General features: G+C 68.3%; 51 protein-coding genes and 1 riboswitch (1 of these 52 only partly in view). Of the genes, 26 read left to right on the top strand and 25 right to left on the bottom strand.

Going from position 1 to position 56,476, the window contains the following annotated elements; all coding sequences use genetic code 11:
- Positions 1–38: 38 nt before the first annotated feature.
- From Y958_RS22015 to Y958_RS21980, 8 genes are all read right to left on the bottom strand, one after another.
- Positions 39–680 carry a TetR/AcrR family transcriptional regulator gene (locus Y958_RS22015; protein WP_186291401.1) on the bottom strand — a complete coding sequence of 214 codons (642 nt, stop codon included), beginning with the start codon at positions 678–680 and terminating at the stop codon, positions 39–41.
- Between the two features lie 37 nt (positions 681–717).
- Entirely contained in the window at positions 718–2,220 is a 1,503-nt protein-coding gene (locus Y958_RS22010; RefSeq protein ID WP_145727642.1) for an efflux transporter outer membrane subunit, read from the bottom strand.
- Positions 2,221–2,225: 5 nt separating this feature from the next.
- Positions 2,226–3,833, bottom strand: a complete 1,608-nt coding sequence (locus Y958_RS22005; RefSeq protein ID WP_211098646.1) for a DHA2 family efflux MFS transporter permease subunit — start codon at positions 3,831–3,833, stop codon at positions 2,226–2,228.
- Between the two features lie 10 nt (positions 3,834–3,843).
- Entirely contained in the window at positions 3,844–4,908 is a 1,065-nt protein-coding gene (locus Y958_RS22000) for an HlyD family secretion protein (protein ID WP_088873968.1), read from the bottom strand.
- A 359-nt stretch (positions 4,909–5,267) separates the two neighbouring features.
- Entirely contained in the window at positions 5,268–7,262 is a 1,995-nt protein-coding gene (locus Y958_RS21995; RefSeq protein WP_244909503.1) for a S46 family peptidase, read from the bottom strand.
- A 300-nt stretch (positions 7,263–7,562) separates the two neighbouring features.
- Positions 7,563–8,012 carry a hypothetical protein gene (locus tag Y958_RS21990; protein WP_138918639.1) on the bottom strand — a complete coding sequence of 150 codons (450 nt, stop codon included), beginning with the start codon at positions 8,010–8,012 and terminating at the stop codon, positions 7,563–7,565.
- A gap of 233 nt (positions 8,013–8,245) precedes the next feature.
- Complete coding sequence (locus tag Y958_RS21985; protein ID WP_088873966.1) at positions 8,246–10,345, bottom strand: S46 family peptidase; 2,100 nt, start codon at positions 10,343–10,345, stop codon at positions 8,246–8,248.
- A 125-nt stretch (positions 10,346–10,470) separates the two neighbouring features.
- The gene (locus Y958_RS21980; RefSeq protein ID WP_100085437.1) at positions 10,471–11,424 is read right to left on the bottom strand and encodes a replication initiator protein A; all 954 of its coding nucleotides are present in this window, start codon (positions 11,422–11,424) and stop codon (positions 10,471–10,473) included.
- 1,146 nt (positions 11,425–12,570) lie between these two features.
- On the opposite strand from Y958_RS21980, the gene repA reads away from it, so the two are divergent.
- Both repA and Y958_RS21970 read left to right on the top strand, forming a co-directional pair.
- A complete protein-coding gene (repA, locus tag Y958_RS21975) occupies positions 12,571–13,827 on the top strand; it encodes a plasmid partitioning protein RepA (RefSeq protein WP_088873965.1) in 1,257 nt (418 codons plus the stop codon).
- Positions 13,824–14,822, top strand: a complete 999-nt coding sequence (locus Y958_RS21970) for a ParB/RepB/Spo0J family partition protein (protein WP_088873964.1) — start codon at positions 13,824–13,826, stop codon at positions 14,820–14,822. The genes repA and Y958_RS21970 overlap by 4 nt, the downstream gene beginning before the upstream one ends.
- Positions 14,823–15,015: 193 nt before the next feature.
- Here Y958_RS21970 and Y958_RS21965 read toward each other — a convergent pair whose 3' ends face one another.
- Positions 15,016–16,176, bottom strand: a complete 1,161-nt coding sequence (locus tag Y958_RS21965) for a hypothetical protein (RefSeq protein WP_088873963.1) — start codon at positions 16,174–16,176, stop codon at positions 15,016–15,018.
- Positions 16,177–16,287: 111 nt separating this feature from the next.
- Positions 16,288–16,554 (bottom strand): metal-sensing transcriptional repressor, encoded by a 267-nt coding sequence (locus Y958_RS21960; protein WP_088873962.1) that lies wholly within the window; start codon positions 16,552–16,554, stop codon positions 16,288–16,290.
- A gap of 210 nt (positions 16,555–16,764) precedes the next feature.
- Between Y958_RS21960 and ada the strand changes: the two genes are divergently transcribed.
- Positions 16,765–17,838 carry a bifunctional DNA-binding transcriptional regulator/O6-methylguanine-DNA methyltransferase Ada gene (ada, locus tag Y958_RS21955; RefSeq protein ID WP_088873961.1) on the top strand — a complete coding sequence of 358 codons (1,074 nt, stop codon included), beginning with the start codon at positions 16,765–16,767 and terminating at the stop codon, positions 17,836–17,838.
- 38 nt (positions 17,839–17,876) lie between these two features.
- Entirely contained in the window at positions 17,877–18,575 is a 699-nt protein-coding gene (locus Y958_RS21950) for a 2OG-Fe(II) oxygenase (RefSeq protein WP_211098645.1), read from the top strand.
- Positions 18,576–18,664: 89 nt separating this feature from the next.
- On the opposite strand, the gene Y958_RS21945 is transcribed toward Y958_RS21950, so the two are convergent.
- The 3 genes from Y958_RS21945 to Y958_RS21935 all read right to left on the bottom strand — a co-directional run bounded on the left by Y958_RS21945 (position 18,665) and on the right by Y958_RS21935 (position 22,408).
- Complete coding sequence (locus Y958_RS21945; protein ID WP_088873959.1) at positions 18,665–19,636, bottom strand: BMP family lipoprotein; 972 nt, start codon at positions 19,634–19,636, stop codon at positions 18,665–18,667.
- Positions 19,637–19,647: 11 nt separating this feature from the next.
- Positions 19,648–21,777 carry a methyl-accepting chemotaxis protein gene (locus tag Y958_RS21940; protein WP_088873958.1) on the bottom strand — a complete coding sequence of 710 codons (2,130 nt, stop codon included), beginning with the start codon at positions 21,775–21,777 and terminating at the stop codon, positions 19,648–19,650.
- Positions 21,778–22,189: 412 nt separating this feature from the next.
- Positions 22,190–22,408: a hypothetical protein gene (locus Y958_RS21935; RefSeq protein WP_040845900.1), complete on the bottom strand. Its 219-nt coding sequence runs from the start codon at positions 22,406–22,408 to the stop codon at positions 22,190–22,192.
- Positions 22,409–22,746: 338 nt separating this feature from the next.
- On the opposite strand from Y958_RS21935, the gene Y958_RS32880 reads away from it, so the two are divergent.
- The 3 genes from Y958_RS32880 to Y958_RS21920 all read left to right on the top strand — a co-directional run bounded on the left by Y958_RS32880 (position 22,747) and on the right by Y958_RS21920 (position 26,568).
- Complete coding sequence (locus Y958_RS32880; protein ID WP_145727643.1) at positions 22,747–23,385, top strand: RT0821/Lpp0805 family surface protein; 639 nt, start codon at positions 22,747–22,749, stop codon at positions 23,383–23,385.
- 251 nt (positions 23,386–23,636) lie between these two features.
- Positions 23,637–24,758, top strand: coding sequence for a glycosyltransferase (locus Y958_RS21925; RefSeq protein ID WP_088873956.1), 1,122 nt, complete (start codon positions 23,637–23,639; stop codon positions 24,756–24,758).
- Positions 24,759–24,855: 97 nt separating this feature from the next.
- On the top strand, positions 24,856–26,568 hold the full coding sequence (locus Y958_RS21920; RefSeq protein ID WP_088873955.1) for a DUF885 domain-containing protein: 1,713 nt from the start codon (positions 24,856–24,858) through the stop codon (positions 26,566–26,568).
- Here the strand turns inward: Y958_RS21920 and Y958_RS21915 are convergent.
- Entirely contained in the window at positions 26,565–27,683 is a 1,119-nt protein-coding gene (locus tag Y958_RS21915) for an aromatic ring-hydroxylating oxygenase subunit alpha (RefSeq protein WP_088873954.1), read from the bottom strand. The two genes, Y958_RS21920 and Y958_RS21915, sit on opposite strands and share 4 nt — an antisense overlap.
- A 101-nt stretch (positions 27,684–27,784) precedes the next feature.
- Here Y958_RS21915 and Y958_RS21910 point away from each other — a divergent pair, with 101 nt between their 5' ends.
- The 3 genes from Y958_RS21910 (at position 27,785) to Y958_RS21900 (ending at position 32,504) form a co-directional block, all read left to right on the top strand.
- Complete coding sequence (locus Y958_RS21910) at positions 27,785–29,272, top strand: tetratricopeptide repeat protein (protein ID WP_088873953.1); 1,488 nt, start codon at positions 27,785–27,787, stop codon at positions 29,270–29,272.
- Complete coding sequence (locus Y958_RS21905) at positions 29,269–31,350, top strand: O-linked N-acetylglucosamine transferase, SPINDLY family protein (RefSeq protein ID WP_088874157.1); 2,082 nt, start codon at positions 29,269–29,271, stop codon at positions 31,348–31,350. Before Y958_RS21910 ends, Y958_RS21905 begins: the two co-directional genes overlap by 4 nt.
- 158 nt (positions 31,351–31,508) lie before the next feature.
- Entirely contained in the window at positions 31,509–32,504 is a 996-nt protein-coding gene (locus tag Y958_RS21900) for a KpsF/GutQ family sugar-phosphate isomerase (RefSeq protein ID WP_088873952.1), read from the top strand.
- Here Y958_RS21900 and Y958_RS21895 read toward each other — a convergent pair.
- Positions 32,501–33,310, bottom strand: coding sequence for a HEAT repeat domain-containing protein (locus tag Y958_RS21895; RefSeq protein ID WP_088873951.1), 810 nt, complete (start codon positions 33,308–33,310; stop codon positions 32,501–32,503). The two genes, Y958_RS21900 and Y958_RS21895, sit on opposite strands and share 4 nt — an antisense overlap.
- Before the next feature lie 125 nt (positions 33,311–33,435).
- A complete protein-coding gene (locus Y958_RS21890) occupies positions 33,436–34,065 on the bottom strand; it encodes a hypothetical protein (protein ID WP_088873950.1) in 630 nt (209 codons plus the stop codon).
- A 219-nt stretch (positions 34,066–34,284) separates the two neighbouring features.
- Between Y958_RS21890 and pseI the strand changes: the two genes are divergently transcribed.
- The 8 genes from pseI (at position 34,285) to Y958_RS21850 (ending at position 40,854) form a co-directional block, all read left to right on the top strand.
- A complete protein-coding gene (pseI, locus tag Y958_RS21885) occupies positions 34,285–35,337 on the top strand; it encodes a pseudaminic acid synthase (RefSeq protein WP_088873949.1) in 1,053 nt (350 codons plus the stop codon).
- Complete coding sequence (locus tag Y958_RS21880) at positions 35,334–36,098, top strand: cytidylyltransferase domain-containing protein (RefSeq protein ID WP_244909502.1); 765 nt, start codon at positions 35,334–35,336, stop codon at positions 36,096–36,098. The genes pseI and Y958_RS21880 overlap by 4 nt, the downstream gene beginning before the upstream one ends.
- Before the next feature lie 14 nt (positions 36,099–36,112).
- Positions 36,113–36,346, top strand: a complete 234-nt coding sequence (locus Y958_RS21875; RefSeq protein ID WP_088873948.1) for a phosphopantetheine-binding protein — start codon at positions 36,113–36,115, stop codon at positions 36,344–36,346.
- A gap of 3 nt (positions 36,347–36,349) precedes the next feature.
- Positions 36,350–37,186, top strand: a complete 837-nt coding sequence (locus tag Y958_RS21870; protein ID WP_145727644.1) for an alpha/beta fold hydrolase — start codon at positions 36,350–36,352, stop codon at positions 37,184–37,186.
- On the top strand, positions 37,183–37,449 hold the full coding sequence (locus Y958_RS21865) for a hypothetical protein (protein ID WP_088873946.1): 267 nt from the start codon (positions 37,183–37,185) through the stop codon (positions 37,447–37,449). The genes Y958_RS21870 and Y958_RS21865 overlap by 4 nt, the downstream gene beginning before the upstream one ends.
- Before the next feature lie 255 nt (positions 37,450–37,704).
- Positions 37,705–39,234: an amidohydrolase gene (locus Y958_RS21860; RefSeq protein WP_186291400.1), complete on the top strand. Its 1,530-nt coding sequence runs from the start codon at positions 37,705–37,707 to the stop codon at positions 39,232–39,234.
- Complete coding sequence (locus Y958_RS21855) at positions 39,231–40,550, top strand: amidohydrolase family protein (RefSeq protein ID WP_211098644.1); 1,320 nt, start codon at positions 39,231–39,233, stop codon at positions 40,548–40,550. Before Y958_RS21860 ends, Y958_RS21855 begins: the two co-directional genes overlap by 4 nt.
- Before the next feature lie 70 nt (positions 40,551–40,620).
- On the top strand, positions 40,621–40,854 hold the full coding sequence (locus Y958_RS21850; protein WP_088873943.1) for a hypothetical protein: 234 nt from the start codon (positions 40,621–40,623) through the stop codon (positions 40,852–40,854).
- Positions 40,855–40,861: 7 nt separating this feature from the next.
- On the opposite strand, the gene Y958_RS21845 is transcribed toward Y958_RS21850, so the two are convergent.
- Genes Y958_RS21845 through pseG form a run of 4 tightly spaced genes read right to left on the bottom strand, consistent with a single transcriptional unit; the run spans position 40,862 to position 46,516 of the window.
- A complete protein-coding gene (locus Y958_RS21845) occupies positions 40,862–41,137 on the bottom strand; it encodes a type II toxin-antitoxin system RelE/ParE family toxin (RefSeq protein WP_244909501.1) in 276 nt (91 codons plus the stop codon).
- Positions 41,134–41,316, bottom strand: coding sequence for a CopG family transcriptional regulator (locus Y958_RS21840; protein ID WP_088873942.1), 183 nt, complete (start codon positions 41,314–41,316; stop codon positions 41,134–41,136). Before Y958_RS21840 ends, Y958_RS21845 begins: the two co-directional genes overlap by 4 nt.
- Before the next feature lie 27 nt (positions 41,317–41,343).
- Positions 41,344–45,435 (bottom strand): DEAD/DEAH box helicase, encoded by a 4,092-nt coding sequence (locus tag Y958_RS21835; RefSeq protein ID WP_088873941.1) that lies wholly within the window; start codon positions 45,433–45,435, stop codon positions 41,344–41,346.
- Positions 45,436–45,454: 19 nt separating this feature from the next.
- Complete coding sequence (pseG, locus tag Y958_RS21830) at positions 45,455–46,516, bottom strand: UDP-2,4-diacetamido-2,4,6-trideoxy-beta-L-altropyranose hydrolase (protein ID WP_088873940.1); 1,062 nt, start codon at positions 46,514–46,516, stop codon at positions 45,455–45,457.
- 75 nt (positions 46,517–46,591) lie between these two features.
- Here pseG and Y958_RS21825 point away from each other — a divergent pair, with 75 nt between their 5' ends.
- From Y958_RS21825 to Y958_RS21805, 5 genes are all read left to right on the top strand, one after another.
- On the top strand, positions 46,592–47,674 hold the full coding sequence (locus Y958_RS21825) for a 3-oxoacyl-ACP synthase III family protein (protein WP_088873939.1): 1,083 nt from the start codon (positions 46,592–46,594) through the stop codon (positions 47,672–47,674).
- A gap of 5 nt (positions 47,675–47,679) precedes the next feature.
- Positions 47,680–48,600, top strand: a complete 921-nt coding sequence (locus Y958_RS21820) for a heme-dependent oxidative N-demethylase family protein (protein ID WP_244909500.1) — start codon at positions 47,680–47,682, stop codon at positions 48,598–48,600.
- 95 nt (positions 48,601–48,695) lie between these two features.
- A riboswitch (FMN riboswitch) is annotated at positions 48,696–48,852 on the top strand.
- Between the two features lie 177 nt (positions 48,853–49,029).
- Positions 49,030–49,689, top strand: coding sequence for a 3,4-dihydroxy-2-butanone-4-phosphate synthase (gene ribB, locus Y958_RS21815; protein WP_425600689.1), 660 nt, complete (start codon positions 49,030–49,032; stop codon positions 49,687–49,689).
- A 131-nt stretch (positions 49,690–49,820) separates the two neighbouring features.
- Positions 49,821–50,285, top strand: coding sequence for a nuclear transport factor 2 family protein (locus tag Y958_RS21810; protein WP_088873937.1), 465 nt, complete (start codon positions 49,821–49,823; stop codon positions 50,283–50,285).
- A 3-nt stretch (positions 50,286–50,288) separates the two neighbouring features.
- A complete protein-coding gene (locus Y958_RS21805) occupies positions 50,289–50,864 on the top strand; it encodes a TetR/AcrR family transcriptional regulator (RefSeq protein ID WP_088873936.1) in 576 nt (191 codons plus the stop codon).
- Positions 50,865–50,884: 20 nt separating this feature from the next.
- On the opposite strand, the gene Y958_RS21800 is transcribed toward Y958_RS21805, so the two are convergent.
- From Y958_RS21800 to Y958_RS21780, 5 genes are all read right to left on the bottom strand, one after another.
- The gene (locus Y958_RS21800; RefSeq protein ID WP_088873935.1) at positions 50,885–51,856 is read right to left on the bottom strand and encodes a rhamnan synthesis F family protein; all 972 of its coding nucleotides are present in this window, start codon (positions 51,854–51,856) and stop codon (positions 50,885–50,887) included.
- An 81-nt stretch (positions 51,857–51,937) separates the two neighbouring features.
- Positions 51,938–52,498, bottom strand: a complete 561-nt coding sequence (locus tag Y958_RS21795) for a GNAT family N-acetyltransferase (protein WP_088873934.1) — start codon at positions 52,496–52,498, stop codon at positions 51,938–51,940.
- Complete coding sequence (locus tag Y958_RS21790; RefSeq protein WP_088873933.1) at positions 52,495–53,451, bottom strand: RHO alpha subunit C-terminal catalytic domain-containing protein; 957 nt, start codon at positions 53,449–53,451, stop codon at positions 52,495–52,497. Before Y958_RS21790 ends, Y958_RS21795 begins: the two co-directional genes overlap by 4 nt.
- The gene (locus Y958_RS21785) at positions 53,451–53,846 is read right to left on the bottom strand and encodes a Rieske 2Fe-2S domain-containing protein (RefSeq protein WP_211098643.1); all 396 of its coding nucleotides are present in this window, start codon (positions 53,844–53,846) and stop codon (positions 53,451–53,453) included. The genes Y958_RS21790 and Y958_RS21785 overlap by 1 nt, the downstream gene beginning before the upstream one ends.
- Entirely contained in the window at positions 53,843–54,619 is a 777-nt protein-coding gene (locus tag Y958_RS21780) for an SDR family NAD(P)-dependent oxidoreductase (protein ID WP_088873932.1), read from the bottom strand. The genes Y958_RS21785 and Y958_RS21780 overlap by 4 nt, the downstream gene beginning before the upstream one ends.
- Before the next feature lie 163 nt (positions 54,620–54,782).
- On the opposite strand from Y958_RS21780, the gene Y958_RS21775 reads away from it, so the two are divergent.
- The 3 genes from Y958_RS21775 to Y958_RS21765 form a co-directional block, all read left to right on the top strand.
- Positions 54,783–55,409, top strand: a complete 627-nt coding sequence (locus Y958_RS21775) for a PadR family transcriptional regulator (RefSeq protein WP_088873931.1) — start codon at positions 54,783–54,785, stop codon at positions 55,407–55,409.
- 31 nt (positions 55,410–55,440) lie between these two features.
- On the top strand, positions 55,441–55,638 hold the full coding sequence (locus Y958_RS21770) for a hypothetical protein (protein WP_088873930.1): 198 nt from the start codon (positions 55,441–55,443) through the stop codon (positions 55,636–55,638).
- A 131-nt stretch (positions 55,639–55,769) separates the two neighbouring features.
- Positions 55,770–56,476, top strand: the 5' portion of a protein-coding gene (locus tag Y958_RS21765; protein WP_186291399.1) for a GGDEF domain-containing protein. It continues 514 nt past the right edge of the window; the window shows 707 of its 1,221 coding nt (coding positions 1–707); the start codon lies at positions 55,770–55,772; its stop codon lies beyond the right edge, outside the window.

Raw genomic sequence — 56,476 nt, 5'->3', positions numbered from 1 at the left:
CATCCGGTCAGCGCGCCTGAGGCAACGCACGGACGCGATTATCGCCGGCTCATGCCGGCGATAATCGTATCCAGCATCACGTCCAGGTCGGCGTGCATGTCCAGGGTCCGGTCCAGCAGGGTCCAGCGCATGACCAGGCTGTGCTTCATGCCCGAAAGGATCCAGCCCACGCGTTCCACATCGGTGTCGGGCGAGACCTCACCCGCCGCGATGCCTTCATGGATCAGGGCGCAGTAGATGCGGTGGGGCCGCTGCAGGCGTTCCGCCAGCAGGCTGCGCATATCGGGGCTGTCGGCCAGCACCTCGCGCGAGAAGACCAGCGACGACAGCGCCGGAATGCTTTCAGCCAGATCCAGCCAGGTGTGCATGACTTGCCGCAAGCGGGCCATGGGACTACCGGCACCGTTCAGCGCCTCCTGGATCGGTGGGGCGATGCGGTGGGAGAGGCTATCTAGCAGCGCCTCCCACATGGCGCGCTTGGTGGGGAAATGACGGAACAGCGAGCCCTGGGCCATGCCGATGCGGCGGGCGATGGCCGTGGTCGTGGTGCCGCCGGGCCCCACCTCATGCAACAATTCCAGGGCGGCGGCGATGATCTCCGCCCGGCGGGTGTCACCCGCCTTGCGTTGCCGCCCACCGGGGCGTCCGTCGGGGCGCTCCCCGGAGGTGTCACCTTCCATCACCGCTGTCTCACCCTGGCCCATCACCGCCCCCAGGTCACGCTGGCGGCGCGCCGGCGACGCTGGCGGCCGTGGTGGTCTCCCCCGCCTGCCAGCCGCCGCCCAGCGCCTTGTAGAGGGCGATGGTCTGCTGCACCAGAGCGTAGTCGCTCTGCGCGACGGCGTCCTTCGACGTGGCCAAAGTGCGGTCGGCGTCCAGCACGGTCAGGAAGTCGGCCAGCCCGGCGCGATACTGCGACCGGGCGCGGTCCTGCGCCAATTGGGCGGCGTCCAGGGCGCGGTGCAAGGTCTCGTTCCGCTGGCGCTCGTTGGAATAGGCGACCAGCGCGTCCTCCACCTCCTGGAAGGCGGTCAGCACCGTCTTGCGGTAGGTGAGGCGCGCCTCTTCGGCCTGGGCCTCGGCGTCCTTCACCCCGGCTTTCAGGCGGCCGCCATCATAGATGGGGCCGCTGAGGGTGGGGCCCACGCTCCAGCCGAAGCTGTCGCCCTGCAGCAGCTTGCCGATGTCGGGGTTGAGGAAGCCGCCGATCAGGCCCAGCGACAGCTTGGGGAAGCGCGCCGCCTCCCTCACGCCGATCTGGGCGTTGGTGGCGGCCATGGTGCGCTCGGCGGCCCGGATGTCGGGACGGGCCCGCACCACCTCAGAGGGCAGGTTGGCCGGCAGGGTGGGCGGCAGGGGCACCTCCGGCCCGGCGGTGGTGAGCAGGCTGTCCACGTCGGCGGGGGTGCGGCCGGTCAGGGTGGCGATGGCATGGGCCCGCTGGGCGGCCTGGGTCGCCAGCGACGGCAGTACCGCCTTCTGCTGTTCCAGCTGGCCGTCAGCCTCCGCCAGCTGCAGTTCGGTCGCCAGGCCCACCTTATACTTCGCGGCTGTCAGGTCGCGGGTTTCCTGCGACAGGCGCACGTTCTCGTTGGCGATGACGATGCGTGCCTGGACAGAACGCAGGGCGGCGTAGTCGGTGCCCAATTCCGCCAGCATGGACATGACCAGCGAGCGCCGGTTCTCGATGCCGGCCTCGATGTTGGCGTCGGCCGCCTCGATGCTGCGGCGGGTGCCGCCGAAGAGGTCCAGTTCCCAAGAGGCGTCGAAGCCCGCCAGGAAGATGTTGCTGGTGCCACCCAACGAACCGGTCGCCCCGGGCGGCAGGCGGTTGCGCATGGCCGCGCTCTCCCCCTTCACGCTGGGATACTGCGCGGCTGCGGCCTGCTGGCGCTGGGCGCGGGCGGACAGGATGCGCTGTTCCGCCACCTTCAGGTCCAGGTTTCCGGCGACCACATCGGCCACCAGCTTGTCCAGCGTGGGGTCGCGGAACTCCGTCCACCAATGGGCAAGCACGGTGGCGTCGGTATTGACCTGGGTCTTGCCCGCCACCTGGCCTGTCGTCTGGGTGGTCGTGGCGCTCCACGACGCGGGCGCGTCGGCCGCCGGCGGCTGGTAATCAGGACCCAGGGTGCAGGCGGCGGTCAAGGCCAGAGCCGCCGTGGCGGCCAGCAGCCGGGCCCGGCGCGGAAGCGGGAAAAGGGGAGTGGAAGCGGACATCAGGGTCACTCCGCGGCGGCGGGCTTGGGCGCCGCCTTGGTGGATTTCATGAAAAAGGCCAGGGGCACGACACAGAAGGCGACCACGCCGGATATGCGGAAGACGTCGACGTAGCCCAGGATGGCCGCCTGGCGCACCAGCGTGCGGTAGATGCCGCCCAGCGCCGAGGAGTCCATCTGCGACGGCGTCAGCCCGTGGCCGGCCAGGCCGTTCATCCAGGCCTGCTTGGTCATCTGATAGCCCATGTTCAGGTCCGACAGGTGTTCGACCAGATAGGCCTGGTGCACCTGCGACCGCTGGGTCAGATAGGCCGTGACCAGAGCGATGCCGATGCTGCCGCCCAGGTTGCGCGACATGGCGTAGAGGGCGGCGGCGTCACCGTTCATCTCCCGCGGGACGGAGGCGAAGGCCACCGTGCTGATGGGGATCATGAGCAGCGCCGTGCCGAATGTCTGGGCCAGGCGCATGCTCATCAGGTTCAGGAAGCTGACCTGGGGCGTGATGGTGCCCGTGTAGAACATGGCGATGCCCAGCAGGAAGAAGCCGGTGGCCACGATGAAGCGGGCCTGGAACTTCTTCAGCAGTACGCGGGTGATGATGGGAATCATGAACAGGATCATGAAGCCGCCGGGCGACAGGATCATGCCTGACCAGGTGGCGGTGTAGCCCAGCTGCGACTGCGCCAGCTGCGGGATCAACACGGCGCTGCCGTACAGGGTGGCGGCCATGATGCTGATGAACAGGGTGCCGATGGCGAAGTCCTTGTTCTTCCAGACCCGAAGGTTGACGATGGGATCGGGCCGGTCCAGCAGCCAGACGACGGCGCCCACCAGGCCCAGCACGGCACCCACGCCGAAGGCCTGGATGAAGCCGCTGGAGAACCAGTCCTCCTGCTCGCCCCGGTCCAGCACGATCTGCAGGCAGGCGAAGCCGGCGGCGATCAGCGACAAGCCGACCACGTCGATGTTGCGCTTGCCCTTGCCGGCACCGGCCTTGGCCCAGGGCGGATCCTCCACCACCGCCGAGATGGCGAAGGTGGCGATGACACCCACCGGCACGTTGATCAGGAACACCCAGCGCCAGCTGAAATTGTCCGTGATCCAGCCGCCCAGCGTCGGCCCCATGATGGGGGCGGCGATGATGGCGACGGCCGTGACGCCGAAGGCGGTGGCGCGCTTGGCCGGCTCGAACGTGTCCAGCAGGATGGACTGCTGGTTAGGTTGCAGGCCGCCGCCGAAGAAACCCTGCATCAGGCGGAAGATGATCAGTTCCGGCAGCGAGGTCGACAGGCCGCACAGCAGCGACGACACCGTGAACATGATGATGGACAGCAGGAAGTAGTTCTTGCGCCCCATCAGGCGGCCCAGCCAGCCGGACACGGGCAGCACGATGCCATTGGCCACCAGGTAGGAGGTCAGCGTCCAGGTGCTTTCATCCGTGCCCACCGACAGGCTGCCGGCGATGTGCGGCAGGGCCACATTGATGATGGTGGTGTCCAGCACCTCCATGAAGGTGGCGACCGTCACCACCATGGCGACAAGGTAGGGGTTGTGTTTGGGTCGCCAGGTCGACGCCCCGTGATCAGCCTCGGGTGGGGGAAGTCCTTCGCTCACCGCCGCCCCCTCAGTTCAGGTTGACGGTGGGTTCGACCGACAGGCCCAGGGGCAGGGGGTGGTCGGCGGGCAGGCCGCCCGTCACCTTGATCTTGACCGGCAGACGCTGAACGATCTTCACGAAGTTGCCGGTGGCGTTTTCCGCCGGGAAGGCGGTGAAGCGCGAGCCGGTGCCCATCTGGAAGCTGTCGACGGCGCCGGTCAGCTTCAGGTCGGGGAAGGCGTCGACCTCGATATCGACCGGCTGGCCCACGCGCATGTGCTTCAGCTGGTTTTCCTTGAAGTTGGCGACCACCCACACCTCCGGCGTCACCAGCGTCATGGCCGATTGCGACACCTGCAGGTAGTTGCCCTTTTCCACGGCGCGCTTGGTCACCCAGCCATCCTGCGGCGCCACCACGGTGGTGTAGGACAGGTTCAGCTCCGCCTGGGCCAGTTCGGCCTGGGCGGCGGCCACCTGGGCCTCCCACTGCTTCACCTGGGTGGCGGCGACCTCGATGTTGCGTGGCGCCTGTTCCGCCGAGCGCAGCTTGGCGTCGGCATCGGCCAGCTGGGCCTGCGCGGTGCGGAACGCCGCCTGGGCGGCGTCGATCTGCGACTTGGTGGTCGCGCGGACGTCGATCTCGGTCTGGCGGGCCAGGTCGGACTTCGCCCGGACCAGCGTGGCCTCGGCCTGGGCGCGGGCGGCGCGGGCCTGGTCCAGCTGCGCCGGGTAGGAGACCTGGGCGATTTCCAGGCTGGTCTGCGCTTGCGCCAGCTGTGCCTGCGCCAGTTGCAGCTGGGCGGCGTCGCGGTCGCGGGTGTTCTGATAGTCGCGGGGATCGATACGGAACAGCAGGTCGCCGGCCTTCACCTTCTGGTTATCCTGCACCGCCAGTTCGACCACCAGGCCCGAAACCTTGGGCGCCACCGTCACCACCCGGCCCTCAGTGAAGGCATCATCGGTGGATTCCTTGCCCCGGCCACTGAGCCAGAGGACGACGCCACCGACCACGACGATGGCCAGCACGCCGAAACCGATGATACGCGGCAGGGGGGAACGCTTGGGCGGAAGAGCGGTGGGCGCGCTGGTCATGATGGTCCTTTGGTCCCTGATCGTTGAAGGCCGGATCGGGCTTGGGCCCCGTGAGGGGGGTGCGAACGCCTTGGGCCCGGCCCAGCCGGGTCAAGGAATGCGGATGTGTGGAGGGTGCCGCGAAATGCTGCGGCGCGGAAACTGCTTGCAAGCAAGTTATTGCTTATGGCCCCGGAACGCACCTAATGAGGATGGCGCAGATCTGGAATGCGGCAAGCGCCAAAAAACGCGGGCTTGCGGACACACCCATCTCTTGGGCCAAACCCCAGGATTAAAGCCACTTTATGCGAGGACGTGTCCATCAAGGACACGACCCGGCGCCCCTGTCTGCGGCCTGCGTCACAGGTCGTGAATAAAGATCAGATACCCAACTCACGATTCAGTCGGGTGGTGCCGTAGATCTTGGTCAGCGCCTCCTTCACCGCCCCGACCGACACCCAGACAGCGCGGTTGGAGTTGTCATCGAAGCCGAAATCACCGCCCAGGGACTGGCTGTTGCCGTCGAAGATCATGCCCACCACCTGGCCGTCCGTGTTGACCACCGGCGAGCCGGAATTGCCCCGCACGATGTCGTTGGTGCTGACGATGTTCAGCTTGCGGCTGAAATCCACATCACTGCGGGCGCGCAGCCACGAGCGCGGCAGGGCCAAGGGTTCCGCCCCGGTGGCACGACCGTAGGCCTCGCCCATGGTGGTGTAGTAGCGCACATGGCGGCCGTTCTCGTCATAGCCCTTCACCGTGCCGTAGGACACGCGGGGGGAGAAGGTGGCGTCCGGGTAGGCGCCGGTGCCCTTGGCGGCGAAGATGACCTGGGCGATGACGCCGGCGTTGCGCCGTTCCACCGCCTCCACATTCACCTCCACGTCGCGCCGGATGGCCAGCGCCTGCTTGTCCACCTCTTGCGCGAAGCGGATCAAGGGGTCGTGGCTGTTCTTGATGGCGTCGATGCCGCCCATCAGCAGGCGCTTGCGTTCGTTGGGATCGGCCAGGCGGGTGCCGTCCACCAAGTCGCTGGCCATCTTTTCCGCCGTCTGCGCGCCCAGCACGTCGCGCACCAGGGGGTCGTCCGGCCCCAACACGCGCCGCAGCTGCACCAGCCAGGCGCGCAGCAATAGTTTTTCCAGGTCGTTGGAAATGGGCGCGTTCGCCAGCAGGCGCTGGCGGGTGAAGGGGAAGCCGGCCTCGGTGAATTCCTGGAAGCGCCTGATGTCGGGCAGCTGGCGCTGTTCCGCCGCGCGCACCAGCAGGCGGGCGTAGGCGAACAGGTCGGACTGGGGCCCGCGCCCCTCCTCAACCACCTCCATGCGGTCGGCGACGGCGCGGTAATGGCTCACGGCCTGGGCGATGGCGGCCCAGGGATCGCCGAAGCGCTGCTGGAACTGCGGATCGGCGGCCACCTTGGCCCGCAGCTCGTTCTCCGCCCGCCGACGGCTGTCGATCAGGCCCGGATTGACCAGAGCGCGGAATTGGCCCAGGCGCGCCTTGTAGGCGTTTTCCACCGCGAAGAGCTTGGCGAAGGCCACGCGCGCATGTTCGGCCCCCTCGGCGGAGAATTGCAGCAGCAGGCCGCGCAACTCCGCCAGATAGACCAGGCACTCCGGCAGGACGACGTCGCGGTCGTATTCCAGTTCCGCCACCGTATCGAGGCGTTCGGTGGTGCCGGGATTGCCCGAGGTGAAGACCAAGTCGCCCTCCTGCGCATCCCGGGGGGCGTAGGCGAAGTAGTTGGCCTGGGTGTTCAGCGGCGCGCCATGCTCGTCATAAACACGCAGGAAGGCCACATCCAGGTCATAGCGGGGGAATTCGAAATTGTCGGGATCGCCGCCGAAGAAGGCGATGTCCTCCTCGGGCGAGAACACCAGGCGCACATCCTGGTAGCGGCGGTATTTGTACACGTCGTAGACGCTGCCCCGGTACAACTCCACCACGTCGCAGCGGATGGCCTCATCCCCGCCGGCGCAGTCGCGCTGCAACTTGGCCAGCACCTCGCGCAAGGCGCGGCCATAATCCTGGCCCTCACGGCCCGCCACCGCCTCCCTGACCTGGGGGGTGACATCGGTGATGCCCACCAGCTGGTTGGCTTCCACGTCGGGACATTTCACCTCGTCCTCAGGCTTGGCGGCGTAGAAGCCGTCCTGCACCAGGTTGTTGGTGGGCGACGACAATTGCTGCAGGCAATCGCGGGTGCAGTGGTGGTTGGTCTGCACCAGGCCGGTGGGGGAGACGAAGGCGGCCGAGCAGCCCCGGGGCAGCCGCAGGGACGCCATGCGAAGATGGTCCAGCCACTGGGCGGTGGGCTCGAAGCCGTAGGTCTCCTGGACTTTGGCGCTGGGGAAGTGGTTGAAGGTCCACAATCCCTCATCCGCGCGGGCCCCGAAAGGCGTGGAGGCGAAAAGCCCGGACAAGCAGCCGCCAACCACAGCCACCCTAAGCCCCGTACGCATGGTCCCTGTCCCTTGCATGCCCGTTTGTACCTTGTTGACCCCGGCCTCCCCGCCGGGCGGTACATTCTTATCTGAGCATACCCCTAAGCCAGACTGGCGCGGGACGGGATTTTGTAACGGAAGTGCAAATGTCGCAGCCCCGAACGCGAAAACCCCAGGGGAATCCCTGGGGTTCGCGTGACGCCTATTCCACTGAACGGGGACGGCGTGTCAGTTGACGATGCGCCAGGACCCATCCGGCTGCTGGCAGGCGGTACCCACCTGCTGGCTGGGCTGTCCCGCCACAGTGATGGTGGAGGTATATTCGCGGCAGTTGGCCTGATCATAGGCCGGCTTGGCCGCCACGGCCTGAACGGGCTGCGCCACCACAGGCGGCGGCGCCTGCACCACGGCCGGGGCCGGCGCCACGTACACGGGGGGCGCATAGTAGGGATAGGGTGCGTAGGCCACGGGATAGGGCGCCCAGTAAGGGCCGCGCCAGCGCCAATAGGGGTCATGCCAATAGGCGCCGTAATAGCCCGCCGGATAATAAGGGCCGACGCCGATACCAACGCTGACGAAGGTGCGGGCGCTCGCCGGGGCGCCGCCACCGGCCAACGCCAGCAAGGCCACCACCAGCGACATCATCACCAGGAACGGAGCCTTGAACACGCGCTGCATGATCATCCTCTTTCAGATGGCGGACCCGCCCATGCGGTGCTCCGCCCCAGCCGCCCTTGGTCACGTCAGGAAAGGAGCCCCGGGGCGCTCGGGGCCATCCCTGCCCTATAATACGGGATTGTGGCCTTTACCTGACGGCCGGACTGGTGCGGCATTTGGTTTACCTACTCCGACGGTCGCGCATGGGATAAGGCCCGCGGAATGCATCCGCTGGGCCTCTCCGGTTTTTGCCCTCAATGGGCGCCCAGCTCCTTGGATAGGCGGTTGGCGCGATAGACCTTGGCCAGCGCCTCCTTCAGGGCGCCGACCGAGACCCAGACGGCGCGGTTGACCGAACCGTCATAGCCGTAATCGCCGCCCAGCGACTGGATGTTGCCGTCGAAGATCAGGCCCACGACTTCCGCGTCCTTGTTGATGACGGGGGAACCGGAGTTGCCGCCGATGATGTCGTTGGTGCTGACGGCATCGAACTTCTGCGCGGGATTGATGGCGTCCTTGGCCTTCAGCCAGCTTTCCGGCAGGGCGAAGGGGAAGGCGCCGGTGGCGCGGTCGAAGGTTCCGCCCATGGTGGTGAAGGGCGCCACGTGCTGGCCGCTCTGCTCATAGCCCTTCACCGTCCCGTAGGACACGCGGGGACTGAAGGTGGCGTCCGGGTAGACGGACGTGCCGTGCACCTTGAACATGGCCTGGGCGATGTAGCCGGCGTTCTTCTGCTGCACGGCCGACACGTTGGCTTCGACATCGCGGCGGGCGGCCAGGGCATCGGCGTCCACCAGCTTGGCGAACGTGATCATGGGATCGGTGGAAGCGTCCAGGGCCGCCTGGCCACCCTCCAGCAAGCTCTTGCGCACCGATGGATCGCCCAGGCTGGAGCCCGTTACCAGATCATCCGCGATCTGCTGGGCCGAGCGGTTGCCGAAGACCTTCCGCACCAGGGGGTCATCCGGGCCCAGCTGGCGCTGCATGTAGACCAGCTGCATGCGCATCAGCACCCGTTCCAGCTCTGGATAGACCGGGCTGTTGGACAGCAGGCGCTGGCGGATGAAGGGGAAGTTGGCGTCGGTGTATTCCCGCAGGCGCTTGCCATCCGGCAGGGGGCGTTCACTGGCGGCGCGCACCAGGTTGCGGGCGTAGGTGAACATGTCAGACTGAATGAAGCTGCGGCTGCCTTCCAGCACGCCATAGCGTGTGGCGACCACGGCGTAATGGTCCAGCGACTTGGCGATGGCGGCCCAGGGATCGCCGTACTGTTGCTTCAACGCCGGATCGGCATCGATGAGGGCCTTCAGCGCCGCCTCATCCTTGCGCTTGGCATTGATCAGGGCCGGGTCGACCAGGGTCTGCAGCCCGCCGTACAGCGCCTTGTAGCTGTTCTCCAGGGTGAACAACTTGGTGCGGGCGATGCGGGCGTTCTCCCCGCCCTGCGCCGTGAACTGCAGCAGTATGCCGCGCAGTTCCGATAGGTACAGCAGGCGGTCGGGCAGGGCGTGGTCGCGCTCGTATTCCAGCTCGGCGACGGTGTCCAAGCGTTCCGTCCGGCCGGGATTGCCGGAGGTGAAGACCAGGTCCCCTTCGTTCGCGTCATGGGAAGCGTAAGGGAAATAGGTCGCCTTGGTGTTCAGCGGCTTGCCGTCCTTGTCGTAGACGCGGACATAGGAGACGTCGAGGTCGTAGCGCGGGAACTCGAAGTTGTCCGGGTCGCCGCCGAAGAAGGCGATGTCCTCTTCCGGCGCGAACACCAGGCGCACGTCCTGATAACGGTGATACTTGTAAAGATTGTAGGCGCCGCCATGGTACAGCTCGACCACGTCGCAGCGGGTGTCATCGGCGCCGCCGGTGCATTCCGTCTGGATGGCGGCCTGCACCTCCTTCAAGGCGGCGGAAAAGGCATCGCCCTCCTTGCCGGCGGTGGCGGCGTTCATCCGCTGGGTCACGTCGGTGATCTGGACCAGCTGGTTGACCTCCATATCGGGGCACTTGGCCTCGTCCTTTAGTTCGGCCGCGTAAAAGCCGTCCTTGATATGGTTGTGGTCGGCGGTGGAGACCTGCTGGATGCAGGCGCGGGCGCAGTGATGGTTGGTCTGCACCAGGCCGCTGGCGGAGACGAAGGCGCCAGAGCAGCCGCGCGCCAGGCGGACGGAGGCGAGCTGCACGCGTTCCAGCCACGTCGGGTCCGGACTGAAGCCATAGGCCTGCTTCACCTTGGCGCTGGGGAAATTGTTGAAGGTCCACATGCCTTCATCGGCGCCGGCCACGGTGGGCGCCAGCAACAGGCCGGCCAAGGCAGCGGCCGCCAGGGCGCTCAAGGGCGCGCCCTTCAGCAAATCGCGCATATCAGAAATTCCTCACGACAGGTCGATCCCGTGCCTCGCAGCCGGGTTTTCCGACTTGCAGCATGTCTATCGTGGGATTGCAAGATTGGGGCGGTCCCGTGGGGGGTGCCCGCCGCCAACCAGCTTTAGGCCGCCAGATCGCCCATCATCATGTCAGGCAGGGCATCCGGGAACTCCGGCGCCTGGTCGAAGGGCGCCATGGCCGACAGGTTGTCGGTGCGGAAGAAATAGACCATGTGGCTTTTCAGCGGCGTGCGACCCGGAGGCGGCGGGGCGTTGCGGTCGCGGCCCCAGCGGCGGGGATCAACCACGGTCAGGCCGTATTCCGGCAGCGCCTGACGCTTTTTGGCCAGGGCCACCAGCCGCGCCTTGAACACCTTCAAGTCGCTTTCGGCGCCGACGCGCAGGCGCAGCTTCTCGATGTTCATCTTGAAGGCACCCTGATTGCCGCAATGGGCGCGCGCAATCTCGTACAGCCGCTTTTCCGTGGGCGACAGCTTGAAGTAGTCGGGATGGTAGGTGAGGATTTTGCGGTCCTTGACCACCGCGCGGTACAGCCAGTCGCACAGTTGCACCGTCAGCGACTTCATGGTCTTCCCGCCATCCTTGTCGCGGCGGTAGTTGATGCGGTAGTCCAGCACCCAGGAGAAGGCGCCCGTCTCCCCTTCGCCACCCGTCTCCAGGTTGGTCAGCACCTGGGTGGACTGCAGGCGCTTCAGCGCGTCCTCCAGCCGTTGATAGGCGGTGTTGGTGGCGTGGATGCCCACCACGCGGAAGAAGTCATGGCCGGTGAAGGTGAGGCGTGGGCTGACCGGTTCACCCCGGTTCAGTTTGTCCTGGATCAGGGATACGAGATAGATCAGTACCTCCTTGTCCCAGATGTTGGCGACGCCGTGCTTGGTGCCGGTGACCTCAATGCGGACGGTGCCGTCGTCGTAGACCGGCAATTCCGTTACCGTCTCCTTGCTGAGGGCGAAGAAGTTGAAGACCATGACCAGGCGGTCGTTCTTCACCTTGCCAATCAGGGGGCTGTCCAACGCCAGGGCCAGCTGGCTGCCGGCCATCGGGGGTTCCACCATGGCCGGCACGGAAATCCTGTCCGCAGTCCCTGTCGTCGTCCCCGCCATTGTCGCCACCCTTCACACAGCAGGCCCCATCCACCATGGATCGGGCGTTCGGACTCCGGATGATGAACGCGGCCAATCGCCACCGCCAACGGCAAAAACACGCCTGGTTGCCGATCCCTTGAGATTCTGGCGGTGTGACCCCCAAAATCTGGTATGCACGCCGAGTCGACACGGCGGCTGGTATCCGAACCCGTGACCTTAGGTAACCGAACCCTTGAGCCGACTCGGGGAAAGACCTAGCCGACTCATCACCGTGGGGTGAAATCAGGCGGACTCGGGGCCATGGTGAGTCGGGTCGCGGTATCAGAGTCCGGAACCGGCCCGCCCAACCGTCCAAACTCAAGGGAACCGCAACCGGGATTGAGGGAACGGCAACCAAGATCAAGGGTATGGCAACCGACTCCGGCCGACTCGCCCCGTTTTCCCTCAAGGGTTCGGATACCATTTTCCCCAGCTCCAGGGTTCGGAAACCATAGGCCAAGGGTTCGATGACCCAAGGCCCGAGGGTTTGGAGTCCGCGGCCCCAGGGTTCGGAAACCAGGAGTCGCGGGAACGGTTACCAAATACCCTATTAAGCCATTGGAAAAACGCCGTTTTCTGGCGCGGTAACAGTTAAACCCTTTATCTCCTTAACCCTGAATCCTTTTAGGGAAACTATCCACAGGCCTGCCTTTCAAGGGCAGGGACAACGGCCACGGGGTCGGGCTTGGCAGGTTCCAGAGCGGGCTTTACCCTCAAGCCCATCCTCCGATCGATGCGCGCTCGTCATACGTATTTCAGCAAAAACCCAGGAAATGCGCCCTTTCCGAGGGAACGCCTCCCACATCAGAAATTGGTATCCGTTCCCTTGAAGATCGGGGTGCGTCCAATAGAAGATCGCCACGGTTTCCAGTCCCGATCGCCCCGCTTTCAAGGTTACAGTTACCAAAGGCGGTGGCTCAGCCAGTTGATGAAATCCCATCAGCGAATTTTTTCGCCTAATCGCCAAAAAATCGATGATGAGTCAGTTATCCGCATATTTGCCTGAAGATCGCGGTTGGCGTTCGGATCGCGGTTGGGCATTATCCGCCCATCTCTGGCAGCCCCTCGGATACACCAATGACCACCGATGTCAGCGCGCCCGCCGATAGCGCCATGCCGGCCGGCGACGACCCCCTGCAAATTTTCCTGGACCATTCGGAAGGCTGTGACGCCATCCAGCGCAAGATCATCGAGGTGCAGGCCTATCCCGGCCACGCCAAGAGCCTGCGCCTATTTCCCACCTCGGAAGCGGCCCGGCTGATCCGCATCTCGGAGAGCCACCTGCGCGCCCTGCTGAAGAACGAGCAGTTCCCCCAGGGCACCGTCATCGGCGGCAACAACCGCCGCGGCTTCACCCTGGCGGAGGTGAACCAGATTCGCCGCCAGCTGTTCCAGCAGACCGGCGACGTGCGCTATCGCGTGGGTCGCGATCGTGAGGCGGGGGAAAAGCTGTCGGTCATCACCGTCGCCAACTTCAAGGGCGGGGCGGCCAAGACCACCCACTCCGTCCACCTGGCGCAGTACCTGGCCCTGCAAGGCTATCGGGTGTTGATGATCGATCTCGACAGCCAGGCCAGCGCCACGTCGCTGTTCGGCTTCGTGCCGGATGAGCAGTTCGACCGGCTGGACACGCTGTATCGCCTGTTCACCCTGGACGACAGCCAGCGAATCAACGATCTGCGGCCGCTGATTCAGAAGACCTATTGGGACGGTTTGGATGTCATCCCCGCCAACCTTGGCCTGTACTCCACCGAGTTCGAGGTGCCGGTGCGGCAGATGCGCCAGCGGGAACTGCGCTTCTGGCGCATCTTGCAGGACGCCCTGCCCAGCATCGACCAGGATTACGACATCATCGTCTGCGACTGCCCGCCGTCGCTCAGCTACCTGTCGATCAACGCCGTCATGGCCGCGAACTTCCTGCTGATTCCCATTCCACCCAGCATGCTGGACTTCAGTTCCGCCGGCCGGTTCTTCCGCATGGTCTATGAAACGCTGTCCACCTTGGCGCAAGCCGAGGGCGGTCGGGTGAAGACCTTCGATGCCGTGCGTCTGTTGGTTTCCAAATATCAGACGGCCGATGGCAACCAGAGCCAGCTGGTCAAGTGGATGGGCAGCATCTTCGCCGACACGCTACTGGAAAACCGCATGGCCCTGACCACGGGCCTGGATAGCGCCGGCAACCTCAAGCAGAGCTATTACGAGCTGGAGGCCAGCGACGTGAACCGACGAACCTACGAACGCGGCCTTGAATATCTAAACAACGTGAATGCCGAGATCGAACGCGTGGTCTGGGATATCTGGAAGCGCGCGCCGGCGCGGGAGGGGACGCGATGAGCCGCAAGGACAGAATGGCCGAGCTGGACAACGCCATCGGCGACCTGACGGCCACGCGGGCGGCGCGGCCCGTCTCCCCCCGATCCGCTATCCCGATCGTCAACCAGATCGAGAGCGTGTTCCAGGACAGTGCCAAGGAGTTGGAGACGCTGCGCGACAGTGGCCGCGTATTGCTGGAGCTGGATCCGGCCGACATACACAGCACCCAATACCAGGACCGGCACACCGCCGCCTTCGCCGACGCCGCCTTCGCCACCCTGGTGCAGGACATCCTGCGCCACGGCCAACTGGCCCCAGTGCTGGTGCGGCCGGCCGCGGACGGTAACGGATATGAGCTGATCGCCGGTCACCGCCGCACGGCCGCCTGCCGCCAATTGGGCCGCAAGGTGGTGGCTCGGGTGATGCAGGCGGACGACCGCGACCTGCTGATCAAGATGGTGCAAGAGAACGAGGCCCGCGCCGACATCTCCGCCTACGAACGGGCGGTGCAGCTGAAGACCGTGCTGGATACCGGTCTGATGGGCCGGGCAGAGTTGATGGAGCGCCTGGACTTCAGCAAAGGGCACCTGTCCAACCTGCTGAAGTTCGCCGAACTGCCAGCCACGGTGGTTGCCGCCCTGGATGATCCGCGGCCGTTGAAGATCAGCGATGGGGCCAAGCTGGCTCGCCTGATGGCGGAAAGCGAAGAGGCGGCCGCCCGCGTGGAGGCAACCGCGGCCGAATTGAGCGGGAAAGGGGTGGACGACAATTTGAGCTTTGCCGCGCGTCTGCGTGCCCTGATGGCGGCGGCCCAGGGGGAAGGGGTGGCGGAACCGGAATTGGCCGGGGAGCGAGTCATCCGGTCCCGTACCGGCCAGGTGCTGGTGCGTCTGTCGTTGCATGAGGGGCGGCCCATCCTGCGCCTGGCGGCGGGTTTGCCGCCGCAGGCCTTGGACGCGCTGTTCGCCCAGTTGCCGGAGGCACTGCGCCGCTGCGGCCTGGATGTGCCGGATTGAGGGTTCGCCTTATCTATAGGTCCAGGGTTTCATCCCCTGCAGTTTTTCTGAAAAAACTTCGAAACGGCCCCGTCCCCGCGACGGGGCTTTTTCTTTCCCTAAGTGTCGCAAATGGCTCGCCTCCTCAAGGGAACAGTTACCGAAGTTTTTTCGGAAAAACCGACGCTGGAAGGCGGGCCGGAGCTATTGGACGTCATTCCACCATATAGGCGCGGTAGGCGTCGCGGCCGGAAATCTCCAAGACGAGCCGGTCACTGTGCAACCCATCCAGCAAGGTGCGGGCGGCCGTTCCGCTCATGTCCAGGGCATGAGCCAACCGGCCGGAGGTGACCACCGGCTGGGCCAAGAGAAAGGCCGCCACCTGCGGCCCCCGTGAGGTGGAACGCTTGGGCCGCAAGGCTTCCGCCAGCCTAACCTCGGCCAGGCGCAGACGGCGCAGCAGCACCTCCCCCCGGGCCAGGCTGCGGGTAGCGGCGTTGAGAAAAGCCAACAGCCAACCCTCCTGCCGATCCGGCCGGTACTCCTGGGCATGACCCAGGAAGCCGATAGAGGGCATCAGCACCGGACCGCCGGCGAAGGCGGGATGGGTCGGGCTGACGAAGGTATCTGAACCCTCGAAGGTTGCCCCATCCAGGTTATGGCGACGAGCCACCACCAGGCCTTGACGGGCGGGCCACCACGCTGCCAGCAGCCGGCCGAGGGCGGCGCCGGCGCTGCGGTCGGCGCGCACCTGATGCCAGTGAGCCAAGAAACCAGCAGCACCGGTGAGCGCGGGGGCAGCCCGGAGGCGGGTCAGGTCATCGGGGCCCAAGGCGGCCTGCAACACAGCCCAACGCTCCTCCGCCTCCACATCGTCGGCCGCCCCATTCCATAGGGAAAAGGCGGTGCTCCGGGTCAGGCGCGTCCGGTTCAGCGCCGCCAGTCGACGGGGGGTGTAGAGATGCTGGGGGTGGCGGGCGGCGATGCGGCGTACGAGGTCATAAAGGGGCAGGGCCTGGGCCAGGTCGGGATCGGGCGCGCGGTCCAGGCTGTCCCAGGCCAGCAGGCGCAGGTCGGCCGTGTCGATCAGAATGCCGTTAAGGCGGGCGGAGGCCGCCGCTTCCTCAATGGCCATGCGATTGATCCAGCCTGCGGCGACGGCGCGGCTGCTGGCGGCCAGCCCACAATCCAATCGCACCAGGGCGGCGGTGGTCGCCTCCAGCGCCAGCAGCTCCGCTGCGGTGTAGGGCTGGCTAGGGGCGTCGCCATCCTGTGGCGCGAGGATGGAGGGGGAAGGGGACTCGAGAACGGCCGGGCCTCGGGTTTGGGCCGGGGCATAGGGGTTCCCGGGCACATCCCACCAGTCTTCGCTCATCTTATTCCCTCGCACGGCATCCACGGAAACATTGGACACGTACGGGGTAGAAAGCAATCTATTAAGGAATTAGCTTTTCTCTGGTGGAACCATGGCTCCGGAGAGCCGGCATCAGAGGTATTTGATGATTTCGGCCATTTCCGACAGCCGCGCCCGGGTCTGGATGGGCAAGGGGCCGGTGGCCTCCTCCAGGTGATGCTCGATATGGTGCAGCACCAGGGCGATCTTGGCCTTGTCCACCGCCTTGACCACGGCCTGAAGCTGCTGGGCGATGGTCAGGGCGTCGCGCCCTTCTTCCACCATCTGCACGATCTTGGCGAAATGGCCTTGCGCCCGCTTCAGGCGGTTCAGGATGTCGGGGGTGGTTGTGTGCGTCATCCCTTGACTCCTATCCCCCCAGGGGGGTCAAGTCAAATCACCTATGGGAATGTCGAGCGATGTGCGGTTCGGGGCCGGGGATTTGACCGCAAGACCCGGGATGTCGGGGGCCGGGGACCGGGGGTACATCAGGGGCAGGAACGACACCATATCAGGATGACGACCATGCCCCCTGTCACCGCACTCCCTATCCCCGCACTTCAGGTCCCGATGACGTCCGCCCCGACCAGCGCCCCTCCCGAGGCTGACGCCGATCCGCGCTGGCAGGCGCTGCTGAACCGGGACGCCAGCCAGGATGGCCGCTTCGTCTATTCGGTGAAGACCACCGGCGTCTATTGCCGGCCCTCCTGCCCCTCCCGCTTGGCCAAGCCGCGGAACGTCGCCTTCCATGACAGCTGTGCCGCGGCGGAGCGGGCAGGCTTCCGCGCCTGCAAGCGCTGCAAGCCGGACCAGCAGGGCATTGCCCAGCGCCAGGCCCAACTGGTGGCGGAGGCTTGCCGCACCATCGAGGCGGCGGAGGAGGCGCCGGCCTTGGAGCAACTCGCAGACCGGGCCGGACTCAGCCCCTATCATTTCCATCGTGTGTTCAAGGCCATCACCGGCCTGACGCCCAAGGCCTACGCCACGGCCCACCGCGCCCGCCGGGTGCGGGACGAGTTGAGCCGCCCTGGCACCACGGTCACCACGGCCTTCTATGATGCGGGTTTCAACGCCAGCAGTCGGTTCTATGAGGCCGCGGACGGCATGCTCGGCATGCGGCCGGGCGATTACCGTGCCGGTGGCGCCAATGCCGACATCCGCTTCGCCGTCGCCCAGTGCAGTTTGGGCGCCATCCTGGTGGCGCGTAGCGAACGCGGCATCTGCGCCATCACCTTGGGCGATGATCCGGACATGCTGGTGCGAGACCTGCAGGATCGTTTCCCCAAGGCGCGGCTGACGGGCGATGATCCGGAGTTCGACGCCCTGGTCGCCCGGGTGGTGGGCTTCGTCGAGGCGCCGCGACTGGGCCTGGACCTGCCGCTGGATGTGCGCGGCACCGCCTTTCAGCAACGGGTGTGGCAGGCGCTGCGCGCCATCCCTGCGGGGGAAACCGCGAGCTACGCCCAGGTGGCGGCCAGCATCGGCGCGCCCAAGGCGGTGCGGGCTGTCGCCCAGGCCTGCGCCAACAACGCCATCGCCGTGGCCATTCCGTGCCACCGCGTGGTGCGGACCGACGGCGCGCTATCCGGCTACCGCTGGGGCGTGGAGCGCAAGCGCACCCTGCTGGCGCGGGAGCGGGCCTGATGGAGGACTTAGGATCCGGGGACGCTGGCATTGATGGCATGACCAGCATCGACGCCTATGATTGGCAGACCATATCGGGGGAATTGGACGCGTACGGCTCCGCCGTACTCCCCGGTTTGCTGACCCCGCGGGCCTGTGTGGATCTGTCATCCCTGTACGCACGCGACCAGGGCTTCCGCAGCCGAGTGATCATGGGGCGCCATGGTTTCGGCATGGGGGAGTACAAGTATTGGGCTTACCCCCTGCCGCCCCTGGTACAGGCATTGCGCACCGGTCTCTATCCCCGGCTGGCGTCGCTGGCCAACCGGTGGAATCAGCGCCTGGGGGAGAATGTGCGCTATCCGGACAGCCACGCCGATTTCCTGGCGCTGTGCCACCAGGGCGGCCAGGTGCGGCCCACGCCCCTGTTGCTGCGCTACGGGCAGGGCGACTACAACTGCCTGCACCAGGACCTATATGGCGAACGGGTGTTCCCCTTGCAGGTTGCCGTCCTGCTGTCGGAACCGGGGCGCGATTTCACGGGCGGGGAATTCGTGATCACGGAACAGCGACCGCGCATGCAGTCGCGGGCGGACGTGGTGCCCCTGCGCCAGGGCGACGGCGTCGTCTTCGCCGTTCACCATCGGCCGGTCTCGGGAACACGCGGCACCTACCGGGTCAACCTGCGCCACGGCGTCAGCCGCCTGCGTAGCGGCGAGCGCCACACGTTGGGCATCATCTTCCATGATGCTGTTTGATGCTCAGGCATCCGCGAGTTTTGTGGGAAGCGTAGCGGACTGCAAAACGAGGATGGCAAGCGGGCGGATGCCCGCGCCCGCAAGGAATACTAACTAGGGCTCGCGACCCTCACTTGGCCGCTGACGATGGCTTGGCGGGCGCGGGCCACGGCCTCGACAATGGCGGGCGTCCAGACGGCGCGGTTGTCCGCGTCCACCACCACATCCACCCCGCCCTCCTTCAGGCCCAGGCGCGTGATGCCTGAGGTGAAGGTCTGGCTGCGGCCGGCCTCGAAGGCGCGGGCGATGGCCACGTCCAGGCGCTTGACCATCGAGGTCAGCATGTGGCCGGGGTAGAGGTAGTTCTGGTTGCTGTCCACGCCCACGCCCAAGGCGCCCTTGGCGTGGCCGATGTCCAGCGCGCCCAGGCCGGACACGCCGGCGGCCGGGAACAGCACGTCCGCGCCGTGGCGCAGCATGTCGCGCGCGATTTCCGATGCGGCGAAGGGGTCGGAAAAGCCCTTGGGATCGCCCGCCACCAGGCCGGTCATCACCGTGGCATCCGGCCGGGTGTCCTTGACACCTTGTGCATAGCCTTTCTCGAACCGCTCGATCACCGTCGCCGGCATACCGCCGATGAAACCGACCGTGCCGCTCTTGCTGGCCAAGGCCGCCGCCACGCCGACGAGATAGGAACCCTCGTTCTCCGCGAACAGGACGGAGGCGACGTTGGCGCCCGGCACCACGCCATCGAACAGGGTGAAGCGTACGTCCGTATGTTGGGGCGCGAAGGCGGCCAGCGCGGTCTGAAACCGGAAGCCGATCAGCGCCACATCGGTGCAGCCGGCGCTGACGGCGGATTGCAGGGCGCCGGGGTAGGCGTCCTCGCCCGCCGGTTCGAACTCGGCCACGGCGACGCCCGTCTTCTGCGCGAAGGTCTGGCTGCCGTCATAAGCCATCTCGTTGAAGCTCTTATCGAACTTGCCGGCCTCGGTATAAACGACGCAGGGCTTGAAGGCGGTAGCGCTGGCGATGCTGGCAGTGCAAGCGAACAGTGCGGCCGCGAGGGCGATCCGGATCATGCTGTCTCTCCTCAAGCGGCGGCTTCGGTGGCGCGGACCTGGCTCAGGAAGCGGCGCACCGCCTCATCCAGCCGGGCGGCCTGGTCGGCTAGTCCTTGGGCGCTGGTCCGCACCTGCCCGGCCGACTCGCCGGTCGACAGGGCGGCGGTGTGCACCCGGCCTATGGTGCTGTTGACCTCTTCCACGCCCAGCGCCGCCTCGCTGATCGATCGGCTGATCTCGGCCGTGGCGGCGTTTTGCTCCTCCACCGCCGCAGCGATGGTGCTGGATACCTGGCTCAGCTGCACGATGGTGCCGCCGATCTGACGGATGGAATCCACCACGGCGCCCACTGCGCTGCGCACGGCGGCGACTTCGCCGGCGATGTCGCCCGTGGCCTTGGAGGTCTGGCCCGCCAGGCTTTTCACCTCGGACGCCACCACCGCGAAGCCCTTGCCGGCGGCGGCGGCCCGTGCCGCCTCGATGGTGGCGTTCAGCGCCAGCAGATTGGTCTGGCCGGCGATGTCGTCGATCAGCCGGGTGACGCTGCCGATGCGCTCCGCGGCCCCGGTCAGACGCTCCACCATGTCGGCGGCGCCATCGGCTTCCTCATTGGCGCGTTGCGAGATGCTGATGGCCTGCTGCAGCTGGCCGCTGATCTCCTGCACCGACAGGGACAGCTGCTCGGTGGCGCCGGCCACGGTCTGGGTGTTGCGCGAGGCCGCTTCGCTGGACATGGCCACGGTGTTGGCCTGCTCGGCGGTGGCATCGGCCGACCGGCCCATGCTCTGCGACAGGGCGGTCATCTGCGCCGCCGCGTCTACCAGCGCGGCGATGATGCCGCCCACCGACTGTTCGAAGCTGTCGGCCATGGCCGACATGGCGGCCTGCCGCTTCTCCGCCGACTCACGCCGTTCGGTCGCCAGTTGCACTTCATGCTCGCGCACCTGCACGGCATTGGCACGGAAGACGGTGACGGTGCGCGCCATCTCCGCAATCTCATCGCTGCCGCGCGTATCGATCTCGACATCCAGGTCGCCACCGGCGAGCGCCAGCATGCTGCGCGACAGGTTGGCGACGCGGCCCGCGATGCTGCGGCCGACATAGAACACCGCCACGCCGACGGCGATGGCGACACCCGCCAGGCCGGAGGCGATCAGCAGGCCGCGGGCGAAGGACACCACGTCCTCCAGCGCCTTGGCCTTGGTGCGCACCTCCGCCTGGGTTTGGGCGCCCAGTTCGGCGCCCAGCTTCTGCACCCGGGCGGCGATGGCGGCACTCTGGTGCAGCAGGCCGGTACTCTGGTCCTGCGCGTCGGCCAGGCGGCTTTTCATTACGGCCAATCCACCGGCGGTGACGTCACCGAAGCCGGGTGTGGCGGGAACCGCCTCGCCCAAGGCCATGCGGGTCAACATGTCCAGGCTGGCGGTAACGATGGCGCGGGTGTCGGCGGGCAGGGTCGCCTGCGTCGTGCGCAGATGCTGCAGGGCGTTCTCCAGGGCCGCCTTGGCCGCCGCCGGGTCCTCCCCCGCCGTGGCCGGCGCCCCGAGAAGCGCGTTGAAGGCCCGCATCTCAGCCAAAGCGGACAGGATCGCCGGGCTGGGACTACGACCCAGCGCCGCCATCAGGGCGGCCTGCGCCCGGGCATCGGCCTCGGCCGCCGCCTTCTCACTGGTGGCCACGGCCTGGCGCAGGCGCCAGCGGGCGTCCTCCGCCCCGTTCAGCACCTGGAGCAGGGCCGAGAAGCGGCCGCCGAGCACCCGCAGCTCCTCCAGCTGCGGCGTCTGGCCCAGCCGGGCGTTGGCCTGACGCAGGGCGTCGTTGAAGGCCTTCTCGGCCACGGTCAGGGCCTTGCGGGTGGCTTGCGCCTCCTCATGCGTGGTGGCGATGGAGGCGTCCATGGAGGTGCCGGCCAGTCCCTCGGCCGCGCGGGACAGGGCGTCCAACGTGTCCAGCCGGGGCAGTGTCTCGCCGACGATGCCGTTCAGCGTGCTGTCCACGCGGGCGTAGGTCAGCCAGCTCTGGCCGGTGATGACCAGCATGGCCAGGATGATCGCGCCAAAGGCCAGGCCCAGCCGTGCGGCCAAGCCCAGCCGACGCTTGCCCGCCCGGGCTTGGTCGGTGTTCCGCATAATCGTAGGCAGTGTCGTCACGGCGACCATGGCTCCGTCCCTTCCCGATGCGGTTGGAGAGGCCTGGGCGCGTCATTCCCCCATGTCACCAGGCGGGGTTCAGCCCCGTCCCGTCCCCTGACCGCGAACGCCGTCCCCAAAGCCCCCATCAGGCCGGTTGGACGTCCGTGCAGTCATAGGAAATCTTGATGATCACTGTGTGACAGTCCGGGGGGCGGGCAAAGAAAAAACTGACCATATGGTCAGGTCGCGGCCTATCCTTCCGGCTAGCGCCCAACCGGGCGGCAGACAGCGGATTCTTTAGGCAGAAATAGGGGCGGGAAGCGGGCTGAAAGCCACGGGTCGCCTAGGGTTGGCGATGTATATTGGATAAATGAGTCAGGCCGCCCTATCGGTGCGGCACCGTACCCGCGACTCGGGGGGAATCCCGGTCGCGGGGGGATCAGTGGAAACGGCCGTTGCGGGTGCTCTGCAGCACCATATCCAGCCCGGCGCGCAGCACGACCATCTGGTCGAAGGACAGGCCGGTCAGGGCCAGGAGGGCGGGCAGCAGGGTGCGGGCGCGGCGGCCAAGGGTGTCCATCACGGCGGCGCGGGCCGGAGCCCGGCTGAACAGGGCCGGAGCCGAACGGGCGGCGCAAGCGAGGCAAAGCGTGGTCATCGTCGTCTCCTTTCCTGGCGTCGGGTCCTAGCGGCGGTGCTGCGGGGCTCGGGGCCGGGGTCTAACGTGTTTGGTGTCTGAACTATATTTCTGGAACGATTTTGGCGGTAGTTGGGCTTGTCGGCACTCCGCGTTCCATAATTGGAACACTATTGGGACGGTCAAAAGGGCGCCGCGCGCGACGCTTTACCTCACCCCAACAACGGCTTGCCGCTTGATCCAGCCCGTGACTGGCCATAAATCGGACGCAATGGCAGTGTTCTATCAAGCTGCCCGGCCGCTTGGCTGTGACGGCCCCCGCAGGGGCCATGCTGTTTTCGATGAACAGGAATTCCAGTATGCGACGCCTTACGTTCCGCGCTCTTACTTCCCTTGCCCTGGCGGGCACCGTGGCCCTCACCGCCGCCGCCGTGCCGGCCTTGGCCCAGGACCGCTGGGATGATCATCATCGGGGGGAGGAGCGCCGTTGGGACGACCACAGGGGGGACGACCACAGGGGTGGCCCTTGGGCGCCGCATTGGGGCCATTTCCGCGAGCATGACGTCTTCATCTATGGCCGGGGGCCGGTCATCGTTCCGGAATACCGCCGCCATGTGTATCGCGACGTGGTCGTGCTGCGCCCTTACGGCGTCTATTACACCGGCTATGGCCATTATTACCGGGACGAAGAAGCCTACCGCTGGCTGGGCCTGACGGCCATCACCCTGACGCTGCTGGACAGCCTGGCGGAGCAGCAGCAACGCGCGCTTGAGGATGCCCAGATCCGTGCCACCATGGCGCCGGTGGGCCAGCCTGTCGTCTGGAACGACGGCCCGGCCAGCGGCAGCGTCACCACCCTGCGCGACGGCCACACGACCGATGGCCAGTATTGCCGGGAGTTCCAGCAGAACGTGACCATAGGCGGGCAGACGCAACAGGCCTATGGCACCGCCTGCCAGCAGCCCGACGGCGCTTGGCATGTGGTCGCGGACAACTGACTGTCCCGTGTAAGCGGTGGCGCGGCGGGGGTGTCCGGGTCGGATACCCCTTATGGCCCTCTATGTTACAGCCCTGCGACAGGTTAGCACCTTCCCCGGCGTATAACGGAACAGTTGCCATTCTGTGGGCGACGGGTGGGGCGCGCCGAAGCAACAACAGGTAGTCGTGGTTATGGCCGGCGGCGCCGCTTCGCATCGCCCATCCCGTCGATCGCAGGACTTTCCAATCCGTAGGGGAGCAGTGCGCCGGCATGTCCTCCATCGCCCTGTCAGATAGCCCGGCCGCCCGGGGTGCCGCCCGGCGCCTGATCCCGTCCTCGACGGCGGCCGTGACCAGCATCGCCCACGTGATCATCCCCCATGGCTTCGGGGGTGCCGAAAAGCATGTGATGGAACTGGCGGAATTCCAGGCCGACGATCACCAGGTGATGGTCATCCTGGGCCCGGGGGAGGATGGGGGCGTCGGCGCCCGGCACCTTGCCGAATCGCTGGACCCGCGGGTATCGGTGGTGTGGCTGCCGGCGCGCATGCGCACCGCCGCGCTGTTCTGGAAGCTGTTGGCCCTTTGCCCCGACATCGTCCACGCCCATCTCAACACCGCCGCCCGCCGGGTGCTGCGCTGCCGGCCGGGCTGCCCCCGCGTCGTCACCCTGCACAACGGCTTTCGCGCCGGCCTGCATGACCGCTTCGACGGCATCATCCGCATCGCCGACTATCAGGCCCGCATGATGCCGGCGGCGGCCCGCGACCGCTCCGTGACCGTGCACAACTGGGTATTGCCGCAGAGGGGCGCGCTGACCCGAGCGGAGGCCCGCCTGGCCCTGGGCTTGCCGCAGGGCGCGCCCGTCATCGGCGGCATGGGCCGGCTGGAACTGGGCAAGGGCTTCGATGTGCTGATGGATGCCTACGCCCGCTTGCTCGCCCACCGGCCGGATGCCCGCTTGGTGCTGTTCGGTCAGGGGGCGGAGATGGCCGCCCTGCGCGAGCAGGCGGCACAGCTGGCCTTGGGCGATCGGGTGGTGTTCGCGGGCTTCCGCCCCGACGTGCGCCGTTACCTCTCCGCCCTCGACCTGGGCGTCGTCGCCTCCCGCCACGAACCTTTCGGCCTGACCCTGCTGGAATACGCCGACGCCGGCGTGACCCTGGTGGCCACCCGCACTGGTGGGCCGCTGGAAATCCTGGGCTTCGACTATCCCTTCCTCTGCCCGCCCGAGGATGCAGCCGCCATGGCCGAGACCTTGCTGGCCGCGCTGGACGGCCGGACGCCCGCCCAGCCCGTGGATCTCACCCGCTTTCGGCCGGAGGTGCAGATGGCCAAGGTGGGCGCGCTCTACGCCCAGCTGGCCGGCGCCCAGGCGCCCGTAGCCATATAGATCGCCGGCCGGCGAATAAACTCGCCCATACCCATCGTCAGGCTTGCCCGTCGCGGTTCCTTCGCCTTTCCTGCCGGGAAGCGAAAGGAAGGCGACAATGGGCAAAGCGGCGATTTTCCCCCTTATTTTGATGGCGTTGCTGGCGCCGCTGGCGGCTGAAGCCAGCCCGGCATCCCTGACCCCCCTGATCGCCGACTACGACGCCCTGCTTCAGGGCGGGAAAGAAGAGGGACGCTGCCTGCCGGACGTCAGCCCCAAAGCGGCGGCCGAGCGGCGGACGCGCCTGGCGGGGTTCGTCCACCGCCTGGGCGCGGTCGACCCCACCGGCCTGACGCCGGCCGACCGCCTGACCTATCGCTTCATGCGCTGGGATGCGGAGGATCGGCTGGCCGGCATGGCCTTCGACCAGGAGCGCATGCCCTTCAACAGCGACAGCGGCTTCTACGCCACCCTGACCTACGCCGCCAGCCGGACCCACGTGCGCACGAAAGCGGAGGCGGAGGCTTGGCTGGCCTGCCTGGAGGCCGCGCCCGACTATTACGCCGCCAACATCGCCAACGCCCGGCGCGGCATCGCCACGGGGTTCGTCCAGCCGAGGTTGATCGTGGACGCCGTGCTGGACATCGCCCGCAAACAGGCGGACACCCCCCTGGACGAGGACGGCCTGCTGTCACCCTTCGCCGGGTCGGGGGATCCTGCCGCGATGACGGAATGGCGCGCGCGGGCGCGCAAGGTGCTGGCCGACATTGTGCGTCCCGCCCAGCGCGACTTTGTCACCTTTCTGGAGCGGGAATATCGCCCGGCGGCCCCTGAAAGCCTGGCGGCGCGCGACCTGCCCGATGGTGAGGCCTACTACACCTGGGCGGTCCACCACCACACCACCACCAGCCTGACGCCGGACGCCGTGCACGAGCTCGGCCTGAAGGAGGTGGCGCGCATCCGGGGGGAGATGGAGGCGTTGATCCGCCGCACCGGCTTCACCGGTGGTTTCGCGGATTTCCTCGCCTTCCTGCGCACCGATCCACGCTTCTACGTCACCACGCGACAGGCGTTGCTGGAGAAGGCGTCGGAGATCGCGAAGCGCATTGACGACCAGTTGCCGGGCCACTTCGGCCGGCTGCCGCGCCTGACCTATGGCGTACGCGAGGTGCCGCGCGACATCGAGGACACGTACACCACGGGCCGCTATTTCCCCGGTGACGCCGCCAAGGGCATCGCCGGCGGCTTCATGGTCAATACCGGCAAGCTGGACCAGCGGCCCCTTTATGAATTGCCGGCCCTGGCCCTGCATGAGGCCGTGCCGGGCCATCACCTGCAAACCGCGTTGGCGGCGGAGCTGGAGGATTTACCGTCCTTCCGCCGCCACGCCTACCTCAACGCCTATGGCGAGGGGTGGGGCCTCTATTCCGAGCAGTTGGGGGAGGAAATGGGCATCTACCGCGATGATTATGAGCGGTTCGGGCGCCTGTCCTTCGACATGTGGCGGGCCTGCCGCCTGGTGGCAGATACCGGCATCCATTGGAAGCACTGGACCCTGGACCAGGCCCGCGCCTGCTTCATCGACAACACCGCCCTGGCCCCGCACAACATAGAGACGGAGCTGCGGCGCTACATCGGTTGGCCGGGGCAGGCGCTGGCCTACAAGATCGGCGAGCTGAAGCTGCTGGAATTGCGCCAGCGGGCTCAGGACAGGCTGGGCGACCGCTTCAACGAACGGGCCTTCCACGACGCCGTGCTGCTTTCAGGCTCCTTGCCGCTGGATCTGCTGGAGGACCAGGTGAATGCCTGGATCGCGGCGCAGGGGCGCTAGCGGCCCATCTCCTTCAGCCAAGCCGCGTGGAAGGCGCGGATGCGTCCCTCATTGTGGCCCAGCAGGGCGGGGCGGTCGGCCTGCTGGCTGCCCGCCCAGGCCGCCTCCGCCACCGACTGGTCCTCCGCCAGCAGCCGGCGGTTGAAGTCGGCGAGATGCCCTTCCACGCCCCGGCGGGCGGCGGCGCTGGCGTCCGGCTGCTGCCTGGCCAATGACAGGCGGTAGCGCAGGTGGCAACGGCCGGGCCGCACCGCGCCGTCCGGCGCATACACCGGCTCGTACGTCTGTACGCTGGCCATCAGGCCGGCGGTCAGGCCGATGGCCAGGTTGGGGAAGATGATGGCGTGGTCATAGTCGGTGAAGGCGGTCAGGGGCGTCAGCTTCAGCCGCTTGGCCACCCCCTCCCACCAGCGGCGGGTTTCGGCGGTCAGGCCGATGGTGCCGGTGCTGTGGGGGCCGTGCTCGGCGCACTTCCAGGCGCCCTCGGTTACCGTGCGGAAGGTTTCCGGATGCACGCTGTCGACGTGGTAAACCTCCAGCACGTTTTCCATGCCCACCTTCCAATCCGCCCGCCAGTCCAGCGGCGCCTGGTCGAAGGGGGCGGCGAAGCCGTCGGACACGGCGTCCAGCCAGGCGCCCAGCGGACCCAGCCAGATGTCCAGATCGGGCCCGCCTGGAATGAGGCGGACGAAGATGAAGCGCCCGCGCCGCGCCGCCTCGTACCCGGTCAGCGCCAGGGCGGCCTTGTCCGCCTTGTCTAGCTGGAAACAGGGATCGTTGCCCGGTATGCCCACCGGCACGCCCTCCCGGCTGTAGGTCCAGCCATGATAGGGGCAGCGCAGGGGCCCGTGGCCGCGCTCCGCGGTGTGCAGGCGGGCATGGCGGTGGGAACAGACGTCGCGGAAGGCGCGGATGTCGTCATCGAAACGCTGCACCACCACCGGCACGCCGGCGATGGTGCGCACCAGATAGCCGTCGGGCGCCGTCAGTTCGTCATCGAAGCCGACGAAGTGCCAAAGGCGGGCGAACAGCGCCTGCGTCTCCGCCGTCGCGGCGGCGGCGCCATAATCCTCCGGCCCCACCGCCGCCCGCATCGCGTCCAACCTGTCCGTCATGCCCTGAATCCCTTTGCCCCAAATCTCTTTTCCCAAGTCCAACCGGTTCCCCAGCCCAGCCAGGCCTTGTCCCGCCGCCTGGGAACCCCCATTCTGCCGCCATGGCCAGTGTGACCGAAGCCCTCTCCGCTGCCTATGAGCATCACGTCGCCGGCCGGCTGGACGCGGCGGTGACGCTCTATGGCCGCATCATCGACGCCGAGCCGCGCAACCACGGGGCTCTGCATCTGCTGGGCCTGGCCCGCATCCAGCTGGGTGACCTGGACGGCGCCACCGAAAGCATGATGCTGGCGGCGGCCATCGTCCCGAACAACCCCACCTATCGCAGCAACCTGGGCACCGCGCTGAAGGCGCAGGGCCGATTCGATCTGGCAGAAGAAGCCTATCGCCAGGCGCTTGCCATTGATCCTGGTCATGTCGATGCCATGGCCAACCTCGGCGGGGTGTTGCACGCCACCGGCCGGCTGGCCGCCGCCATCGCCTGCCTGGAACGGGCGCTGCCCCTGGCGCCCGACCATCCCGTCACCCTGATCAACCTGGGTGTGGCGCTGACGGACCGGGGCCAGCTGCCCCGCGCCCTGGGCCTGCTGCGCCGCGCGGTGGAGGTGACAGCCCCCGCCCCCGGCCAACCCCTGGGCGAACGGGGTGGGGAGGCGCGCTGGGATTTGGCGCTGGCCCTGCTGATGGCCGGCGACTACGCCGCCGGCTGGCCCCAGTTCGAGGCGCGGCGGGGCCGCGCCGGCCATGTTCTGGCCCGGCCGCACGGGCTGGAATGGGATGGCGCCGACCCCGCCGGACGCACCATCCTGGTGCACAGCGAACAGGGCCGGGGCGATAGCCTGCAATTCGCCCGCTTCATCGCGCCCCTGGCCGCCCGGGGTGCCCGCGTCGTGCTGGCCTGCCAGCCGGAACTGGTCCGCCTGCTGGCCACGGCGCCCGGCGTGGCCCAGGTCGTGTCAACGGCGGATCCCACGCTGCCCGCCTATGACGTTTACTGCCCGTTGCTCAGCCTGCCAGGCCGCCTGGGTCTGACCAGCGCCGCGGAGCTGGCGACGGCCGGGCCCTACCTCGCGCCGGATCCGGCCCAGGCGTCGACGTTCCGTGCGCGCCTGAACGACGTCGCGGCCGGCCGGCGGACCGTGGGCCTGTGCTGGGCGGGGGCGCCGGGCAATCCGGTCGACGCCAGGCGCAGCCTGGATCCGGCACTGCTGGCCCCCTTGTCACGGTTCCATGACCGGGTGGCCTTCGTCAGCCTGCAGAAGGGCGGCCCTGCCGCCCCGGCCGCCCCGCCGTTGATCGACTGGACGGCGGAGCTGGCGGATTACGCCGACACCGCCGCCCTGGCGGCGAACCTGGACCTGGTGATCACCGTCGATACCTCGGTCACCCACTTGGCCGGCGCGCTGGGCCGCCCCGTCTGGCTGCTGAACCGCTATGACGGTTGCTGGCGCTGGCAGAAGGGGCGGGTGGACAGCCCCTGGTATCCCAGCCTGGTACAGCTGCAGCAGGAGGAGATGGGCGATTGGCGGGCGCCGCTGTCCCGCCTGACCGCCCGGCTGGGCGCCTGGCTGGCCGCTCCGGCACCATGACGCCGTTGCATCAGGCCGTGGCCCGCCATCAGGCGGGCGTCTTGGACGAGGCGGCCGACCTTTACACCCAGGTGCTGGCGGCCGAGCCGCATCAGCCGGATGCCCTGCACCTTCTGGGCGTGCTGCGCGGCCAGCAGGGGGATCCGGCGACGGGCGAGGGCTTGGTGGCCCGCGCCGCCGCCCTGCGGCCGGATGCGGAAATCCTGACCAACCTGGGCCGCTTGCGCGCGGCGCTGGGCCGCATGCCGGCTGCGGAGGCCGCGTTCCGCGCCGCCCTGGCACGCGACGACTCCCATGCCGGCGCCGCCTTCGCCCTGGGCACCCTGCTGCTGAACCTGAACCGTGCGGGCGAAGCGCTGACGCCGCTGGGGCGGGCGGCGGCGCTGGATCCGGCGCACGGCGCCGCCCGTGCCAATCTGGGCGTGGCCCTGCATCGCATGGGCCGCCTGGCGGAGGCCGAGGGAGTTCTGCGCGCCGCCGTTGAGGCCGATCCTACGCAGGCCATCGCCCGCTTCAACCTGGCCTCCGTCCTGGAGGACCAGGGGCAGCTGGACGCGGCGGAGACGGAATACCGGGCGCTGACGGCTCAGCGGCCGGACACGGCCGATGCCTGGCTGAACCTGGGCATCTTGCTGCAGCGTCGGCACCGCGATGTGGAGGCGCGCCCTTGCCTACAGGCGGCGCTGGACCGGGGCACCAGCCGGCGGGCCGGCGCCCTGGCCCATCTGGTGCATATCGACGCCCGCCTCTGCCGCTGGGACGACGTCGCGGCGCGGACGCCGGATCTGCTGGCCGCGTTGCAGGCGGGCGACGACAGCGCCCCGCCCTTCGCCGTGCTGTGCCTGGATGTGGACGAGGCCTGGCACCAGCGGGCGGCCAGCCTACACGCGGCGACCGTGGCGCGCTCGGCGGGTGCGCCCTTGCCGCCGGCCAGCCTGGGACCTGCCAGAGAACCGTTGCGCGTCGGCTACCTCTCCGCCGATTGGCACCAGCACCCCACCGCCTACCTGATAGCCGGCGTATTGGAACAACACGACCGTGCGGCGGTGGCCGTCACGGCCTTTTCCTATGGGCCCGACGACGGCAGCCCCATGCGGGCGCGGCTGCGGGCCGGGGCCGACCGCTTTGTTGATCTGCGCGGCCTGGATGACCGGGCGGCGGCGCAGGCCATCCGTGCCGCCGGTGTGGACATCCTGGTCGATCTCAAGGGCTATACCGAGGGCGGGCGGCCCGGCATCGCGCAACTGCGCCCCGCCCCGGTTCAGGTTCAGTACCTGGGTTATCCCGGTACCCTGGGCCGGGGTGCCGGCATCGATTATGTGCTGGCCGACGCCGTGGTACTGCCGCCGGAGCGGGCGGGCTTCTGGGATGAGGCGGTCGTGCGCCTGCCCGGTTGCTACCAGGCCAACGATGGGGCGCGGCCCATCGGCCCGCCGACCACACGCGCGGACTGGGGCCTGCCGGCCGGCGGCGTTGTCTTCGCCTGCTTCAACGCCGCCTACAAGCTGACGCCCGAGGTCGTGGCTTGCTGGGCCCGGCTGCTGACCAAGGTTCCAGGATCGGTGTTGTGGCTGCTGGATCCAGGGCCGGCTCTGCCGGCATTGCAGGCAATGCTGTCAACCAAGAGTGTCGATCCCGGCCGCCTGGTGGTGGCGCCGGCCCTGCCCAAGGCGCGCATGGCCGACCACTTGGCCCGCCACGCCTGTGCCGACCTGTTCCTGGATACCCATCCGGTGAACGCCCACACCACGGCGGCCGACGCGCTTTATGCCGGCCTGCCGGTGTTGACCCGGGCGGGTGGCCCCTTCATTTCCCGGGTGGCCGCCAGTCTGCTGACGGCCTTGGGACTACCGGACCTGGTGACGTACAGCCTGGAAGCGTACGAGGCCGCAGCCCTGGATTTGGCCAGGGATTCGGCGCGCTTGGGCGGCGTACGTGCCCGTTTGGCTGAAGCGCGTGCGCTGCCCGGTGGTCCTTTCGACACCACCACTTTCTGTCGCCGGCTGGAGAGGGCATACGCCCGCATGATGGCGCGGGCGCGGGACCGCCTGCCGCCCCTGGGGTTCGATGTGGCGTAGGCATCTCCGCCTGACGCGACAGATGCCCACCATACCCATAACACACGGCTGCCGCTGTGATCTGACGCGTGGTGGGTCCTGGTACTTTGCGTTACACCCGTGCCCAATTTCGTCGGCGCTTCGCCGCCAGCCTTCTCAAGGGAATGGATACCGTCCCCATGACCATCGACCGCGCCGCCGTTCTTGCCGCCGCTTCCGATCTGTTGCGCATCGAGGCCAACGCCGTCCTGCACCAGGTGGAGGCGCTGGACGGCGACTTCCTGAACGTCGTCGAGCATATCTGCGGTGAACACGGCAACACGCTGGTGGCCGGCATCGGCAAGTCGGGCCTAGTGGCCCGCCAGTTCGCCAGCAAGCTCGCCAGCATCGGCGCCCGCGCCTTCTATTACAGCGCCATCGACAGCCTGCATGGCGAGCTGGGCCTGTTGCGCGAGGGCGATCTGCTGATCCTGCTGTCCAACAGCGGCCAGACCCAGGAACTGGTGGACGTGGCCAAGGCGGCGCAGCCGCGCGGCGTCAAGGTGGCGGCCATGGTGGGGCGCGTGCCCTCTACCCTGTCGCGCATGGCCGACTGGACGCTGAAGGTCCATGTCGAGTCCGAGGCGACGGACACCAAGCTGCCGACGGCCAGCACCACCGCCATGCTGGCCTTCGCCGACGCCCTGGTGGTGGCGGTGGCGACGGAGAAGGGCTTCACCGCCAAGGATTTCGGCCGCAACCATCCCGGCGGCACCCTGGGCGTGGTGCTGGGCGCCTATGTCGATGACCTGATGGCCAGGGCGCCGGATCATGTGGCCCTGGTGGGCCCCGACCGGCCCATCCTGGAAACTTTGCTGGAAATGACCCGCCACCCCGCCGGCGCCGCCCTGGTGGTGGATGCCGACGACCGGCTGCTGGGCCTCATCACCGATGGCGATATCCGCCGCGGCTTGGCCCGCGTGGGCAAGGATCTGCTGGACCGCGACACCCGCGCCCTGATGACGCCCAAGCCACGCACCTGCCGCACCGGCACCACCGCCATGGCGGCGCTGGCCCAGATGGAAAGCCCCTCGCAGGTCTACGTCCTGCCGGTGGTGGATGCGGATAACAAGGTGCTGGGCCTCTTGCGTATGCATGACCTGGCCGGCCTGGACGTGGCGCGCACCGCCGGCTAAGGCATCCCGCCCTCCAGCAGCGCCCGCAGGCGGGTCATCAGGTCCGCCTCCGTGAGGTCCGCGTCCTCCTCCAGGCCCAGGTAGGCGACGGCGGCGTCGACAAACAGGTGGGGCATCAGATGCTCACGGCTCAACGCTCGGATCAGGGGCGGCAGCACCCGCGCGTCCCGCCGCCGCGCCAAGCCGTGCATGGCTTCCACCTGGGTGAACACATCCTCATCATCCACCCGGCGCAGCAGGGCGGCGCGAATCTCGGGGCCGTCCAATTCGGTGGACTGCCCGATCCCGGTGGTCGCCCAGTCCCGTACCTGGTCGTACGCATCCTCCATCAGCGCCAGCAGGGCCTCCACCGCCACCGGCGTCGTGCTACCGCACAGCGCGAAGGCGACAGCATAGCGGACGTGCGAGTCCTCATGATGGCGGCGGGCGGCCAAGGCCGGGTCGCAGCGCCGGTTGCCCAGGTGGCCCAGGGCGAAGATGGCCTCGACCATGACGCCGGCGTCCTCATCCTCCAGCAGACGCAGCAGGGCGTCGCACGCCGGCTCGGGAAAGGCGCGTTCATCACCGCGCTGGCCGGGGCCATGCATATGCCCCAGAACGACGGCGGCCAGGCGCCGGCGGATCGGCTCGGGTGACCTGCTGAGGTCCAGGATGCGGGCCAGCCCCGCTGGCGTGCCCATGCCCTGCAGGGCCAGTAGAGCCGGGGTACGATCATCGTCGCGCCGCATCTCCGCCACCGCCGCTCCGATCAGGCTGTCAAGGCAGGGAAGGTCGCTTTGACTGGTTTCCAGGGGCGTTGACGGCATTGCGGCCTCGACCTCGACGCGTCGTTCCAGCCCAATCCGGGCCAACCCATCCAGGCCAGCGTGCAATCAAGGACGCCGGCAAGCAAGCCCGCACGGCGACCCTGTACGTCTGGAAATGAGGTCGCTCAAGCGGACCGCCGCGCGCGCATCTCGGCCAGGGCCTCCTGCACGATAAGGGACCGCGCGCGCCGCATGGCGGCTTTGAAGCGCCGCTTCCACCCCGGGGGCGACGTGAAGGTGATGCGCAGGCGCGGTGGCCCCCCGAAGGCCAGCACCAGGGACAGGCCCGAGAACTTGCGGGGAATGGCCTCGAATTCGGTCAGGAAATGGTCGACCTGCTCCAGCAGCAGCGGACGAACCGCATCCGTCAGCGGCGACGGCGGCAGGGCCCGGACCTTTTCGCCCCAGGCGATGGCCGTCACCGCCGCGGCGGCCACGGCGTCGCAGGCCCCCTGAATAGCCATGGGTGTCCAGGGATCACCGGGCGATTGCCAACTGGCCACCAGCTGGGTGTTGATCGCGGTCGTCACGGCCAGGATCGCCGTCCCCAATTCCATCAGCAGGGCCTCATCCACCATTGTCGCCCCCTCGGGCGTCCGCCCGCGAGTGCCCTTGGCCCACCGTCGCCGCAGACCCTCGGCCCGAAGGCGCAGCAGCTCCCCGGCCAATCGATAGGGCCAGTGGCGCGGCTTCCCGCTGATCAGGTTGCGCGCGCCGGCGCTTTCGCCGTCAAAACCCGTATGCTCCGCCGTCATGACCTCGCCCCATGGGATGTCTTGCGCCGCCGTCCACAACTCAGCATGAGCGCAAGTTGCGCGATAAGCAACTTCTTTGGTGTCGATGACGCCTGGCGGGACAGTGGGCCGGTTGGTGGCGGTCCCGTCCTCCGCAGCGCCATTCCAGCGGCCCCCCGCGAAGTGCTATCAAGGGTGACAGCATTGTGAGCAATCCGCCGCCGCCCAAGGGTCCGCGCCATGTCCGATCCCGCCCGTCTCACCTTCCGCACCGGCCAGGTGCCGTATCTCATCGCCGAGATGTCCGGCAACCATAAGGGGGAGATCGAGCGCGCCATCCGCCTGATCGATGCCGCCAAGGCGGCGGGTGCGGACGCGGTCAAGCTGCAGACCTACACGGCCGACACCATCACCCTGAAGTCCAACCGCCCGGAGTTCCAGATCCATGGCGGTCCCTGGGATGGCCGCAGCCTGCATGAGCTGTATGAGGAGGCGCACACCCCCTGGGCCTGGCATCCCCAGCTGTTCGCCCATGCCGCCATGATCGGCATCACCATTTTCAGCTCACCCTTCGATCCCACGGCGGTGGATCTGCTGGACCGGCTGGGCGCGCCGGCGTTCAAGATCGCCTCCTATGAAATCGTGGACCTGCCGCTGATCCGTTACGCAGCCGCCAAGGGCAAGCCGCTGATCATCTCCACCGGCATGGCCACCTTGGGTGAGATCGACGACGCGGTGACGGCCGCGCGCGAGGCGGCGCCGGCGGGCACGCCCGACCCCGTGCTGCTCCATTGCACCAGCGGCTATCCCACCCCGCCGGAGGAATGCGACCTGCGCACCATCCCTCACCTGGCCCAGGCCTTCGGCGTGCCCACCGGCCTGTCCGACCACACCCATGGCATCGCCGTGCCGGTGGCGGCGGTGGCGCTGGGCGCCATCGTTATCGAGAAGCATCTGACCCTGTCGCGGGCCGAGGGCGGCGTCGACGCCTCCTTCTCCCTGGAACCGGGGGAGTTCAAGGCCATGGCCGACGCTTGCCGCGTGGCCCATGCCGCCTTGGGCCAGGTCGGCTATGCCGTCAAGCCGTCCGAGGCCGGCGGCCGGTCCTTCCGCCGCTCGCTCTACGTCTCCGCTCCCGTGAAGGCGGGGGAGGTGTTTACGCCGGCCAACGTCCGCTCCGTCCGCCCCGGCCTGGGGCTGTCGCCCAAGCATTTGGACCAGGTGCTGGGCGCCCGCGCTGCCCGTGATATCGATGCCGGCCAGCCTCTGGACTGGGGCATGGTCCAGCCGTGACGGTCCCGGCCCAAAAGCCCCGGGTCGTCTGCATCACCCAGGCGCGCATGGGGTCCACCCGCCTGCCGGGCAAGGTGCTGCTGACCGTGGCGGGCAAGTCGCTGCTGGCCCACCAGGTGGAGCGCCTGCGCCGTGCCGCCCTGGTGGACGAGGTGGTGGTGGCCACCAGCGATGGCCCGACCGACGACGCCATCGCCGAGCTGTGCCGCGTCCTGGGCGTTGCCTGCTTCCGGGGCAGCGAGCATGACGTGCTGGATCGTTTTTGCCGGGCCGCCCTTGCCCATCATGCCGATGTGGCGGTGCGGGTGACGGGCGACTGCCCCCTGATCGACCCTGGTCTGATCGACCGGCTGCTGACCCTTTTCCTGGCGGCGGACCCGCCGCTGGACCATGCCTCCGTCGACATAGGCTATTATCCGCGCGGCCTGGACGCCGAAGCCATGTCAATGACGGCCTTGCAGGCGGCGTGGCAAGAGGCAAGGGAACCGTTCGAACGTGAGCATGTGACGCCCTTCATCTATCGCCGGCCGGACCGTTTCCGCCTGGGCTCCCTGCCACCAGCGGGCCCGGCGCCGGTGGAGATGGGGCCGCAGCGCTGGTGCGTGGACACGGTGGAGGACTTCCAACTGGTCCGCCGTTTGCTTGAAACCCTGTTGCCGGCCAAGCCGCACTTCACCTGGACGGATTGTCTGGACGTGCTGCGCCGGCACCCCGATTGGGTGCTGCTGAACCGCGACGTGGTGCAGAAGCCCCTGGCTTGAGAGGAAAAGAAGAGATGAACCGGAACGAATTCCTGGCGGCGCTGGATGAGATGCTGGAGCTGGACCCCGGCACCCTGAAGGGCGGCGAAACGCTGGATGAGATCGACAGCTGGGACAGCCTGGCGGTCATCAGCTTCATCGCCCTGGTGGATGAGAAGTTCAACACCGTGGTGGCGGGCGAGGATCTGGCCAAGGCCAAGACCGTGGACGACCTGCTGGCCCTGGTGTCGGACCACGTCACGGCCTGACCGGTGAGTTCAGGGACTGAGCCGGAACGGCTGCTGGCCGGCCGCCGGATGCTGCGTTTCGCCGGCGGCCCCGGCGCCGCCGTCGACCGGGGGCCGAAGGAGACCGGCGACGCGCCGCTGGTGCTGATCCACGGTTTCGGCGGCGACGCGCTGTCCTGGCAATTCAACATCCAGGCGCTGGTGAAGGGTGCGCCGGGGTCAATCGGCCGCCGGGTGCTGGCCGTGGATCTGCCGGGCCATGGCGCCTCCACCCTCGACGTGCCGTCTGGCCTGGGCGGTGTCGCCGACTGGGTGGTGCGGCTGATGGACGCCGCCGGCGTCGACAAGGCTGACATCATCGGCCATTCCATGGGCGGCAGGGTCAGCCTGCTGCTGGCTGAACGCCATCCGGACCGGCTGCGCCGCATGAGCCTGATCGCCTGCGCCGGATTGGGCAGCCGGGTGGATGCCGCCTTCCTGCACGCGCTGTGCACATTGGAAACCCTGGACCAGGCCCGCGCCTTGATCGATCGGCTGTTCGCGGGGGCCCCGCCCAACCGCGATGTGCTGGCTCGCGCCTTCCTGTCCCGCCTGGCCGATCCCGTGGCGCGCGGGCCGCTGACCCGGCTGCTGGACCGGCTGGTGGCCGACATCGACGCCGCCCCGCGGCACTTCGACTGGACCCAGCCGCTGCCGCCGCTGCAGCTGATCTGGGGCGAGGCCGACGATATCGTGCCGCCGCCGGAAGCTGGCGCCATCCCATCCCATATCATCTTGCATCGCTTGCCCGGCGTTGGCCACATGCCCCAGGCCCAGGCGGCCACGCGGGTCAACGCCCTGCTGACGGAGTTCCACGCATGAGCACGATCGGACTGAACGAGGGCGCCATGCTCGCGCTGATCCATAATGAGGTCCTGAAGGTCCTGGCCGACAAGGGCGAGGCCTGGACCGGATCCTTCGGGCCGGAGACACGCTTCCTGGACGGCGGGATGCCCTTCGACAGCCTGGACCTCGCCACCCTGCTGGTGGCGCTGGAACAGCTGACCGGCACGGATCCCTTCCGCGCCGGCTTTCGCCAGTTCACCACCGCCGGCGAATTGGCGGCGCTGTACTTGGAAGCGTAATGCCGACGCGCCCGCCGGCGCTTCAGGAATACATCGGATATTCTATCCGATTTGTAACGGAACTGTATCGCGCCGTTTCCAGGCGCCCCGGCCTCTGTTAGCCTTATCAACAAGGTTGAAGCAGCGCACTTTTTTGAGACGGCCTGCCTTAACTCCTTGGGGCGTTACAACAATCAACAGGGGCGAAGGCGGCGTTCCCATCCTGGGGGCGGGCGCCTTTCTGGGCACCCGGCAGAACGGGAAGACGATACTTCCATGAAACGACACCATCGCGTGGTCCCGCTGGTGGCCGCACTGGCGCTGCTCGGCGCCTGCGCTTCCAGCGCGCACCAGGACAGCCCGGCCGCATCCCCGGCTGACAAGGGCAAGGACAAGCCGGTCTACGCCGGCCTCGATCCGGCCGATGACAAGAACCCCTTCCCCAGCACCTACCATCCCCTGCCGTCGGTGGCGACAGCCCTGGTGGGGGCCACCATCTTCACCGGCACGGGCGCCCGCATCGATGGCGGCACCGTGGTGCTGGTGGATGGCAAGATCGCGGCGGTGGGCAAGGACATCGCGGTGCCGGACGGCGCCAAGGTCATCGATGCCCATGGCAAGTACGTGACCCCGGGCATCATCGACGCCCACAGCCACCTGGGCGTCTACGCCACGCCCAGTGTCTGGGCCAATTCCGACGGCAATGAGATGACGGACCCCAACACCGCGCAGGTATGGGCCGAACATTCCGTCTGGCCGCAGGATCCGGGCTTCATCCGCGCGCTGGAGGGCGGCATCACCACGCTGGAGATCCTGCCGGGTTCCGCCAACCTGTTCGGCGGTCGCGCCGTCATCCTGAAGAATGTGCCGGGCCGCACGGTGCAGGACAAGAAGTTCCCCGGCGCGCCTTATGGGCTGAAGATGGCCTGCGGTGAGAACCCCAAGCGGGTCTACGGCAGCAAGGGCCGCACGCCGGCCACCCGCATGGGCAACGTCTTCGGCTATCGCAAGGCCTGGATCGACGCCCAGGAATATCGCCGCAAGTGGGACGACTACCGCCGCAAGCTGGCCGACTACAAGGCCGGCAAGGGCGACAAGGCGCCCGACGCGCCCAAGCGCGACCTGCAGATGGACACGCTGGCCGGCGTGCTGGACGGCAGCATCCTGGTGCAGAATCACTGCTACCGCGCCGACGAGATGGCGCAGATGATCGACATCTCGCACGAGTTCGGCTTCCACATCGCCATGTTCCACCATGGGTCGGAGGCCTACAAGATCGCCGACATCCTGAAGAAGGAGGACATCTGCGTCGCCACCTGGGGCGAATGGTGGGGCTTCAAGATGGAGGCGTACGACGGCATCGAGGAGAACGCCGCCCTGCTGCAGAAGGCCGGCGTCTGCACCGTCATCCACTCCGACGACGACATCCTGACCCAGCACCTGGTGCAGGAGGCCACCATCGCCCTGGCCGCCGGCCGGCGCATGGGTATCCAGATCGACGAGGCCGAGGCCATCAAGTGGGTGACGGCCAACCCCGCCAAGTCCATCGGCGTGCTGGACAAGACCGGCACGCTGGAGGCCGGCAAGATGGGTGACGTGGTGCTGTGGAGCGCCGATCCCTTCAGCGTCTACGCCACGGCCGATCAGGTCTTCATCGACGGCGCCCTGGTCTACGATCGCCACGATCCGGCGGCGCAGCCCAAGTCCGACTTCGAACTAGGCCAGACCGGCCCCGCCCATCCCGGGCCCCAGGGTGTCGGACCCGGCCGCCCCGTCTTGACCACCAGCACGGAGCAGCCGCAATGAGCCGCCGTCACACCTTAATGGGCCATACCCTGATGGCTGCGGCCTCATCCCTGGTCCTGCTGGCCGGCGCCGCCGGCGCCGAGACGGTGGCCATCACCAACGCGCGTATCGAGACCATGGGACCGGCGGGGGAGATTTCGTCCGGCACCATCCTCATCCGCGATGGCCGTATCCAGGCGGTGGGCGCCTCAATATCCATTCCGGCCGACGCCCGCCGGGTGGACGCCAAGGGCCACATCGTGACGCCGGGCCTGGTGGCCAGCGACACGAGCCTGGGCGCCGGCGAGGTGGAGGGCGAGGCCTCCAGCAACGATTTCGCCGGGGCGACGGCCGAGATGTCGGCGTCCTTCGACGTGTCGCTGGGCATCAACCCCGCCTCCATGCTGGTGCCGGTGGCCCGTGTGGGCGGTGTCACCCGGGCGCTGGTCACGCCGGAGCTGTCCGGACGGGGCGAGAAGAAGGGGGAGAAGCTGTTCGCCGGCCAGGCGGCCGTGGTCGACATGTCTGGCGGCACCGACAGCATCACCAAGCGCCGCGCCGTGCTGGTGGTGGACGTGGGCACCGAGGCCATGGAGCATCTGGGCGGCAGCCATGGCGGCGTGCTGCAACTGCTGGAATCCAGCCTGGAGGAAGCGGCCAGCTACGCCGCCAACAAGGGCGGGTATGAGCATGGCACCCACCGCCCCTACCGCCAGAGCAAGGAGGACCTTGAGGCCCTGCTGCCGGTCATCCAGGGCAAGATGCCCCTGCTGGTGGGCGTGCACCGGGTCGCCGATATCCGCCGCACCCTGGAACTGGGCAAGCGGCTGAAGTTGAAGCTCATCCTGGATGGGGTGGAGGAAGGCTGGATGATGGCGCCGGAGATCGCGGCCTCGGGCGTGCCCGTGGTGGTCGATCCCCTGGCCAACCTGCCGCGCGACTTCGAAAGCCTGAACGCGCGGCTGGAAAACGCCGCCATCCTGCAGGCGGCCGGCGCCACCGTGGTGATCAAAGGGCCGTACGTCGGCCACTATGCCCGCCAGGTGCGCTACAATGCCGGCAACGCTGTCGCCCACGGCATGCCGTGGCCTGCGGCGCTGGCGGCCATCACCGCCACCCCGGCCAAGGTCTTCGGCTTCAATGACCGGGCGGGCACGATTGAGCCCGGCCGCGACGCCGACCTGGTGGTGTGGTCGGGCGATCCCCTGGAAATCCTGTCGGTGGCGGAGCATGTCTTCGTCCGCGGGACCGAGGCGCCCCTGACCAGCCGGGCGCAGGATCTGGCCCATCGCTACCAGACGCCCGACGCGGCTCTGCCGCCGGCCTATCGCAACTGAGTATTATCGTCTAAAGGGGGGCGGGGCGTTCCGGCGGGGCGCCCCGCCCTTTTCTCTTGGACCCGGCCCCATGCCCGACTGGTACTACGACCTCAGCGACACCGTCAGCGGCTGGATCCACGGCGTCTCCGTCTGGGTGATCATCGGTGCCATGGTGGCGGCCTACCTGCTGCTGACCGCCCGCAGCGCCCATAAGCAGGGCGAGTTCGGCGAATTCGCCCGCAGCCTGGGCCTGACCGTGGCCCTGCTGGCCGTCCTGGGTGGCTTCATCGAGGCATGGATCTGGGTGGATCGGCACTGGTAGTGCCGGATCAGCCCCGATCCTGCGCCCCGTGCCAGACGCGCAGGATGATGATCTCATCGTCCATGACTTCGTAGATGATCACGTAGGGCGGAAAGACCAGCAACTCCCGCGTCCCAGGTACGCTGCCCCGACGGCCCCGATTTGGGAAGGTGAGCAGGCTGTTCGCCGTGGTCAGCAGCGCCCGCAAAACCCGTTCGGCGGCGACAAGATTGAAAGCGGCGATATAGGCGACGTGTCGATCGACGTCGCCCAGCGCATCGATGGACCAGCGAATTCGCTTCAAGTTTGCCCGGAGGAGGAGGGCGGGGGAACTTTCTTTCCCGCCAGCAACTGCTCAAGCCATTGCACAACGACATCATGATCCACGACGTTGCCAGCGGCAACCGACGCGCGCGCCGCCTCAATGGCGCGACGCTTGGCGTCCTCGTCCACGATGTCGAAAATGGAAGCGGGCTGGGTCATGACGGTAGCCTACCATAGGCCCGCCGCTCAGCCCACACCCCGGATCAAGGCCAGCAGATCCTCGTCCGACAAGTGGCCGGCGGCATCAGCGTCCTGCAGCAGGGCGTCGGCCAGGTCGCGCTTGCGGCCATGCAGGGCGACGATGCCCTCCTCGATGCTGCCCTTCAGGATCAGGCGGTAGATGGTCACCGGCCGGCGCTGGCCGATGCGGTGGGCGCGATCGGACGCCTGGTCCTCCACGGCGGGGTTCCACCACGGGTCCAGGTGGATGACATAGTCGGCCGCCGTCAGGTTCAGGCCCACGCCGCCGGCCTTCAGGCTGATCAGGAACAACTCGCCCTCGCCCGCCTGGAAGGCCGCCACCCGCCGCTGCCGCTCCGCCGCCGTCAGGCTGCCGTCCAGCAGTTGATAGGTGACGCCCATGCGGTCCAAGGCGGTGCGCACCCGCGCCAGGTGGCCGATGAATTGGCTGAATACCAGGGCGCGGTGGCCGCCCTCGCGCAGTTCGTCGACCAGTTCCAGGAAGGCATCCAGCTTGGCTGAGGGCAGGTGCGCGTCGGCCGCCACCAGGTCGGGGTGGCAGCAGGCCTGCCGCAGGCGGGTGATCTCCGCCAGGATGTGGATGCGGGACCGCTCGCCCGACATCTCCTCCAGTTTTTCAAGGGCGCGGCGGCGCAACGCTTCGTAAAAGGCGATCTCCTCCGCCCCGCGCTCGACCAGCAGGGTCTGCTCCGTGCGCGGGGGCAGTTCGGACAGTACGGACGCCTTGGTCCGGCGCAGCAGGAAGGGTTGGACCACCGCGCGCAGGGCCGCGCGGGCGCCGGGGCTGTGCGCCGCCTGGATGGGGGTGCCGAAGCGCTGGGCGAAGGTCTTGCGGCTGCCCAGCAGGCCGGGGTTGGTGAACTGGAACAGGCTCCACAGCTCTTCCAGGTCGTTTTCCACCGGCGTGCCGGTCAGGGCCAGGCGGAAGCCGGCGTTCAGCGTGCGGGCGGCCTGGGCGCGGCGGGTGTCCGGGTTCTTGATGGCCTGCGCCTCGTCCAGCACGGCCACGGCCCAGGGCACGGCCGCCAGCAGCGCCTCCTCCCGTACCAGCAGGCCGTAGGTGGTCACCAGCACGTCGCCGGGCCCCAGGGCGCGCAGCACCTCCTGGCGCCCGCCTGTTTCGGCCAGGCGGTGCACGGTCAGCCCAGGGGCGAAGCGCGCCAGTTCCGATTGCCAGTTGCCGGCGACGGAGGTGGGGGCCACCACCAGCATGGGGCCGTCGCCGGCCTTGGCCGCCATCAGGGCTATCGCCTGCACAGTCTTGCCCAGGCCCATGTCATCGGCCAGCAGGGCGCCGGCACCCAGGCGTGCCAGGCGGCTCATCCAGAAATATCCCTCCGCCTGGTAGTCGCGCAGTTCGGCGGTCAGGCCGTTGGGCAGGAGCGGCTGCCAAGCCGCGGCGTCGTCCAGGTTCTGGATGAAGGCGCGCCAGGCCTGGTCCACCTGGGCCGAGGCCGCCTCCTCGACCAGGCCGCGCAGGGCGGCGCCGGCCGCGCGCGGGACCTTCACGCCCCCCATGCGCAACAGGCGGTCCAACTGCTGGCGGAAATGGCGGTCCAGGGCCACGAACTGGCCGTCGCCCAGGGGCACGAAACGGCCGGGCGCGTCCTCAAGCCGGACCAGCAAATCCTTCAGGTCCAGTACCAGCCCCTCGTCCAGCTTCAGGGTTCCGCCCACGGCGAACCAGCTTTCGGTGCTTTTGACCGTGGTGCTGAAATGGCTGGTGCCGGCCTCGCCGCCGCGCAGGGTCAGCTTCTGTCCCTCCGGCCACTCCAGGGTCGGTGGTTGGGGCAGGGCCTTCAGCTCGCTCAGGAATTCCAGCGCGGCGCTCAGGCCCTCCAACTCCCATTCCGGGCCCTCGCCGCCCAGGCTGGGGCAGGCATCGGCCAGGGCCTGGGCCAGGCGTTCCTCCGCCGCCAGGTCACGCAGGGCGCGCCGGCCGTTGCCGGTGACGCGCCGGCTGCCCTGTCCCGGCGCGAAATGGGGGCCGTCGGGCCCCAGCGGCCGCACGACCAGCGTAACCTTGAGACCCGGGTCCAGCAGGCGCAGGCGCACCACCGGGGCGGAGTCGCCCGCCTCCGTCCGGCCCTCGTCCAGATCGGCGGCCTCCACCCGCACCGGCAGGTCGGGCATGCGGGAGCGCGCGATGGCGGCCAGGCGGTCGCGCGCCATGGCTGGCACGGTGATGCCGTCCGCGCCCAGCAGCTTGCCCGCCGCCACGGCCTTGTCGTCGATCACCACCACGCGCCAGCGGGTGGGCCCCTCCACCTCCATGATGGCGTCCACCTCTTCGGCCGGATGCGACAGGGCCAAGCGGTAGCCGCCCCGGGTGCCAGCCAGCACCAGCTCCGGCCGCGCCAGCACCAACTCCACCGGCGGTCCCGGCTCGCGGCGATAGAACACGCGGGGATGGCCCACCAGGGCCGGCAGCGTGTCGCGTGGTGGCAGGAAATAGTCGTAGCGGGAGCGGCCGTGGCCCCAGCCGTCGTAATCGCGGGCGATGGTGGCGATGACCCGCCGGTCGAACTCATCCAGATAGGTCAGCTGGGCGTCACCCTGGTAGAGACGCTTCAGCGGAATGGGCCGTCCCACGCTCCAGCCCTGGGTCGGGCTTTTGGTGGGGCCGCGCTGCTGCACCTGCTCTACCGGTTCCACCGCCCCGCTGCTGGGATCGACCAGCCAGGCCAGGCGCTTGCCTGTCGTCTTCCTCTCCACCGGCGCCGGCGGCTCCAGCAACACCTCCAGGCTCTCCAGCGCCCGCTCCCACGGCTCCTTCACGGGCAGCAGGGTCAGGAAGCGCAGCGTCACGTGTCTGTCGGGCCGCGCCAGATGGGTCTGATAGGGGGTGGGATTGTTGGCCACCCGGGCCAGCACCTCCGCCATCAGGTCGGCGGCCAGGGGCATGGTGGGGGCCAGATGGCGGAACCACTGATCCCAGGCGTCGGCATGGTGGCGGGCCAGCGCCGCGTCCACCACGGCCGCCGCCACGGCCACCAGCCCCAAGCCCAGGGGGGAGGGCCGGGCCATGGTGTCGGTGGCGCTCAGCAGCCATTTCACGCTGTTCAGCGCCGCTTCCGGCTTGTTGGCGGACAAGCTGGCCAGGGCCTCGATGGCCATGGAGCCCAGCGGGATCTGGCCGGCCTGGATATGGTCTTGCGCCAGGGCGGGGATGGCGGCGTGCTGGGCCGGGTCGCCCCCAGCCAATTGCGCGCACAGGTGCAGCACGCCCAGGTGTCCAGGCAGGCCGCCCTTGCGCTTGCGCAGGGCCCGGCGGTGCTGCGTCACGGCCTCGCCGAACAGGGCGCGGGCGCGGGGCGCGTCCTCCGACAGCAGGGCGTGGGCGGCGGCATAGGGCAGGGCCGCCTCCGGCATGGGCGTATTCGCCAGCAACGCTTGCAACGCTGGCAATTGCCCGCTCAATAGCCGGAAGTCGGCGATCAGGGTGAAGCAATCGCGGCGCAGGATCTGGTGCGCCTGGGCGTGATCGACCAGGGCCGGCAGATCCGGCGACATTTCCGCCGTGGCCATCCAATGGCCGAGCTTCGCCGCCAGCAGCGTCGCCTGGATCACCGGCGCGCGTCCGGCCAGCCAGTCGACCCTCAGCGGCACCAGCGTGAAATGGCGATTGAACAGCTCCGGCAGCGCATGGGCGGGACGCCTGACCAGGCCCAGCAGGCGCTGGACCTCCGCCCCATCGTTCTGCAACGCGGCCAACCTCAGGCCACGCGCGAAATCGATCTCCACCAGCTTGGGGTCCCAATAGCTTTTCGATTCACCGGGCAGCTGGGTGCGGATGGCGATGGCCAGGGCCTTGCCCTCCGCCGTTTCCAGCGCCGCGATGGCCACGGCGTGCGCCAGCGCGGGCGGGCAGGCCATCTTGTTGTTCAGCAGGCCGTGGCGGCGCAGGCTGTTCTGCGCCTCGATCAGCGCCTCATGGGTCCAGGGGGTGGGGCTGACGCGCGCCTGGTTCAGGCAATCCAGCAGCGCCCGGGCCGGCGGCAGCGATCCGATCAGGGCGATGAGGCGCAGCAGGATGCGGTCGGGCGGCGAAAGCGCGTCGAGATCGGGCGGGGTCATGCGGCGACCATAACGGCGATCAGGCCGGCAGGGCCAGCAACGCGTCGGCGATGCGCACCGCGCCCAACCCGTCCACCATCTGGCCGCCATCGCCCTCGCCGATGCGGTGGCTCAGGGCCGCGCGTGCGTCGGCATCGGCCCATAGCGCCAGGGCGTCGGCCGTGATGCGCTCCGCCGCCTCGGCCTTGTCCATGCCGCGCGCGTCGATGACCCGGGCCTTGCCTGATGCCGCCACCGCGCCGGCACTGCTGGCCTGGTTATCCGCCACCACCACCAGCAGCGTGGGCACCGCCAGGCAGGCCAACTCCCCCAAGGTGCCGCCGGCGGCGGACAGGGCCAGGCCTGCTTCGCGCATCAGGTCGGCCATGCGCGGCGTTTCCACATGGACGACCGTGTTGGGGTAGCGGTCTCCGGCGGTGCGGATGCAGTCGGTGTTGGGGTTGCTGCCGCCCACCACCACGTCCAGGCCGGCGCCGGCCGGCAGGGCTGGGGCCAGGCGCTTCAGGCAGGGCAGCGTCAGGCCCGCCGGGTCGGTGCCGCCGAAGGTCAGCAGCAGGCGGCGACGGCGGTCAAGGGGGGGCAAGGCCTGGCCGCGCGCCCGGCGGAACTCCACCCGCAGGGGGGCATAGGCGGGCCCCAGCGCCAGCATGGCATCCGGATTGGCGGCGCGATAGGTGGCCTCATCCACCGCCGCGCCTGCGTTCACAATCAGCCGGGCGTGCAGGGGCCGCGTGCCCGGCCCGTCGTCGAAGGCCATGACCGGTTTGCCCAGCGCCGCCAGTCCGGCACGATAGGCATCGTTGAAGTGATAACCGTCCAGGATCACGGCGCGGGCGTCGTGCCGGCGTATCTGCCCGGCCAGGCTGGCCAGGTCCGCCCCACTTGCCGCCGGGCCCGCCAGCAGGCTGACGCCGAAGCCGGCGGCGTCCAGCCGACGCGCCAGGGCGGGCGGCAGGTCCACGGCACCGAACAGGGGTGATATCCCCCGTTCCCGCAAGGCCTCCGCCACCGACAGGCAGCGCATGACGTGGCCGGTGCCCATGGACGCGGTGGCGTCGGCGCGGATCAGGATGGTGCTCAACAGAGGGCCTTTGGCATCGGGGCGGGAATGGCCATAGTATAGCAGCTAAGGACACTTCTCTCAGGGCGGGTTGCGGTGAAGGCCATCGTCGAAGGCGTGCGGATCAAGGGCTTCCGGGCCGTGGTGCCGAAGGAACGGCATTCCTACCTGGAAGACCACACCCTGTTCACGGAAGATGAGGCGAAGAAGCTCTACGCCACCATCGGCGTGGCGGAGCGGCGCCTGCTGCCCCGGCCCTACATGGCGTCCGACATGTGCGTGGCGGCGGCCGAGGGGCTGATGCAACAGCTGGGCTGGGACCCGGCCTCGGTCGACCTTCTGATCTTTGTCAGCCAGGATGCCGATTACGTGCTGCCCGTCACCGCCGCCGTCATGCAGCGGCGCCTGGGGCTGCCCACCAGCACGGCGGCCTTCGACGTGCCGCTGGGCTGCTCCGGCTTCGCCTATGGCACCTGGATGGCGGCGCGCCTCCTGGGCGGCAGCACGGCGCGGCGCGCGCTGGTGCTGGCCGGCGACAATTCCGCCCGCTGGCTGCGCCCGGACGACCGCGCCACCCTTCCCCTGTTCGGCGACGCGGGCAGCGCCACGGCGCTGGAGGTGGATGCCGACGCGCCCCCCATCCACGCCATCCTGGGCACTGATGGCAGCGGGGCCAAGCACATCTTCGTGAAGGCCGGCGGCAAGCGCGACTGCCTGATCCCGGGCGAGGAGCCCTGGTCGGAGGAGGAGCACAAGCGCCTCTACCGCGACGCCCGCCTGCACCTGAACGGGGCGGAGGTCTTCACCTTCACCTTGCGCTCCGTCCCGCCGCTGCTGCGCGAGGCGATGGAGCATGCCGGCGTGACGCTGGACGATTTGGATATGATCGTCCCGCACCAGGCGAACCGCATGATGCTGGACCACATCCGCAAGAAGATCGGGGCGGCGCCCGAGCGCTTCCTGATCGACATGGAGAAGTTCGGCAACACCAGCTCCGCCTCCGTCCCGCTGGCCATCTGCCACCGCCTGGGCCCCATGCTGGCGGAAGGTCCGAAGAAGCTGCTGATGGCCGGCTTCGGCGTCGGGTGGTCCTGGGGCACCCTGGTTGCGGAGGTCGGCCCCATCGCCGAGCCCACGCTGGCGGAGTTGCCGGACGATTTCGCGCCGCTGGAAGTCTGACGCCCGTGAACGCCTGGGATCTGCCGCCGGAGCAGCCGTGCTGGCCGTTCGACGGCGGCGACTGGCGCATGGCCATGGGCCTGATGGCCCTGGACCCCGCCCGGTGGCTGATGGTGGACGACAGCTGCCCCGCCCTGTTGGCGCAGCGCCGCCAGTTGCTGGTCCAGCGGCACGGGGCCGTGACCGGCTTCCTGCCGGGCGGCGAGGCGGCCCAGGGGGAATTGCTGGCGTTGCTGGCGGACCATCTGTCCCGTCACTTCCCGCGTGCCTACACCCGCGACGGGCACCGTTTCCCCTGCCACATCACCGGGGAGGCCTGGGACTTGGCGGACGCCGGCCCTAATCCGCTGGAGGTCGCCGGCCGCCTGGTGGCGGAGGATCTCTGCCTGTTGCTGCCGGACCCTGATGGCGTGCCGGTGCTGGCCGCCGCCGTGCTGTGCTTCCCCAACCGCTGGCGCCTGCATGAAAAGCTGGGGCGGCCCATGGCCGGCATCCACGCGCCGGTGGCCCTATATGGCGAGAAACTGGGGCGGCCGGTGGACCGCTTCCTGGAAACCCTGGCGCCGGAACGGCCGGTATGGCGCATGAACTGGGGCCTGAACGACGACCCCGCCCTGTTCCAGCCGGATGAGGTGGCGCACACCGCCGCCGATAACGCCATCACCGCCGATAATGCCGGGCACCGCCTGTTCCTGCGCATCGAACGCCAGACCTTGCGCCGGCTGCCCGCCACCGGTGCCATACTGTTCACCATCCGCACCTATCAGCGCGCCCTGGCCGACCTGACCGCGACCGAGGCGGCGCAGTTCGCCCACATCCTGCGCACGGTGCCGGAACCGGTGGCCCGCTATAAAGGCCTGCCGCGCACCGGCGGCCCCGCCCTTGGCTTCCTGGGTCGTTTGGCGCAAGGCCTCGGCTCCTCATAAGGCCCATGAGGAAATTCCAACCGTCCGCGTGTTGACAGGGTGGGCGCGGGATTGTCCTATCGACAGACCATCCGGCCATCGCCGGATGGCAACACGCTTGTTCTCAGGGCAGGGTGGAAATCCCGACCGGCGGTATCCCCTCTTAAGGGAGGGGGAGCCCGCGAGCGCCCGGGGGCGGTGACGCCCACGGGGTCAGCAGACCCGGTGAAACGCCGGGGCCGACGGTTACAGTCCGGATGAAAGAGGATGAGCCGGCCCGCGATGTGCGGGCGCTCCCCCTGGGTGCCCTGCCGGGCTTCAGGTTCGGGCGCGCGTCCGCGCATGGGGCTTGCCTCGGGGGGATTTCCGTCCGCCCATAGTCTCTTTTTGCCCTGATTCAGGCTCGCCCGATTGTTCAACGGAGTGAGACCCTTGAGTCAGATTTCTCAAATTCCCGCCCATGACGACGATTTGCTGTCCCGGTTCGGCGACGCCGAAACCCGGGTGGCCCGCGCCGTGGCCGCCATCCAGGCGGGCCAGGGCGTGATCGTCGTCGACGATGCCGACCGTGAAAACGAAGGCGATGTCATCTACGCCGCCGACAGCCTGACGGTGGAACAGATGGCGCTGCTGATCCGCGATTGCAGCGGCATCGTCTGCCTGGTGCTGACCGACGAACGCGCCCGCGCCCTGGACCTGCCGCCCATGGTGGGCGCCAATTCCTCGCGCTACGGCACCGCCTTCACCGTCAGCATCGAGGCCAAGGCCGGCGTCACCACCGGTGTCTCGGCCGCGGATCGTGTCACCACCATCCGCACGGCCATCGCCGATGGCGCCCAGCCGGAAGACCTGGCCCGCCCCGGCCACGTCTTCCCCTTGCGTGCCCATCCCGGTGGGCTGGCGGCCCGCCGCGGGCATACCGAGGCCACCATCGACCTCGTGCGCCGCGCCGGCCGCACCCCCGCCGGCGTGCTGTGCGAGGTGATGAAGCCCGACGGCAGCATGGCCCGCCTGCCCGACCTGGTGACCTATGCCGAAACCCATGGCATGCCCCTGGTCAGCATTGAGGATCTGGTGGCGGTGGCGGCCCCGTGGCGCGCCGTCGCCTGAACCATGAGGTGAAAAAAGCGGGCGGGACGCAAAGACCTCTTGCCGGAGCGGGAATTTCATTGTACCAATCGGTCAACAACGTACCGATCGGTACATGTCACTGTCTTCGCAGTTTCGTCATGGAGGTTCAGATGTCCCGCCCGCCCCTGCCGCCTTTCACGCAAGAGACCGCCATCCAGAAGGTGCGCGCCGCCGAGGATGGCTGGAACAGCCGCGATCCCGCCAAGGTGGCGCAGGCCTACACGGTGGATAGCCGCTGGCGCAACCGGGCGGAATTCGTCACCGGCCGGCCGGCGATCGAGGCCTTCCTGGCCCGGAAGTGGGCCAAGGAGTTGGACTACCGCCTGATCAAGGAAATCTGGGCATACACTGAAAACCGCATCGCCGTACGCTTCGCGTACGAATATCGCGATGATAGCGGCAACTGGTTCCGCGCCTACGGCAATGAGAATTGGGAGTTCGACGCCGACGGCCTGATGCGGGCGCGCCACGCCAGCATCAACGAACACCCCATCAAGGAGGCGGACCGCAAATTCCACTGGCCGCTGGGCCGCCGTCCGGATGACCACCCCGGCCTCAGCGACCTGGGCCTGTGAGCCATGGCGCGCACCCTCGCCGATCGCCAGGACGTCATCCCCGTCCTGGCCGAGGTCTTCCGCGATCATGGCTTTGAAGGCGCCAGCCTGTCGGCCATCACCGCCCGCACGGGCCTGGGCAAGGGCAGCCTTTACAATTTCTTCCCCGGCGGCAAGGCCGAGATGGCGGAAGTGGTACTGGCCCATATCGAGGGCTGGTTCCGCACCCATGTCTTCGAGCCGCTCGACCAGGCGGACGGTGGCCAGGCGGACGGTAGTTTAAAGGCGGTGGAGGCCATGTTCCAGGCCACCGACGCCTATTTCCGCTCCGGCCAGCGGGTGTGCGTCGTGGGCGTCTTCGCCCTGGGCGATGCCCGCGACCTGTTCACCCAACAGGTGCACGGCTATTTCGCCGCCTGGGTGCAGGCCCTGGCCGGGGCCCTGGTTCGGGCGGGCCGCGACCCGGACCAGGCCCGAGCCGATGCGGAGGAGGTGGTGGCCGGCATCCAGGGCGCCCTGGTGCTGTCCCGGGCGCTGAACGACACCGGTGTGTTCACCCGCACGCTGGCGCGGCTGCGGCGTATCACGGCAGGGGATTGAAATGGCGCGCCTGACCGGCGCTATGCCACCGCCCGCACCCGCCGGGCGGTGGCGAATACCGGCACGCCCAGGATGCGGATGTAACACAGCCACCAGCGCAGGCTCCGGCTGTACTTGCTGCGCCTGTACGTGCCTGGCAGTGGGGCCAGGCGTGTACGCTCTTGCCGCCAGGGCAGGTCGTGGATGACGGGATGCGGGGTACCGCACAGGCGGGCCACGTGCGCCTCGATCAGGTTGACGGGGTAGTACCGGGCCATGCGCTCCAGCCGGTCGCGCAGCCGGGCCACGCGCTGCTGGTTCTGGCTGAACACCGCCACCTTCACCAGGGGCATGCGGTATGTCTCCAGGCACGCGTCGAAATAGACGTCGGAGTACAGCTCCTTGGCCACGAAGGGCCGTGGCAGGTAGCGGCCGGGGCGGAAACCAAGGGCCAGCAGCCGCTGGCTGAGGCCGAATTCGTAGGCGCGGCAGACGGCCGCCTTGTCGGGCTGCCGCGTCACCTCGTTCCAGAAGCGGGTGAATTCCGGATGGTTGGTCACCGCCGGGCGGAAGACCAGGAAGTTGCTGGTCAGATAGCGGATGTCGCCATCCACCAGCCCATCGGTCAGCCCCCAGAAGTCGCAGTCCTGCCCCGCCATCGTGTCGAACACCGGGGCGAAGGGGAACACGCCGCCATAGCAGCTGTCGTTGGCGACGATGACCTCGTCATAAAGGGCGAGGTCGGCGCCCAGGGCCTGGAAGCCCAGCTTCCAGCTGCCGAAGTCATAGGCGCCGTGGCGGCCGGCGTGGACCAGTTCGGCCAGGCCCGCCAGCCGCTCCCCCTGGCCTTCCATAAGGGCGCCGTCGGAAACGAACAGGATGCGCTCCGCCACCTCGCGCAGGCTGCGCAGGTAATAGAGGACATGGTCGTCGATCTGGCCGTCGCGGTCGAAATGGGCGAACAGCGCCACGCGGCGGGGGACGACGACGGGGGGATGGTCGGTCGGGATCATAGTCGGGGGCCTTGCCCTGGGAACTAACTGCTTGTCCCTTCCACGACCGTTAACCAAGAGACCTTGCGGCCTATCCGCCTTTTAGCCAGGGGGCCACATATGGCCATCCCAATCGGCATATTCCCTGAATTTCAGGCGCTTTTCCGCCCATTCGCCCGCCGATATCTCGAACAGATGGACATCGTATGCCTGACCTTCCTTCACGGCATGGTCCTTCAGCACGCCGACATGGCGATAGCCCAGCATGGTCTGGCCGCGCAGGACACGGTCGTTGTCGGCCATGACCTGGTTCACCACCTTGCGCAGGCCCAAGGCGTAGAAGACATGGTTCAGGGCGTGGGCGAAGTTCAGCGGGGCGGAGCCGGTGCGGCCGCGCCGGTCGGCCATATAGGCGCCCAGGGTGGCGATGCCCCAGGCCGCGTGGGTGATGGTGATGGAGGCGTAACCCACCGGCACCCCATCCACCATCATGATGCGGTGGTGATAGTCGTCGCGCGCGTTGCTGCGCGCCAGCCAGGCCCGCTGCTTCCCCATGTCATCCTCCACCTGTGTGAAAAGGTGGCGGGAGATGTCGGGCCGCAGACGCCAGTCCAGCAGCAGCCGGGCGTCCTCCTCCGTCGGCCGGCGATAGCTGAGGGTCATACGGCATTCTCCTCATAGGGCGCGTCCGCCGGCAGCGGCGGGGCGTCCAGTCCCAGGGTGCGGGCCCAGGCATGGTGGAAGTCGGCGATGCGGCGCTCACGCCGGCCCAGGATACCGGGACCCAGAGCTGCCGCCCGCCCTTGTTGCACCCGTTCGCACAGCGGCTGGTCCTCCAGGATCACGGCGCGGGCGGACCCGGCCAGCACACTGGTCAGTGACCGGCGGAAGGCGGCCACGGCCGGCTTTTCCGGGGCCGTCACCGGCAGGAACAGGCGCCAGTCCAGGCGGCTGCGGTCCGCCGCCAGGGGCGTCACCGTGTGGGTGATGACCATGGCGCCGTAAAAGCTGGCCACGTACAGGTTGGGGAAGACGAAGCAATGATCATAGCGGGCGTGGTCGGTCACGCGGCGCAGGCCCATCTTGCCGTCGATGCGCCGCCACCATGTCTCCGTCCCTTCGGACAGCAGCCAGCTGGATGTGCTGTGGCGGCCATGGCGGGCGGTTTCCAGGTGCGTCTGCCAGTCGGCATGCACGGCGGGGTGGATGGTGGTGGGGTGGACGGTGGAGCCGTGGAAGTCGTCCATGGTGTTTTCCACCAGCGCCTTCCAATTGGCGGCGAACGCCACGTGGTCCTCGGCGATGGGCTGGTCGCACTGGCCCGACAGCCGGGCGAGATGCCCCGCGACCGGTCTCAGGTGGTCGGCCAGGCCTGGGCCGCCGCCTTCCAGCCGCATGAAGACGAAGGCGCCGCAGGCGTCCACCTCCAGCGTGCGGCCCTGGTCATCCCTGGCCGTGAGGGCGGCGGTCACGGTGACGGGGGTGTCCAGCACCGTACGTGTCAGGGGTGTGTCGAACCGGGTGCCGACGTACAGCCACTGCCGGCGTAGCGCCGCCAGTTCCCGGGCGTGGCAATCGGGATCGTCGAACCAGCGGGCGGGCAGCATTTCCCCCATCACGCCGGCTCCGTGAAGATGGCGGCGGCATCCGCGTTCACCCACACCTGGCCGCTGGCCACGGCCAGGCCCACCGGCGCCAGGGCCAGGCGGCGGCGGGCCTCCGCATCCAGGTGGAAATCGCTGTCGTCGAAGGGGATGCCGATGGGCACGCCGGCCGCGTCATAGACCCAGCCGTGGTAGGGGCAGCGCAGCAGGCCACGCCCGCAGGGCCGATCATGGATCAGGGCGTAGCGGTGGGAACAGACGTTGCGGAAGGCCTTCAAGGCACCCTGGAAATTCTGCACCACCACGGGGATGGCGGCCCCGGCGGCGTCCGGCACCCGGCCCGTCAGGTAATCGCCATGGGCGGCCACGCCGGCGGCGTCGCCCAGCTTGATCCAGGGGGCCGTCACGCCGTACGCCCCCCGTCGACGGTCAGGGCCGTGCCGGTAATCCAGCGGCCGGTGTCGGCCAGCAGATAGGCGATGGCGTGGGCCACGTCGTCGACATGGCCGAAGCCCAGGGGCTGCAGCCGCTGCAGATGGTCGATCTGTTCCTGGCTCAGCTTTTCGAACCCGCGCTCGATCAGGTCGGTCATCACGATGCTGGGCACCACACAGTTGACGCGGATGCCGTCGGGCAGCAACTCGGCCGACAGGCCCTTGGTGGCGGCGATGATGCCGCCCTTGGCCGCGGCGTAGACGATGTTGGCGGGCGAGGCGGCGGTGGCGGCGGTGGAGGAGATGAAGACCATGGCCGAGCGCTCGGCCCGCACGCCCTTCTGCCGCAGGCCCTTGGCCAGGGCCAGGCACGAGCCCAGGTTGACCCGCATCACCTGGTCGAAGAATTCCTGGGAGAAGATGCGGATGGGGCGCAGCGTCTGGATGCCGGCGCAGTGCGCCACCCCGTCGAAGGGCCCGGACAGCGCCGCCTGCTCCTTCATCCAGGCCGGGATGGCGTCCAGGTCGCCCATGTCGAAGGGCGCCACGCGGTGCCCTTCACCCGTGAGGCGTGACAGGGTGTCGGCCAGCCGCCCCTCATCCCGGCCGTTCAGGGTGACGCGGGCGCCCAGGCGTGACAGCAGCACGGCCGTGGCCTGGCCGATGCCGGCCGACGCGCCGGTGACCAGCAGGGACCGGCCGGCCAGGCTCATGGGATTGTGCAGGGTGTCGCTGGGCTGGGACATGGGCGTTTCCTTATCTTCCGCCCCGACTATCCGGGCCGCGGGCCGGGCCCGTCAATGATCTCCGATAAACTCCGGCGGGAACGCCTTGACTCAAGAAAGCATCGAGATATATCTTGAGTTACGATATATCGAATAACATACGAGATAGGATCGAGAGACCATCATGCACTTTTTCAAACATCATGGCGGCAAGCACCCCGAGGGGGGGCGCCGCCACGCCCGGGGCCGCGACGGCGAGGGCTTCTGGGGCGCCTGGGGCGGCCACGGCGACCACTGGGGCCGGGGCGAGCGGGGTGAGGGCTTCGGCGGCCGGGGTGGCCGGGGCGGTGCCGCCCGCGTCTTCGAGAATGGCGACCTGCGCTTCCTGTTCCTGGACCTCATCCGGGAAAAGCCGCGCTACGGCTATGAGATCATCAAGGCTATCGAGGAAAAGGTCGGCGGCGGCTACAGCCCCAGCCCCGGCGTCGTCTACCCGACGCTGACCCTGCTTGAGGAAATGGGCCATACCCAGGTCTCGGTGGGGGAAGGTGGCAAGAAGCTCTACGCCCTGACCGAGAGCGGCGCCGCCTTCCTGGAGGAAAACCGCCACGTCCTGGTCGCCATCAAGGAACGGCTGGACAAGATCAGCGCGGTGCGCGGCTGGGTGCCCCCGGCCCCCGTCGTCCGTGCCATGGAAAACCTGAAAATGGCCTTGCGCTTGCGCCTGCGCGGCGGGACCCTGACGGAAGAGCAGGCGCGCGCCATCGCCAAGGCCCTGGACCAGGCCGCGCAAGCCATCGAACAGGCCTGACGGCCATCCCACGTGAACGGAGAGGACGCCCATGCCCACCCGTACCCGTGACCTGCCCCGGACCCGTGACGTGAACGCCATCGACATCCGGGGCCGCCTGCTGGCCCTGTCCCGCTCCCATGCCCTGGGCCGGCGGGTCGTTCACCGGAGCGAGGACGGTGACGCGGCCCGTTTCCCGGAAGATCCCGAACAGGACAGGGACGGTCCCGGCCCCGGGGACCGGCGCTAGCCCTCTGATCAGGGCGCCGACACTTGTCATACGAAACGGTCCGGTTGATGATCAGGCCGGTTTCACTTGGCAAGCGCGGCCGTATCCCTGCGGGGGGACGCCCGTCCCCTTCGCAGGACCGCCCCGAGAACATGACGCGTGCCGACGACAGCCTTCCGACGCGCCGCCTGACGGTGGCCTATGTCGCCGCCCTGTCCCTGATCGCCCTGCTGTCGGGATCGGTGCACCTGCTGCTGGACCATGTCATTGCCCAACAGCGCGACAGCGGCACCATCATCAATGTCGCCGGCCGCCAGCGCATGCTGTCGCAGCGCATCGGCCTGCTGGCCCGCGACTTTTACGAAGGCCATGACGAGGCGGCGCGCGTCCCCCTGCTGCAGGCGGCCGCGACCATGGAGCGGGCGCACAGGGCGCTGCTGGGCGGCACCGGGGACATGGGCATCACCCACAGCCTGTCGGACGCCGCCCGGACACTCTATTTCTCGCCGCCCGCCGATCTTGACCGGCGGACCCGCGACCTGGTCCTGGCCGCCCGCATCCTGGCGGGGGCAGAGGGGCCTCGGGCAGAGGGGCCTCGGACGGAGGCGCCTGGGACGGAAGGGCCGGGGGGAACGGCCGACCTCCGCGCCCGCGCCTTCGCCGACATCCGTGATCAAACCCGCGACGTCATCATGCCCATGCTGGACCAGGCGGTCCGGCAGTTCGAAACCGAGGCGACGGAGCGCATCGAAGGATTGCGGCGGGCGCAGCAGGGCGTGTTGGCCATCCTGCTGACCACCCTGCTGGCCGAGGCCGTATTCATTTTCCGTCCCCTGGTCGGTCGGCTGAAGACCTATGC

The organism is Nitrospirillum viridazoti CBAmc, assembly GCF_000730165.1.
GTDB lineage: Bacteria > Pseudomonadota > Alphaproteobacteria > Azospirillales > Azospirillaceae > Nitrospirillum > Nitrospirillum viridazoti.
Note: the sequence above shows the minus strand (reverse complement) of the source record. Positions and strands in the feature narration are given on the sequence as shown.

Bases quoted from the DNA above. Each gene is read 5' to 3' on its own strand.
- Y958_RS22015 (WP_186291401.1), bottom strand. From the start codon at position 680: ATGGAAGGTGACACCTCCGGGGAGCGCCCCGACGGACGCCCCGGTGGG.
- Y958_RS22010 (WP_145727642.1), bottom strand. From the start codon at position 2,220: ATGTCCGCTTCCACTCCCCTTTTCCCGCTTCCGCGCCGGGCCCGGCTG.
- Y958_RS22000 (WP_088873968.1), bottom strand. From the start codon at position 4,908: ATGACCAGCGCGCCCACCGCTCTTCCGCCCAAGCGTTCCCCCCTGCCG.
- Y958_RS21990 (WP_138918639.1), bottom strand. From the start codon at position 8,012: ATGCAGCGCGTGTTCAAGGCTCCGTTCCTGGTGATGATGTCGCTGGTG.
- Y958_RS21985 (WP_088873966.1), bottom strand. From the start codon at position 10,345: ATGCGCGATTTGCTGAAGGGCGCGCCCTTGAGCGCCCTGGCGGCCGCT.
- Y958_RS21980 (WP_100085437.1), bottom strand. From the start codon at position 11,424: ATGGTGGAACCCCCGATGGCCGGCAGCCAGCTGGCCCTGGCGTTGGAC.
- repA (WP_088873965.1), top strand. From the start codon at position 12,571: ATGACCACCGATGTCAGCGCGCCCGCCGATAGCGCCATGCCGGCCGGC.
- Y958_RS21970 (WP_088873964.1), top strand. From the start codon at position 13,824: ATGAGCCGCAAGGACAGAATGGCCGAGCTGGACAACGCCATCGGCGAC.
- Y958_RS21965 (WP_088873963.1), bottom strand. From the start codon at position 16,176: ATGAGCGAAGACTGGTGGGATGTGCCCGGGAACCCCTATGCCCCGGCC.
- Y958_RS21960 (WP_088873962.1), bottom strand. From the start codon at position 16,554: ATGACGCACACAACCACCCCCGACATCCTGAACCGCCTGAAGCGGGCG.
- ada (WP_088873961.1), top strand. From the start codon at position 16,765: ATGACGTCCGCCCCGACCAGCGCCCCTCCCGAGGCTGACGCCGATCCG.
- Y958_RS21950 (WP_211098645.1), top strand. From the start codon at position 17,877: ATGACCAGCATCGACGCCTATGATTGGCAGACCATATCGGGGGAATTG.
- Y958_RS21945 (WP_088873959.1), bottom strand. From the start codon at position 19,636: ATGATCCGGATCGCCCTCGCGGCCGCACTGTTCGCTTGCACTGCCAGC.
- Y958_RS21940 (WP_088873958.1), bottom strand. From the start codon at position 21,777: ATGGTCGCCGTGACGACACTGCCTACGATTATGCGGAACACCGACCAA.
- Y958_RS21935 (WP_040845900.1), bottom strand. From the start codon at position 22,408: ATGACCACGCTTTGCCTCGCTTGCGCCGCCCGTTCGGCTCCGGCCCTG.
- Y958_RS32880 (WP_145727643.1), top strand. From the start codon at position 22,747: ATGCGACGCCTTACGTTCCGCGCTCTTACTTCCCTTGCCCTGGCGGGC.
- Y958_RS21925 (WP_088873956.1), top strand. From the start codon at position 23,637: ATGTCCTCCATCGCCCTGTCAGATAGCCCGGCCGCCCGGGGTGCCGCC.
- Y958_RS21920 (WP_088873955.1), top strand. From the start codon at position 24,856: ATGGGCAAAGCGGCGATTTTCCCCCTTATTTTGATGGCGTTGCTGGCG.
- Y958_RS21915 (WP_088873954.1), bottom strand. From the start codon at position 27,683: ATGACGGACAGGTTGGACGCGATGCGGGCGGCGGTGGGGCCGGAGGAT.
- Y958_RS21910 (WP_088873953.1), top strand. From the start codon at position 27,785: ATGGCCAGTGTGACCGAAGCCCTCTCCGCTGCCTATGAGCATCACGTC.
- Y958_RS21905 (WP_088874157.1), top strand. From the start codon at position 29,269: ATGACGCCGTTGCATCAGGCCGTGGCCCGCCATCAGGCGGGCGTCTTG.
- Y958_RS21900 (WP_088873952.1), top strand. From the start codon at position 31,509: ATGACCATCGACCGCGCCGCCGTTCTTGCCGCCGCTTCCGATCTGTTG.
- Y958_RS21895 (WP_088873951.1), bottom strand. From the start codon at position 33,310: ATGCCGTCAACGCCCCTGGAAACCAGTCAAAGCGACCTTCCCTGCCTT.
- Y958_RS21890 (WP_088873950.1), bottom strand. From the start codon at position 34,065: ATGACGGCGGAGCATACGGGTTTTGACGGCGAAAGCGCCGGCGCGCGC.
- pseI (WP_088873949.1), top strand. From the start codon at position 34,285: ATGTCCGATCCCGCCCGTCTCACCTTCCGCACCGGCCAGGTGCCGTAT.
- Y958_RS21875 (WP_088873948.1), top strand. From the start codon at position 36,113: ATGAACCGGAACGAATTCCTGGCGGCGCTGGATGAGATGCTGGAGCTG.
- Y958_RS21865 (WP_088873946.1), top strand. From the start codon at position 37,183: ATGAGCACGATCGGACTGAACGAGGGCGCCATGCTCGCGCTGATCCAT.
- Y958_RS21860 (WP_186291400.1), top strand. From the start codon at position 37,705: ATGAAACGACACCATCGCGTGGTCCCGCTGGTGGCCGCACTGGCGCTG.
- Y958_RS21855 (WP_211098644.1), top strand. From the start codon at position 39,231: ATGAGCCGCCGTCACACCTTAATGGGCCATACCCTGATGGCTGCGGCC.
- Y958_RS21850 (WP_088873943.1), top strand. From the start codon at position 40,621: ATGCCCGACTGGTACTACGACCTCAGCGACACCGTCAGCGGCTGGATC.
- Y958_RS21840 (WP_088873942.1), bottom strand. From the start codon at position 41,316: ATGACCCAGCCCGCTTCCATTTTCGACATCGTGGACGAGGACGCCAAG.
- Y958_RS21835 (WP_088873941.1), bottom strand. From the start codon at position 45,435: ATGACCCCGCCCGATCTCGACGCGCTTTCGCCGCCCGACCGCATCCTG.
- Y958_RS21810 (WP_088873937.1), top strand. From the start codon at position 49,821: ATGTCCCGCCCGCCCCTGCCGCCTTTCACGCAAGAGACCGCCATCCAG.
- Y958_RS21805 (WP_088873936.1), top strand. From the start codon at position 50,289: ATGGCGCGCACCCTCGCCGATCGCCAGGACGTCATCCCCGTCCTGGCC.
- Y958_RS21800 (WP_088873935.1), bottom strand. From the start codon at position 51,856: ATGATCCCGACCGACCATCCCCCCGTCGTCGTCCCCCGCCGCGTGGCG.
- Y958_RS21795 (WP_088873934.1), bottom strand. From the start codon at position 52,498: ATGACCCTCAGCTATCGCCGGCCGACGGAGGAGGACGCCCGGCTGCTG.
- Y958_RS21790 (WP_088873933.1), bottom strand. From the start codon at position 53,451: ATGGGGGAAATGCTGCCCGCCCGCTGGTTCGACGATCCCGATTGCCAC.
- Y958_RS21780 (WP_088873932.1), bottom strand. From the start codon at position 54,619: ATGTCCCAGCCCAGCGACACCCTGCACAATCCCATGAGCCTGGCCGGC.
- Y958_RS21775 (WP_088873931.1), top strand. From the start codon at position 54,783: ATGCACTTTTTCAAACATCATGGCGGCAAGCACCCCGAGGGGGGGCGC.
- Y958_RS21770 (WP_088873930.1), top strand. From the start codon at position 55,441: ATGCCCACCCGTACCCGTGACCTGCCCCGGACCCGTGACGTGAACGCC.